The sequence below is a fragment of the Peribacillus butanolivorans genome (assembly GCF_001273755.1).
In the GTDB taxonomy this organism is placed as follows: Bacteria; Bacillota; Bacilli; order Bacillales; family DSM-1321; genus Peribacillus; species Peribacillus butanolivorans.
Window position 1 is genome coordinate 4,531,887 of sequence record NZ_LGYA01000001.1, and the last position, 45,161, is coordinate 4,577,047.

At 40.0% G+C, this 45,161-nt stretch carries 35 protein-coding genes, 2 pseudogenes, 1 riboswitch and 1 other annotated feature (1 of these 39 only partly in view); of the genes and pseudogenes, 17 read left to right on the forward strand and 20 right to left on the reverse strand.

Translation table 11 applies throughout. The annotated features are described in order from the left end of the window. A protein-coding gene (locus AKG34_RS20880; protein WP_053347880.1) for an amino acid ABC transporter ATP-binding protein crosses the window boundary here: on the forward strand, positions 1 to 540 show its 3' portion. 216 nt of this gene lie to the left of the window's left edge; only the last 540 of its 756 coding nucleotides appear in the window; its start codon lies beyond the left edge, outside the window; its stop codon occupies positions 538 to 540. A 17-nt stretch (positions 541 to 557) separates the two neighbouring features. Further along, positions 558 to 1,901, forward strand: a complete 1,344-nt coding sequence (locus AKG34_RS20885; RefSeq protein ID WP_053347881.1) for an MmgE/PrpD family protein — start codon at positions 558 to 560, stop codon at positions 1,899 to 1,901. A 273-nt stretch (positions 1,902 to 2,174) separates the two neighbouring features. Here the strand turns inward: AKG34_RS20885 and gltD are convergent. Both gltD and gltB read right to left on the reverse strand, forming a co-directional pair. Next, a pseudogene (gene gltD / locus AKG34_RS20890) lies at positions 2,175 to 3,608 on the reverse strand (glutamate synthase small subunit); the annotation flags it as partial. 16 nt (positions 3,609 to 3,624) lie between these two features. Beyond that, positions 3,625 to 8,175 carry a glutamate synthase large subunit gene (gltB, locus tag AKG34_RS20895; RefSeq protein WP_053347883.1) on the reverse strand — a complete coding sequence of 1,517 codons (4,551 nt, stop codon included), beginning with the start codon at positions 8,173 to 8,175 and terminating at the stop codon, positions 3,625 to 3,627. A 134-nt stretch (positions 8,176 to 8,309) separates the two neighbouring features. Between gltB and AKG34_RS20900 the strand changes: the two genes are divergently transcribed. From AKG34_RS20900 to AKG34_RS20910, 3 genes and pseudogenes are all read left to right on the forward strand, one after another. Beyond that, positions 8,310 to 9,212, forward strand: coding sequence for a glutamate biosynthesis transcriptional regulator GltC (locus AKG34_RS20900; protein WP_053347884.1), 903 nt, complete (start codon positions 8,310 to 8,312; stop codon positions 9,210 to 9,212). A 464-nt stretch (positions 9,213 to 9,676) separates the two neighbouring features. Continuing rightward, positions 9,677 to 10,177: pseudogene (locus tag AKG34_RS20905) on the forward strand (spore coat protein). Positions 10,178 to 10,489: 312 nt separating this feature from the next. Next, on the forward strand, positions 10,490 to 10,957 hold the full coding sequence (locus AKG34_RS20910) for a YgaN family protein (RefSeq protein WP_152952325.1): 468 nt from the start codon (positions 10,490 to 10,492) through the stop codon (positions 10,955 to 10,957). A gap of 1,071 nt (positions 10,958 to 12,028) precedes the next feature. Here the strand turns inward: AKG34_RS20910 and AKG34_RS20915 are convergent. The 4 genes from AKG34_RS20915 to AKG34_RS20930 all read right to left on the reverse strand — a co-directional run bounded on the left by AKG34_RS20915 (position 12,029) and on the right by AKG34_RS20930 (position 19,294). Further along, positions 12,029 to 15,202: a S8 family peptidase gene (locus AKG34_RS20915; protein ID WP_053347886.1), complete on the reverse strand. Its 3,174-nt coding sequence runs from the start codon at positions 15,200 to 15,202 to the stop codon at positions 12,029 to 12,031. A 369-nt stretch (positions 15,203 to 15,571) separates the two neighbouring features. After that, a complete protein-coding gene (gene leuS / locus AKG34_RS20920) occupies positions 15,572 to 17,986 on the reverse strand; it encodes a leucine--tRNA ligase (protein WP_053347887.1) in 2,415 nt (804 codons plus the stop codon). A 54-nt stretch (positions 17,987 to 18,040) separates the two neighbouring features. Then, positions 18,041 to 18,270 (reverse strand) — a binding site (T-box leader). A 158-nt stretch (positions 18,271 to 18,428) separates the two neighbouring features. Continuing rightward, positions 18,429 to 18,692, reverse strand: coding sequence for a DUF2524 family protein (locus AKG34_RS20925; protein WP_053347888.1), 264 nt, complete (start codon positions 18,690 to 18,692; stop codon positions 18,429 to 18,431). A 98-nt stretch (positions 18,693 to 18,790) separates the two neighbouring features. Further along, entirely contained in the window at positions 18,791 to 19,294 is a 504-nt protein-coding gene (locus AKG34_RS20930; protein ID WP_053347889.1) for an SMI1/KNR4 family protein, read from the reverse strand. A 167-nt stretch (positions 19,295 to 19,461) separates the two neighbouring features. On the opposite strand from AKG34_RS20930, the gene AKG34_RS20935 reads away from it, so the two are divergent. The 3 genes from AKG34_RS20935 to AKG34_RS20945 all read left to right on the forward strand — a co-directional run bounded on the left by AKG34_RS20935 (position 19,462) and on the right by AKG34_RS20945 (position 21,773). After that, positions 19,462 to 20,424 carry a tRNA modification radical SAM protein MnmL/YtqA gene (locus AKG34_RS20935; RefSeq protein WP_053347890.1) on the forward strand — a complete coding sequence of 321 codons (963 nt, stop codon included), beginning with the start codon at positions 19,462 to 19,464 and terminating at the stop codon, positions 20,422 to 20,424. Next, positions 20,421 to 20,993 (forward strand): tRNA 5-(aminomethyl)-2-thiouridylate-methyltransferase MnmM, encoded by a 573-nt coding sequence (locus AKG34_RS20940; RefSeq protein ID WP_053347891.1) that lies wholly within the window; start codon positions 20,421 to 20,423, stop codon positions 20,991 to 20,993. The genes AKG34_RS20935 and AKG34_RS20940 overlap by 4 nt, the downstream gene beginning before the upstream one ends. A gap of 384 nt (positions 20,994 to 21,377) precedes the next feature. After that, complete coding sequence (locus AKG34_RS20945) at positions 21,378 to 21,773, forward strand: hypothetical protein (protein ID WP_053347892.1); 396 nt, start codon at positions 21,378 to 21,380, stop codon at positions 21,771 to 21,773. 62 nt (positions 21,774 to 21,835) lie between these two features. Here AKG34_RS20945 and AKG34_RS20950 read toward each other — a convergent pair whose 3' ends face one another. Beyond that, positions 21,836 to 22,639, reverse strand: a complete 804-nt coding sequence (locus AKG34_RS20950; protein WP_053347893.1) for an alpha/beta hydrolase — start codon at positions 22,637 to 22,639, stop codon at positions 21,836 to 21,838. A gap of 212 nt (positions 22,640 to 22,851) precedes the next feature. On the opposite strand from AKG34_RS20950, the gene AKG34_RS20955 reads away from it, so the two are divergent. Beyond that, on the forward strand, positions 22,852 to 23,370 hold the full coding sequence (locus tag AKG34_RS20955) for a gamma carbonic anhydrase (RefSeq protein WP_053348187.1): 519 nt from the start codon (positions 22,852 to 22,854) through the stop codon (positions 23,368 to 23,370). A 206-nt stretch (positions 23,371 to 23,576) separates the two neighbouring features. Here the strand turns inward: AKG34_RS20955 and metK are convergent, their stop codons facing one another. Then, positions 23,577 to 24,770 carry a methionine adenosyltransferase gene (gene metK, locus AKG34_RS20960; protein ID WP_053347894.1) on the reverse strand — a complete coding sequence of 398 codons (1,194 nt, stop codon included), beginning with the start codon at positions 24,768 to 24,770 and terminating at the stop codon, positions 23,577 to 23,579. Between the two features lie 162 nt (positions 24,771 to 24,932). Beyond that, positions 24,933 to 25,096: riboswitch (SAM riboswitch) on the reverse strand. Positions 25,097 to 25,650: 554 nt separating this feature from the next. Here metK and pckA point away from each other — a divergent pair. Next, positions 25,651 to 27,237, forward strand: a complete 1,587-nt coding sequence (gene pckA, locus AKG34_RS20970) for a phosphoenolpyruvate carboxykinase (ATP) (RefSeq protein WP_053347896.1) — start codon at positions 25,651 to 25,653, stop codon at positions 27,235 to 27,237. 529 nt (positions 27,238 to 27,766) lie between these two features. Here the strand turns inward: pckA and AKG34_RS20980 are convergent. The 3 genes from AKG34_RS20980 to AKG34_RS20990 are packed head-to-tail and all read right to left on the reverse strand — an operon-like array spanning position 27,767 to position 31,667. Beyond that, on the reverse strand, positions 27,767 to 29,068 hold the full coding sequence (locus AKG34_RS20980; RefSeq protein WP_053347898.1) for a nucleotide sugar dehydrogenase: 1,302 nt from the start codon (positions 29,066 to 29,068) through the stop codon (positions 27,767 to 27,769). Positions 29,069 to 29,113: 45 nt separating this feature from the next. Next, positions 29,114 to 30,430 (reverse strand): glycosyltransferase, encoded by a 1,317-nt coding sequence (locus AKG34_RS20985; RefSeq protein ID WP_053347899.1) that lies wholly within the window; start codon positions 30,428 to 30,430, stop codon positions 29,114 to 29,116. Between the two features lie 28 nt (positions 30,431 to 30,458). Further along, positions 30,459 to 31,667, reverse strand: a complete 1,209-nt coding sequence (locus AKG34_RS20990; protein WP_053347900.1) for a glycosyltransferase family 4 protein — start codon at positions 31,665 to 31,667, stop codon at positions 30,459 to 30,461. Positions 31,668 to 31,864: 197 nt separating this feature from the next. Here AKG34_RS20990 and wecB point away from each other — a divergent pair, with 197 nt between their 5' ends. Then, positions 31,865 to 33,022: a non-hydrolyzing UDP-N-acetylglucosamine 2-epimerase gene (gene wecB / locus AKG34_RS20995; RefSeq protein WP_053347901.1), complete on the forward strand. Its 1,158-nt coding sequence runs from the start codon at positions 31,865 to 31,867 to the stop codon at positions 33,020 to 33,022. A gap of 99 nt (positions 33,023 to 33,121) precedes the next feature. On the opposite strand, the gene AKG34_RS21000 is transcribed toward wecB, so the two are convergent. The 3 genes from AKG34_RS21000 to AKG34_RS21010 form a co-directional block, all read right to left on the reverse strand. After that, the gene (locus AKG34_RS21000) at positions 33,122 to 34,819 is read right to left on the reverse strand and encodes a methyl-accepting chemotaxis protein (RefSeq protein ID WP_053347902.1); all 1,698 of its coding nucleotides are present in this window, start codon (positions 34,817 to 34,819) and stop codon (positions 33,122 to 33,124) included. Positions 34,820 to 35,180: 361 nt separating this feature from the next. Then, complete coding sequence (locus tag AKG34_RS21005; protein ID WP_053347903.1) at positions 35,181 to 36,548, reverse strand: MATE family efflux transporter; 1,368 nt, start codon at positions 36,546 to 36,548, stop codon at positions 35,181 to 35,183. A gap of 24 nt (positions 36,549 to 36,572) precedes the next feature. Then, positions 36,573 to 37,151, reverse strand: coding sequence for a TetR/AcrR family transcriptional regulator (locus AKG34_RS21010; protein ID WP_053347904.1), 579 nt, complete (start codon positions 37,149 to 37,151; stop codon positions 36,573 to 36,575). 251 nt (positions 37,152 to 37,402) lie between these two features. On the opposite strand from AKG34_RS21010, the gene AKG34_RS29485 reads away from it, so the two are divergent. Together AKG34_RS29485 and AKG34_RS29490 are read left to right on the forward strand one after the other, a co-directional pair. Further along, entirely contained in the window at positions 37,403 to 37,612 is a 210-nt protein-coding gene (locus AKG34_RS29485; protein WP_330219168.1) for a VOC family protein, read from the forward strand. A 118-nt stretch (positions 37,613 to 37,730) separates the two neighbouring features. Next, entirely contained in the window at positions 37,731 to 37,820 is a 90-nt protein-coding gene (locus AKG34_RS29490; protein WP_330219169.1) for a VOC family protein, read from the forward strand. Between the two features lie 131 nt (positions 37,821 to 37,951). Here AKG34_RS29490 and AKG34_RS21020 read toward each other — a convergent pair whose 3' ends face one another. From AKG34_RS21020 to AKG34_RS21035, 4 genes are all read right to left on the reverse strand, one after another. Beyond that, positions 37,952 to 38,722, reverse strand: coding sequence for a TSUP family transporter (locus AKG34_RS21020; RefSeq protein WP_053347905.1), 771 nt, complete (start codon positions 38,720 to 38,722; stop codon positions 37,952 to 37,954). 92 nt (positions 38,723 to 38,814) lie between these two features. Beyond that, positions 38,815 to 39,282 carry a 2-thiouracil desulfurase family protein gene (locus tag AKG34_RS21025; protein WP_053347906.1) on the reverse strand — a complete coding sequence of 156 codons (468 nt, stop codon included), beginning with the start codon at positions 39,280 to 39,282 and terminating at the stop codon, positions 38,815 to 38,817. 327 nt (positions 39,283 to 39,609) lie between these two features. Next, the gene (locus AKG34_RS21030) at positions 39,610 to 39,852 is read right to left on the reverse strand and encodes a DUF2584 domain-containing protein (RefSeq protein WP_053347907.1); all 243 of its coding nucleotides are present in this window, start codon (positions 39,850 to 39,852) and stop codon (positions 39,610 to 39,612) included. 41 nt (positions 39,853 to 39,893) lie between these two features. Further along, positions 39,894 to 40,682: an alpha/beta hydrolase family protein gene (locus tag AKG34_RS21035; protein WP_053347908.1), complete on the reverse strand. Its 789-nt coding sequence runs from the start codon at positions 40,680 to 40,682 to the stop codon at positions 39,894 to 39,896. 161 nt (positions 40,683 to 40,843) lie between these two features. Here AKG34_RS21035 and AKG34_RS21040 point away from each other — a divergent pair, with 161 nt between their 5' ends. From AKG34_RS21040 to AKG34_RS21050, 3 genes are read left to right on the forward strand one after another with little or no spacing between them, the layout of a single operon-like run. Further along, positions 40,844 to 41,815, forward strand: a complete 972-nt coding sequence (locus tag AKG34_RS21040; RefSeq protein WP_152952387.1) for an ABC transporter substrate-binding protein — start codon at positions 40,844 to 40,846, stop codon at positions 41,813 to 41,815. Between the two features lie 22 nt (positions 41,816 to 41,837). Beyond that, entirely contained in the window at positions 41,838 to 42,608 is a 771-nt protein-coding gene (locus tag AKG34_RS21045) for an ABC transporter ATP-binding protein (RefSeq protein ID WP_053347910.1), read from the forward strand. Continuing rightward, on the forward strand, positions 42,598 to 43,389 hold the full coding sequence (locus tag AKG34_RS21050) for an ABC transporter permease (RefSeq protein WP_236694984.1): 792 nt from the start codon (positions 42,598 to 42,600) through the stop codon (positions 43,387 to 43,389). The genes AKG34_RS21045 and AKG34_RS21050 overlap by 11 nt, the downstream gene beginning before the upstream one ends. A 170-nt stretch (positions 43,390 to 43,559) precedes the next feature. On the opposite strand, the gene ytkD is transcribed toward AKG34_RS21050, so the two are convergent. Both ytkD and AKG34_RS21060 read right to left on the reverse strand, forming a co-directional pair. Next, a complete protein-coding gene (gene ytkD / locus AKG34_RS21055) occupies positions 43,560 to 44,018 on the reverse strand; it encodes an RNA deprotection pyrophosphohydrolase (protein ID WP_053347912.1) in 459 nt (152 codons plus the stop codon). 122 nt (positions 44,019 to 44,140) lie between these two features. Beyond that, a complete protein-coding gene (locus AKG34_RS21060; RefSeq protein WP_053347913.1) occupies positions 44,141 to 44,491 on the reverse strand; it encodes a hypothetical protein in 351 nt (116 codons plus the stop codon). Between the two features lie 227 nt (positions 44,492 to 44,718). Here AKG34_RS21060 and AKG34_RS21065 point away from each other — a divergent pair, with 227 nt between their 5' ends. Next, on the forward strand, positions 44,719 to 44,985 hold the full coding sequence (locus tag AKG34_RS21065; RefSeq protein WP_376103862.1) for a DUF6154 family protein: 267 nt from the start codon (positions 44,719 to 44,721) through the stop codon (positions 44,983 to 44,985). Positions 44,986 to 45,161: the final 176 nt, after the last annotated feature.

A 45,161-nucleotide genomic window follows, 5' to 3' on the forward strand; every position in this document is an offset into this window, starting at 1 on the left:
AGAGACGCGTACCAATTAAGACAACAAACCGCAATGGTCTTTCAACACTATAACCTTTTTAAAAATAAAACGGCCTTAAAAAACGTGATTGAAGCGTTGCTTGTTAGCAAAAAGATGAAAAAAGAGGAAGCCATTCAAATCGGGGAGGATTTATTGAAACGGGTTGGCTTAGAAAAACAGGCAAAACAATACCCCGCTACCTTATCTGGTGGACAACAGCAGCGTGTTAGCATCGCTAGAGCTTTAGCTGTAAAGCCACATGCCATTTTATTTGATGAACCTACCTCCGCTCTTGACCCTGAATTGGTTAATGAGGTTTTGCAAGTAATACGGGAGTTGGCAAAAGAAGATACCACTATGGTGATTGTGACGCACGAAATGCAATTTGCGAAGGAAGTCGCGGACCATGTCATTTTCATGGCTGATGGACATATTATCGAACAAGGCACCCCAGAACAAGTAATTGACCATTCTCTTAATCCGAGAACGCAGCGTTTTTTACGGCAAATGGGAGATGAATCAGACGTAGCAGCCAGGTAAAAAAGGAAGTGGTGTGGATGAACACGGAAATGTTAGCAGAAGCGATCTATTATTCTAATCCTTTGGAAAATGAGTTGGTGAAAAATGCTGCCATCGAAGGAATGCTTGATTATCTAGCTGTTTCCTATCAAACAAAATCCGAGAAAGAGATTACGATTTTAAAACAAATCATTTTGGATGAAGGCGGAAATGGAAAGAGTTACTTGATTGGAAGTGACATTCAAGCAACAAGGGCCCAAGCAGCACTCTTCAATGGCTTTCAAGCTCATTTACTAGATTATGATGATGTACATTCAGATGTAAGAGGCCATCCAAGCGCAGTTATTTTGTCTGCTTTGTTAGCGGTGGGAGAACCAGAAATGCCCGGGAATCGTTTTTTAGCTGCCTATGTGATTGGTGTGGAGATTATGGCTCGGTTTGGTGAAGCTATGAACCCCTATCATTATACAAAAGGTTGGCATAATACAGCTACACTAGGCGTGATAGCTGCTGCTGGGGCGATTGCATACTTACGGGAATATCCTCCACGTTTAATAGCTGAAACGATGAGTTTGGCCGCTACGCAATCGGCGGGTCTACGGCTTCAGTTTGGTACTGTGGTAAAGCCACTCCATGTAGGAATTGCTGCTAAAAACGCTGTGGATTCAGCGGATTGGATTCGTGCGGGATTACATAGCAACCCAGACTTCTTAAATGGAAAGAACGGTTTCTTTGAGGTATATGCGGATAATGGAGTTCCCGATTTGACAGTAAATTGGGGAAAGACATGGCGTATCGTTACACCAGGGTTATGGTTTAAACAGTACCCTTTTTGTTCTGCTGCTGCACATGGCGTGGAAGCAGCTGTTTTTTTACAAAAGAAGTACGATTTGTCGGATGAAGATATTCAATCGGTGAGTGTTTACTTTCCTCCAAATGGTGATTCCGCTTTGATACATCGTAACCCCGCGACTGGTGAAGAAGGAAGATTTTCGATCGAGTATATTGTATGGCTCGCGCTCTCAGGCAAACCGCTGACCTTTTCATCTTTTGAATCGAAACCGATTCCCTCTTCATGGAGAAAATCTTTTCAGAAAGTAACTAGAGAGATAGATGTAACGACCAAGCCTTCAAAAACAGCACTCCCAGTGGGACGATTTACAATTGTGAACGTGACCACAACAAGTGAGGATGTGCTTTCGAAACGAATCGATACACCTAAAGGAAGCCCTGGTAATCCTTTAACTAAATCCCAACTAAAAGAGAAATTGCTTCAAGCCATAGGAGATGACGTAAAGACAGAGAAAATAATTGCATCTGTCCATGCACTTACTCACACAGAACTTGGTGTTTTTCAAGAAGCAACTACAGAAGCTGAATGATAGTATCTTAGGCGGACAGTGTTTATATACTGTTCGTCTATTTTGTATACCTAGCATTATTGGCTGCTCATTAGTCTTAAGTGAATTTACTCGTGAATTTTGTTCCTTTACTCGTAAATTTCACTGATTTACTCGTGAGTTTTGTTCCTTTACTCGTGAGTTTCACTGATTTACTCGTGAATTTTGTTCCTTTACTCGTGAGTTTCACTAATTTACTCGTGAGTTTTGTTCCTTTACTCGTGAGTTTCACTAATTTACTCGTGAATTTTGTTNTACTTCACGGCCTTCATTGATGGCCCAAACAATTAGGCTTTGCCCTCTTCTTGCGTCTCCAGCAGCAAAAACACCTTCTACATTCGTTCTGTATTCGCCATAGACAGCATCAATTTTTTGATTGACGGTTTCTACACCAAATTGAGATAAAAGCGGCTGTTCTGTTCCTTCAAATCCGATTGCGATGAATACAAATTGTGCAGGCCATACTTTTTCCGTTCCCGGGATTTCTTTAAAAATGTATACTCCATCTTCCCCTTTAATTTTTTCCATTGAAATCGTATGCAGTTCTTTTACGTTGCCATTTTCATCGGCGACGATTTTTTTAGTTTGGATTGAATATTGGCGCGGATCTGCACCAAATTTCGCTTCCGCTTCTTCATACGCATATTCAAGTGAAAATACATTCGGGTAGGCTGGCCACATATTATCGGAAGTCCGAGCTGTCGGCAGGATAGGATGCTTCCCGAACTGTACGACACTCTTACATTCTTGGCGAAGAGCAGTAGCAACACAGTCAGCGCCTGTGTCTCCTCCACCAATTACAATGACATCTTTACCCTTTGTATTTAAAAATTGACCATCTTCAAAGTTGGAATCCAACAAGCTTTTAGTCGAAGTCGTTAAGTAATCCATCGCTAGGTGAATGCCTTTTGCTTCGCGCCCTTCAATTACTAAGTCACGTTGCTTTTGAGCACCTGTACATAGGATAACTGCATCATATTGATTTTGCAGTTCTTCGGATGAAATGTCTTTTCCAATTTCCGTATTCGTGACGAAATCGATACCTTCCTGGTTCAATAATTTGATTCGACGCGCAACGACATCTTTTTCAAGCTTCATGTTCGGAATGCCGTATGTTAATAGCCCGCCTGCACGGTCTGAACGCTCATAAACCGTGACCGAATGACCTGCTTGATTTAACTGATCAGCACTTGCTAATCCAGCAGGGCCTGAACCGATGATAGCAATTTTCTTTCCGGTCCTATATTCGGGGATTCGAGGTGTGATCCAGCCATTTTCAAACCCTTTATCGATTATAGTACGTTCGATGTTTTTGATGGCAACCGCAGGATCATTAATCGCAACCGTACAAGACCCTTCACAAGGGGCCGGACAAACACGGCCCGTGAACTCAGGGAAATTATTCGTTTTCGTTAAACGGTCTAATGCTTCTTTCCATCTGCCGCGGTAAACCAAATCATTCCACTCTGGAATCAGATTATGAATCGGGCAGCCCGTTGTGACTCGGTTCAATTCCATGCCCATATGGCAGAAAGGGGTGGCGCAGTCCATACACCGCGCTCCCTGTGTACTTAACTTTTCATCAGAGAAAGGAGCTGTATACTCTCTCCAGTCGCTTAAACGAGTGAGAGGATTCCGGTCTTTTGGCTTTTCTCGCGGATAATCCATAAATCCTGTTGCTTTTCCCATCTTTCTCTCCCCTTTCTTACTGCATCACAGCTTGTTTTGTAGTTTTTTTATCTTGAACGGCATTTGCTTGAAATGCACTCATAACCGCTTCTTCGTCCGTTAGACCTGCATGCTTTTGCTCTTCGATACTTTTCATCATCCGTTTGTAATCTTTTGGAATGACTTTTACAAATTTCTTAACGAAATCGTCCCAATTCTCCAGTACATAAGAAGCTTTGGCGCTCTCTGTATAATGTAGATGGCTATGGAGCATTTCTTTTACTTCGTTCACATCATTTATATCCTCAAGTGTCTCGAATTCTATCATTTCTACATTGCATAATGCCTTAAATTCTTCTGCATTATCTGCAAGTACATAAGCGATACCGCCTGACATACCTGCAGCAAAGTTTTTGCCGACATCCCCTAGAATTACCACTCGCCCGCCTGTCATATACTCACAGCCGTGGTCGCCGATTCCTTCAACAACAACATTGACACCGCTGTTCCTAACCGCAAAGCGTTCTCCAGCACGTCCATTAATGTATGCTTCGCCGCTTGTTGCGCCGTATAAGGCGATATTTCCGGCAATGACATTATCTCCTGCCTCAATCTGATTACCAGTTGGTGCCGTGACAATGATTTTACCGCCGGATAAACCTTTCCCAACATAGTCATTGACATCGCCTGTCAAATACATCGACATGCCTTTGGGAATGAATGCACCAAAACTTTGGCCTGCTGATCCTGTGAAACGGAGTGTAATCGTATCTTCAGGCAACCCTTCTTCTCCATAACATTTGGATACCTCACTACCGACAATCGTTCCGACTACACGGTTCACGTTCGTAATCGGGAAGCTAACATCCACTTTGGTTTGATCATCTAAAGCAGGTTGCACAACCGGTAAGATCTCCCGAATATCTAAGGATTCTTCAATTTTATGATTTTGAGGACGTTGGAAAGTACGAATGCCCTCTGGTTGGAAAAGAAGTGTCGTTAAGTCCAGATGTTTAGCTTTCCAATGCTTTTGAGCCCGTTCACTCACTTGTAAAACATCGGTGCGGCCAACCATTTCCTCCAATGTTCTAAAACCAAGCTCAGCCATTGTTTCACGAACTTCCTCAGCGATGAAGCGCATGAAATTTACAACATGATCCGGATCTCCTGCAAATTTACTGCGGAGCTCAGGATTTTGCGTGGCAACTCCGACCGGACATGTATCCAAATGGCAAGCACGCATCATTACACATCCAAGGACAACAAGTGGTGCAGTTGCAAAACCAAACTCTTCCGCCCCAAGGATCGCTGCCATAACTACATCGCGTCCCGTCATTAACTTTCCATCTGTCTCAAGGACTACACGACTACGAAGGCCGTTCAGCATCAACGTTTGGTGTGCTTCTGCAAGGCCTAGCTCCCAAGGAAGACCTGTATGTTTAATACTCGTTTTAGGCGAAGCACCTGTACCGCCGTCATATCCACTGATAACAATAACATCTGCAGCACCCTTGGCCACACCTGCTGCGATCGTGCCAACACCTGCTTTAGAAACAAGCTTAACGCTGATCCGTGCATCGCGATTTGCATTTTTTAAATCATGAATTAACTGTGCCAAATCTTCAATCGAGTAGATATCATGATGTGGTGGTGGTGAAATCAGACCAACACCCGGTGTAGAGCCACGAACTTCAGCAACCCACGGATAGACTTTGTTCCCCGGCAGTTGACCACCTTCACCTGGCTTCGCACCTTGCGCCATTTTAATTTGAAGCTCATCTGCATTGACAAGGTAATGACTTTTCACACCAAAACGCCCAGATGCAATTTGCTTAATCCCACTGCGGCGGTTATCACCGTTTTCATCCAATTGATAACGGCTTGGATGTTCTCCGCCTTCACCGCTATTGCTTTTTCCGCCTAAACGGTTCATCGCAATCGCTAATGTTTCATGTGCTTCCTGACTCAAAGAGCCAAATGACATCGCCCCTGTTTTAAATCGGCTGACGATGGATTCTACGGATTCCACTTCATCTATAGAGATACATTGGCGCTTCTGATCGAATGAGAATAAATTTCGTAAAAACCCGAGTCTCTCTTCATTCGCCAAGTTTGAATATTGTTTAAATAAACTGTAGTCACCTTTTCGGCAAGCCCATTGAAGTGTATGAATCGTTTTGGGGTTGAAAGCATGATGTTCCCCTGTTTTTCTCCACTGAAAGTCACTTCCGCTTTCAAGCGTCTGATCATAAGAATCTGCTGCAGCATTTTGGTGACGAATTAACGCTTCTTCTGCGATAGTTTCTAGCTCAATCCCGCTAAGCTGTGAAGCCGTACCACTGAAATAACGTTCAATCACATCTGCACTGATTCCTACCGCTTCGAAAATTTGAGCTCCGCGATAACTTTGAATCGTTGAAATACCCATTTTCGACATCACTTTTACGATGCCTTCTGTTAAGGAGCGAACGTATTTGTTTACCGTTTCTTCGTAACTGATGGATAAACTGCCTTCTGATACAGCCTGCTTGTATGTTTCAAAGGCAAGATACGGATAAATGGCATCTACTCCATACCCGATAAGTGCCGCAAAGTGATGCACTTCCCTTGTTTCTCCTGTTTCAACGATAATGCTCACTTTCGTACGATTTCCATGACGTATAAGCTCTTGATGAAGGGCGCTCGCAGCCAATAAGGAAGGTATAGCAGCCTTTTCTTTGCTCATATTTTTGTCAGACAAAATTAAGAGACTTACGCCTTCAGCAATCGCTTGTTCCGCTTCACGGCAGATTCGATCCAGTTCGCTCTCTAAATCTTCTGAAAATAGAGTTTGAATGACCTTGCTTTTGAATTCCGGATATACAATTTCTTTTAGCTGCTTCATCTGACCTGGCGTCAAAACAGGTGAATCCAATTGAATCCGGCGGCTGTTTGTTTCATTTGGATTCAGAAGATCTCCTTCCGCACCTAAGAAAGTCATCGTTGACGTGACAATTTGCTCACGAAGCGAATCGATTGGCGGATTGGTTACCTGTGCAAAGGATTGCTTGAAATAGTTGAATAACGATTGCGGACGGTCAGATAAGACCGCAAGCGGGATGTCATTCCCCATGGAACCTAATGGATCTTTACCTTCCTTAATAACCGGCAGTAGATATTTTTGAACATCTTCATACGTATAGCCAAACGCTTTTTGTCGGAAAAGTAAATCAGGCAACAGTTCCTCCTCAACTACTTGTTCTTCGTTATTTAATTGAACAAGCTGCTCGTCCAGCCATTGCTGGTAGGGATATTCCTGTGCCATTTCGGATTTGATTTCTTCATCTGAAATAATGCGGCCTTCCTCTAAATCTAGTAAAAGCATTCTACCTGGGCTTAAACGATCTTTATATAATACATTCTCCGGCTCCACATCGATCACGCCAACTTCAGAGGAGAAAATGATGTAATCATCTTTGGTCACATAATATCGTGCTGGTCTTAAACCATTACGATCTAAAATGGCTCCAATTTGTTTCCCGTTCGTAAAGGAAATCGCCGTTGGACCATCCCACGGTTCCATCAGCATGCTATGATATTCGTAAAAAGCCTTCTTTTCCTTCGTCATATGTGGGTTTTCCGTCCATGGTTCAGGAATAAGCATCATGGCTGCATGCGCCGGTTTTCGGCCTGCAAGTACAAAAAACTCTAGGGCATTATCTAGAATCGAAGAATCACTTCCGTCTATATCTAATATAGGAAGGACCTTTTGCAAATCATCTCCAAATGCTTCTGAAACAAACTGCTGTTCACGCGCTTTCATCCAGTTTACATTTCCTCTAAGCGTATTGATTTCACCATTATGAATCAGGTAACGGTTTGGATGTGCCCGTTCCCAACTCGGAAACGTGTTTGTACTGAAGCGGGAATGCACTAAAGCAAAAGCCGAAACAAAATCTTCTTGTTGAAGATCAAGATAAAAAGCATCTACCTGCTCTGGTGTCAACAATCCTTTGTATACAATCGTAGTACTTGAAAGACTAGCAAAATAAAAACGATTACCACGTTCACGAGCCCAGTTTTCAGCTTGTTTTCTAATAATGAATAGTTTACGTTCAAAAGCTAAATCGTCGGATATCTCCTCACTAGCCCCAATGAATACTTGGCGGATCGTCGGACATGTCTCCTTGCCGACCTCTCCGATTTTTGCTACATCGACGGGAACCGTTCTCCAGCCTAAAAGCGTTTGTCCCTCTTGTTCTATAAATGCATTTAGACGTGCTTCAATCTCATTCCGTTCCAAATCATTGTTTGAGAAAAAGAGCATCCCCACACCATAGCGCCCTTTAGCTGGCAAATTCATTTCCGGGCATGCCAGTCTGAAGTATCTATCAGGAATTTGCACCATTAATCCTGCGCCATCTCCTGTAAGGGGATCGCTTCCTTGTCCTCCACGATGATCTAATTGACACAGCATCTTTAGTCCTTGTTTGACGATGTCATGTGTAGCAAGCCCTTTTAAATGAGCGTATAAACCGATCCCACATGCATCATGTTCAAATTCAGGATGGTAGAGACCTTGTGCCTTTGGTATTTGATTGTATGTCATATTAATCGCCCCCATCGTATTCTTATACCGTTATTTCACTTACATTTAATTCTAGGTTTTCAAATCAATATAAACAATATATAATTCTATTAAAATCTATCTCATATTGAGATGGATGAATGGAGGATGAATAAATGGAACTACGTCAGTTACGTTATTTTGTTGAAGTCGCTGAAAGAGAACATGTCTCTGAAGCCGCAGCGCACCTGCATATCGCACAATCAGCAATCAGCCGGCAGATCGCCAGACTAGAAGATGAACTTGGGGTCCTTTTATTTGAAAAAGCAGGCCGTAATATTCAGTTAACTCCTATTGGTAAAATATTCTTAGCTCATGCAAAAACGGCAATAAAGGCGATAGAATATGCAAAAGATCAAATAGAAGAATTTTTAGACCCTGAACATGGAACAATTAAGATCGGCTTTCCTACAAGTCTCTCCACCCAATTATTACCTACCGTTATTTCCGCATTTAAAGATGAGCAGCCGAATATCGGGTTCCACTTAAGACAGGGTTCGTATTCCGCATTAAAGGAAGCTGTCAAAAACCGCGATATCGGATTAGCCTTTCTTGGCCCAGTTCCAACACAAGATCCAGATATCGAAGGCCATATTTTATTCACAGAAAACATTTCTGCTTTACTTCCCATCTCCCATCCATTAGCTGATAAGAAGAGTTTGCGACTTAGCGACTTACGAGATGTTCCATTCGTATTATTTCCAAAAGGATACATTCTCCATAGCATTGCGATCGATGCATGCAAGCAAGCAGGATTCACACCGATCATTGCCTCAGAAGGTGAAGATATGGATTCCATAAAAGGACTCGTATCAGCGGGAATTGGAGTCAGCCTTCTACCTGACAGTACCTTTTATGAAGTAATTCCCAGACTAACTGTAAAAATCCCGATTGATACACCTGACGTCAAGCGGACAGTTGGTATCATCACACCTAAAAACAGGGATTTGGCTCCTTCCGAAAAGGTATTTTACCAGTTTGTCAAAAAGTTTTTCTCGATTCTAGAGCAGTACCAATAATTATTTCAGAATAATATAAATGAATGATACTTACTCAATGCATAGCTCTTGCATAGCCTATTTCCACTTCAATATTGAGAGTATATTGAAAGTGGATTAAATATGTGATTGAAATGATGGAACTTTTGAAAAATCACCCTTCTTCCAAAACTAGCAATTTCGTCAATTGGATTAATGTTCAGTAGTTCAGTGTGATTGAAGATAGGAAATTTGAGGTAAAAAGACAGTTGGCCGAGGCACGCAGGACTTTAATCCTAGGTTGCCGAGACCACTGTCTTTTTCTTGTTCTGCCTTTATTTCGGAGTTTGATCAAGCTTGCCATTGAAAAAACGTACAGCGTTTCTTCCATAAGTAATCTAAGCTAAAATGCTGGACGATTTTGATCCTCTTTTTTCAAAAGACAACTTACCAAGAGCCCACTTTACGAATAACGTATCAAGATTATTTGTTCAGGAGGAGTTTATATAAAACCCACTCATTCACACCTTGCTTGGCACGAAACACTTGAACTTCATGAATTGGTCGCTGCCCAGTCCAATGCACTTATGAAATTGAAAAAAGCTTATCCAAAAGTAAAAGATCCCATTTTAAAAACGATTTACTAGCAAATGATTGATACACTAACTCAAAACATTATAGAGTTGCTAAAATTTTATCCGTTGGCACCTAAAACAGAGAGGGATGATGAGGAGGAGGAACAAAGAGACAATATATCAGCCACGGCTGCCTGAGATTTGCTAGGCTTAGCCAAATCATCTATCAACAATTATGCTACTGCCCTGACTGAAACGGCCACTCCTTCCCTACGAAAAGTATTTAAAAAGCATTTAAATGGAGCTATTGATAACCATGCCAAAATTTTCAACTATCTATACGAAAGAAATCTATATCCTGCTTATGACTTTAATCAACTGCTTCAAAATGACGTGAATGTAGCTAATAAGGCTCTTTCCCAACAATTCTAAACACAAAAAAGGTAAGTGCACCGAATGGGTGTCCGCTTGCCTTTTTCTCACTTTCCGTTAAATTGCTGGGTCCAGTAGTTTCAATAGCAAACTATGGGACAGATGAGCTCCATTAATATGTTATAATATTAAATAATTGTTTATTATTGGATTACGAATTAAATTTAGGGGGAGAAAATAATAAAAAAAGTATTTCTATCAATCATGATATCCCTGCTCTCATTTTCTTTAGTTGCCTGTAAGAATGCTGAACCGAAATCTGAGAATTCTCTTTCTGTTTCTAAGTTGACCGAAAGAGAAAAGTCCATCCTTATGAATACAAGTGAACACTCCTTTCTTATCGATTTTGATGTTGATGATACATATAAGAAGATGTCCGTTTGGGTCGAAAAATATGAAGCTGGCAAACTTGTTGAAGATGAAATGGGCCTCATGACAACTGGGATTAAAGATAATGGTACGATCATCTTTACAACATCTAAAACGCCCGAAAAACAAAATCTATCGATGTTTAATATCAGTATTCAAAGCGATGATGGTGTGTCTACAGCTACTTATTTAGAAAAGATTGAAGAAAAAGATTCCATCGTAACCGGCAGTATTGAAACGATAAATATGCTGAATACAAACAAGCTCGTATTAGCGAGTATTTGCTATTCAAGCGGAAATGAAAGCATGCATTCTCTTTCTACGGATTTTTATAATGATATGGATAGTCACATAAACGAATTAAAAGATTACGATGTTGTCTATCTTCTGAGAAGTGAATTTACTAAATAAGCTTTTTAGAACTGAATCTAGGGGTATCTAAGATGTTCATTAGCCATGTTCTTTCATTCGTTCTCCCCCTAAAGGTTAGGTTATTAACTTTAAGAGTTTTCGTTTAGGTTATTTCTATTTCTATTGATTAAATTTACTTCTACCATACAGTTCGAGATTCTATCCTCCCTTATACAGAGAAAAAAGACAGCATCCTCGGCTGTCTTTTTTTAATATCTAATAATTGTTATTCTTCAACTTCTATCGTAAATCTATAGGCTTTTTCAGCCATGAAAAAATTATTTTCATTTTTATTCTTAGTTGGGTCAGGTATTATAAAACTTGTAAATTCATATAGTCCTGGTTTATTTGGTGACTCTTTGCTGAAGTAGAAGCTACAGCACGGGGTTTTAGACCAATTGGGTTTGAACCTGAAAGTTTAGCATTTCCTACTGATTCACTTATTTCAACAACGCTGAGTAAGTTGAGGATTCATCTAAGATAGGTTTGTGACAATTTTTCAACATCTTTAAAAAGTCTATTGAAGTAAAAGATTTCTAAGTGTAATCTTTTAAAATAAAAAAATAGAAAGAAGATTTTTAAATTGAAGAAGCTCATCCTTTTCTTTGCAGCAGTAGTCATTGCAAGTTCTCTCGGACACCAAATAAACGGCGGATATAATGACCCCCGTAAATCCCGCCCTAGATATCATATAAAATAATGAATCTTGCTTTAATCAGTTTGATTCCTAATGCCTTTTGATAAAAGGCACAAAAAAACGCCCTGAACTATATCCCGAATTTTTGACACATGGGTTATTTCAAAGGTCATGTCAATAACCTACTTGGGATGCGCTTGATGCAGAAAACTAAATGTAGTGAAAGAGAATGTCAAAAAACAATATGTCTAAATTTTTGCTTTCTCAATAGTTTTTTGTATTTCAAATCGAATTAACTAGTATGACATTGATATTTTTGTCTTTATATCATTTGTAATAGAAGGGTATAAACAGTAACACCAACCAAACAAAAAACAGCCGTTTAACATAAATGTTAAACGGCTATACTTTTTATTTTTTATGCTTCTTAACCGTTACTTTTTCTTCTTAACCGTTACTTTTGCTGCTTTACTTGTATTGCCAGCTTTATCTTTTGCTGAGACATATAATACAGAACCTGCTTTTTTCTTGCTGATTTTAACAGAGAATTTTCCATTTTTATCAGCTTTAGCTGTGCCGATATTTTTATCTTGGTACTTCACCGTAACAGTTGAACCGATTTCTGCTTTACCAGTTACGTTAGTGGATTTATCGTTTACTTCATTCACTTTCGGTGCACTTGGAGCTGTTTTATCTTTAACCGTTACTTTTGCTGCTTTCCCTGTATTGCCAGCTTTATCTTTAGCTGAGACGTATAATACAGAACTTGCTTTTTTCTTGCTAATTTTAATAGAGAATTTTCCATTTTTATCAGCTTTAGCTGTGCCGATATTTTTGTTTTGGTACTTCACCGTAACAGTCGAACCGATTTCCGCTTTACCAGTTATGTTGGTGGATTTGTCGTTTACTTCGTTCACTTTCGGTGCACTTGGAGCTGTTTTATCAATTACAGTCACGGTCGCTGCTTTACTTTCACGTTTTGCCAAGTCTGTAGCTGTGATTGAAAGCTTAGTCCCCGCTTTTTGTTTGCTGATTTTTACTTTAAAATTCCCCTTGCTATCCGTGTTGCCTGAACCAATTACTTTTTTTGCATTATTTTTGATTGTAATTTTCATCTCGGCTTGCGATTGACCAGTTACATACGTATCTTTGTCACTGACAGCCTTAACAGTTGGCTTATTAGGTGTTTCACCCTTCTTCACAAACACCTTGATTGTAGATACTGCTAGTTTGGAAGAATCAGATATATTCACAGTAAGAAGTTGACTTGCTTTTTGGACTGGAATCTTAATACTGAACGTTCCATTGGCTGCAGCTGTCGTTTTACCAAGCGTTTGCTTTCCATTTTTCACTTCGATTGTCGAACCTTTTTTTGCTGATCCTGCAATTTTTGTTTGCGTATCAATTAATGGATTAACTTTAGCTTGTAAATCCACTGTACTAAGTGCACTATAAGCATTCAGTCTTCCAAATCCCGATACGATATCTTTTCCAATAGGTAATTCTTCTACTGGGTATAGGATTTCTCCTTCCTCAGGTTGGTAGTCCTCATACGGATCTACATTATCTTCTTCTTCAAAAGCAACATATTCGGATGTCTCGTGAAGAATTTCTCTTACATCATTTAATTTCAAACCAGGATTCCCGGATAATAACAAGGCAGTAGTTGCCGCAACATGAGGAGCTGCCATTGATGTACCATCCATGTAGGTAACATTCCCATTCGGTACAAGGCTTGGAATGCCTGTCCCTGGAGCAACCATGTCTAATTTCGCGCCATAATTAGAATAATCCGATACTAAATCAAGGGCATTGGTTGCACCGACGGAAATGACATATTTAGAAGATGCAGGGTAAGAAAGACCTTCAATCCCATCATTACCGCTTGCTACGACAACCATTACATTTTTGGCAGCAGCATCTTTCAAAGCATGTTCAATTGTTCTGCTGTATTCTCCACCTAAGCTAAGGTTTATGACCTTGGCGCCATGGTCCACAGCATATTTAATACCTAATGCAATTTTCTCCATGTCTCCATATCCTGAAGAATCGAGAACTTTTACAGGCATGATTTTAGCTACTGGATTAATTCCTTGCATGGAATACCCATTATCAGCTTTGGCAGCGATAATCCCAGAAACATGGGTACCATGACCATTGTCATCAACGGCATTTCCTTTTTTATCAATGAAGTTCTTACCTAAATCCATGCGAACTGTATCTTTCAAATCCGCCAGGGAATCATCAGCACCTGTGTCGACAACCGCTACTAATGTATCCTTTAAATTACGTTTCTTAATAAGGTTTTGCAGTTTTTCGTTATCGATGTCTGCTCCCTTAAAGCCCTCTTCTCCACCGGGGTTATTTAAAGACCATTGATACGGTGACTGAATATCGGCTGAAAGTGCTTTGTACGTTTTGACCGCTTCGATATATTCCACTTCTGGAAGTTTCTCGATATTCGATAGAGATGCTGTGCTCATTTTAGCTTGATTGTTTAACTCTACAACGTACATATCATCATACAGAACCTCTTGTTTCTTAGGTGTCGATAATGTTCCATATCCTTTTCCTTTTACCTTGGATTGGACTGAACTTAAAGACTTCCCAGGTTTAAGTTTGACAATATATTTGTTCTTTATATTCTTCGATGCTGGAAGTTCAATTCCTGCTTTGCTTGCGATATCGACGATTCTCTCACCTGCAAGCTTATCAAGGTTGATTTTCTTTGCAATGCTGTTCATTTCTTTTTTCAATCCAGCTGGAGCGACGTCTGCTGTCTTATTAAATAATGCTTTAATCGCTTTTTGCTGTTCGTTGCTAATGACTTCTGTACTGCTTACTCCATTTTCATTAAGATCCTCAATTAGAGGCTTAAGGACGACTAGATTTTTATAGACAGCATCTCTGGCAGTTTTATTACTAGCCAGATGAAGAGCTAGGAATGGAGAGGCTTTATAGTATAAAGATGAAAGGCTACGTCCCTCAGATGACTTCGTGAGAACTTCGTCTCTAAACACGCGAAGTGTTTTCAACATAGATTCTCCCGTTTTCTTATCGGTTACGCTTACTTCAACTGGGCATGATTCGAGATCCATCTCTTCGTCCCCAGCAGATGGTGGCAGCGTTACAGAATGAGCATTGATTGAGTATTCAGCTTCATTTTTAGCTTCTGGTATAGGATTTCCCTCTTCATCCATTTCACCAAAATATTCAACTTTAATATAATACGTGCCTTCCCAAGCATATGGGAAATCCACAACAGCCTTTTCATCAGGATAAGCAGAGGCCATGTAATTACTCTCATCTTGTTCTGCTTTTTCTTTATCTTGATAAACGGAAATATTCAAGATTTGCTCCGAATTGACTTCGAACTCAATATGGGAGAATTTTTGTATTTCTTCTTCTGTCGGTTTAATTTGATACCATTGAACATCCGGTTTTTCAAACTTCCCGACTAAAGTATCTCCATTTTTAATTGGTTTTACGTTCTCAATGGATGATACAGGATTTGGTGCAGCTTGAGATTTTTGTGGAACCATCAAGCTGAAAATCAGTGCAAAAATAAGTACAAACGCTGTAAATCGACTTACAATCTTAAATTTCACAGTTTCGCCTCCAATAAATAGTAAAAAATTACATCACTATACCAAACTATCATACTGTAAAATATTATCAACCAATTTTTTCCCTTTTTCATAAAAAATGCTTGATAGTACTAAACATTTTGCTGAAAAATGGTTCACATGTACCAATTAAGAAACAATTTATATCCAAAAACAGTATTTTTATCAAAAATAGTAGGTGAAATTCACTTTGGCATCCAATAACTAGTTGATGATTTCAAAATCTGATATTTAATACCGGAAATCGACATTTATCATAGAAATCACAAAATATGTCGAATTTCAGATTTATTTCTGCTCATGAAAAAAAAGCTGACCCTGCACAAGACATGCGGGCCAGCTCTCAACTATTTAGTTTGCGACAATGTTGACTAGTTTTCCTGGTACAGCAATGACTTTACGGATGGTTTTGCCATCAATTTGTTCTTTGATGGAGTCATCGCCCATCGCAATTTCTTCTAGTTTTTCTTTCGTTGTGTCAGTTGGAACCATTAATTTGGCTTTGACTTTTCCGTTGATTTGGATGACGATTTCAACTTCGTTGTCGACTAGCTTAGCTTCGTCAAACGCTGGCCATGTTCCGTATGTGATGCTTTCAGAATGGCCAAGTTTAGACCAAAGTTCTTCGGCGATATGCGGTGCAACTGGCGCAAGCAATTTCACGAAGCCTTCGATGTATACTTTAGGAAGCGAATCTGCTTTGTAGGCATCATTGATAAATACCATCAGCTGTGAAATCGCCGTATTGAATTTCAATTCTTCATAGTTCTCGGTCACTTTTTTTACCGTTTGATGATACACTTTTTCAAGCTTTCCGCTGTCATCAGTATCAGCTATTTTATCTGTAATCGTGCCGTCTTCGCTAATTAGTAAACGCCAGATACGATCAAGGAATCGGCGCGAACCGTCCAATCCGTTTGTCGACCAAGCAATGGAAGCGTCCAATGGTCCCATGAACATTTCGTACATACGAAGTGTATCGGCACCATGGCTTTCAACGATGTCATCTGGGTTTACGACATTGCCCTTTGATTTACTCATTTTTTCATTATTCTCTCCAAGGATCATTCCTTGGTTGAATAGGTTTTGGAAAGGTTCACTCGTTGGTACGATACCGATATCGTACAAGAATTTATGCCAGAAGCGAGCGTACAATAAGTGAAGAACTGCATGCTCAGCACCACCAATATAAATGTCGACTGGCATCCATTCTTTTAATTTTTCCGGATCTGCAAGTGCTTCTGTATTGTCCGGATCAATATAACGAAGGAAGTACCAGCTGCTGCCTGCCCATTGTGGCATTGTATTCGTCTCACGGCGGCCTTTACGTCCGTTTTCATCCGTTACATTCACCCATTCCGTAATGTTCGCAAGCGGTGATTCACCAGTGCCTGAAGGCTTGATGTCAGTTGCTTTCGGTAAAATCAATGGAAGTTCTTCTTCTTTCACCGCGGACATCGTGCCATCTTCCCAATGGATGATTGGAATTGGTTCACCCCAGTAACGTTGGCGGCTGAATAACCAGTCGCGAAGACGGTACGTGATTTTTTTCGTGCCGATTTCTTTTTCTTCCAGCCATTTGATCATGGTTGAAATGCCTTCTTCTTTATTCAATCCATCTAGGAATTCAGAATTCACATGAAGACCGTCGCCTGTGTATGCTTCTTTTGTCACATCTCCACCAGCTACAACTTCCTTAATTGGCAATTCGAATTTAACAGCAAATTCATAATCACGTTCATCATGCGCAGGAACGGCCATGATAGCACCCGTTCCGTAGCTGATTAACACATAATCAGCAATCCAGATCGGCATTTTCTCGCCATTGACTGGATTTATTGCATAAGCCCCTGTGAACACACCTGATTTACCTTTTGCCAAGTCTGTTCTTTCCAAGTCACTTTTATGTTTCACTTCATCTAAATAAGCGTCAACTGCAGATCTTTGTTCAGTAGTCGTAATTTTATCAACAAATGAATGCTCTGGAGCCAATACCGCATACGTTGCACCGAATAAAGTATCCGGACGAGTCGTAAACACCGTGAATGTTTCATCGTGGCCATCGATATTGAACGTCACTTCCGCTCCCTCAGAACGGCCAATCCAGTTACGTTGCATATCCTTAATGTTCTCCGGCCAATCCACATCATTCAAATCGTCGATCAAACGGTCTGCATAAGCTGTGATTCGAAGCATCCACTGCTTCATCGGACGGCGCTCAACCGGATGGCCTCCACGCTCACTTTTTCCATCGATGACTTCTTCGTTCGCCAAAACTGTGCCAAGTGCCGGACACCAGTTCACAGCCACTTCATCAATATAAGCAAGACCCTTTTCATATAATTTCAAGAAGATCCATTGCGTCCATTTATAATATTCAGGGTCGGTCGTGTTGATTTCTCGGTCCCAGTCATAAGAGAAACCAAGCGCCTTGATTTGACGGCGGAATGTGTTGATGTTGTGTTCCGTAAATTCCGCTGGGTCATTCCCCGTATCAATCGCATACTGCTCTGCCGGAAGTCCAAAAGCATCCCAGCCGATTGGATGTAACACATTATATCCCTGCGCCCGCTTCATTCTTGCTAAAATATCGCTTGCCGTATAACCTTCAGGATGCCCAACATGAAGACCCGCTCCTGATGGATATGGGAACATATCAAGCGCGTAGAATTTACGTTTTCCGCTCTCTTCCCCTGTTTTAAATGTCTTATTGCCTTCCCAATACTGTTGCCATTTCGTTTCTATACTTCTATGGTCAAAACTCATTTGATTTCCTCCTAATTTCCATATAAAAAAACAATAAAAAAACCCCTCATCCCAAATAGGGACGAGAGGATTATGTATATCTTCCCGCGGTACCACCCACATTGGCGATACTTAAAAAACCGCCCAGCTCAAACATCCGTAACATGGATTAAACGCCAGGCATTACTATTACCTTCACACCTGTAACTCCAAGGCGAGTTCACAATCATTCCAGGTTGACTTGCACCATCCGTCAACTCTCTATACTGGTTCTAATCGCTACTGCTCCTCATCATAGTCTTTATGAGAATATTTGATTATATTACATTCTAGTCAATTTTACCGATAATTGCAATAGCCGTTCACCAACATTATCAACAGGTATCTCATAATATATGCGTATTTGAGAAAAATTGTTCAAAAATAAATAGGGAGCTATGCATCCATAGCCCCCATTCTTACTTTAATGACGCAGTAAAATCATCTCATTTTTCATTTCATTCAACTGCTGTTGCATCCGAGAAAGCATATCTCGTTGTTGGGCATTCGAACTGGCATACAATCGTTCCATATCCGTCAAAGCCTCTTCGATATATCTTTGCGAATTTTGAAATTGTTCATCATCATAATGCTCCTGCCGTGAAGCCTCGTTAAATTCAAACTCTGCAAAATGGAGAGCCCCTTCACATTGCTCTAAAAAATGATCGATGGATTGTCTGGTGGCCATTTCAAACCCTCTCCTTCGCGTCTCATTTGGATGATTCGAAATCATCTCGATTAGTTTGAGCAAATAACGAGTGGATTATCAGTTTTTTTGAGGAATCATTATTTATCCCAAAATTTCTCTCCATGATGGGAAATAAACTGATCAATCCATTCGGCAAAGCCCATATGGAGTTTCTCGCCTTCTTCAAAATCGTCGATATGTCCTTTTACCATTAAATAATTCTTATCGCCTTTCGCAACGGCTTCCCCATCAATCACGATATTATCTTGATAGATGCAGGCAACCTTATAACATCCTTCGTAGGAGTCTTCATATGTGTAATTAATAATATCATCCAGGCTGTATAAATCATTTTCTCCCCCGGATTCAAGGTTATCGAACAGACGGCATCCATTCGTTATTTTCAAAAATTCTTTATAATCATCGGGCAGCAGCAATCCAGTTTTCTGTTCAAAGGAATGAATTTGTTCGTCCGAGGCAGGTGAATTGAAGGTACAAGTGGCTTTATAAATAAACCCATCTTCATTTACTTCGATCACCTGATTATTTTCGGCTAATTTCTTTTTCATTTGATTAATTGCTTCTTCAACTTGACCAGTCATGTCCATCAGCTCCCGATTGGATTTATCATTCACTAGATATACTGGCATTAGTAGCCAATGTTTAACCTTCAAGTATTCATTATACGCTTATTTTTAGAAAAAAGACCTAGCTGCCAGAATGTTGTATAATATATGTTGCGCTTTATTATTCTTAGGAGGTTGCTGACTTGAATCAAGCAAACCCGTTTATATATGCATCGGATAACAAACGATATCATACTTGGAATTATCACTTACGCAATCACTTTGGACATAAAGTTTTTAAGGTTGCTCTAGACGGCGGTTTTGACTGTCCGAACCGTGATGGCACCGTCGCACATGGAGGCTGTAGCTTCTGCAGTGTCTCTGGATCGGGAGACTTTGCAGGTAACCGCGTTGAACCGCTCGACGTCCAGTTTAAGAAAGTCAGTGAGCGAATGCATCATAAATGGAAAGACGGAAAGTATATGGCCTATTTCCAAGCGTTCACGAATACGCATGCACCCGTGGCAGAGCTTCGTGAAAAATACGAAAGCGTACTGACTCAAGAGGGTGTCATCGGCCTCTCCATCGCGACACGGCCGGACTGTCTGCCAGATGATGTAGTCGAATATTTAGCGGAACTGAACGAACGTACTTACCTCTGGGTGGAGCTTGGCCTGCAGACCGTTCATGAAAAAACCGCCATGATGATCAACCGTGCTCATGATTTTGATTGCTACAAAGAAGGCGTTGATAAACTGCGCAAACATGGCATTCGAGTTTGCTCCCACATCATTAATGGCCTTCCTCAAGAGGACTACGAAATGATGATGGAAACAGCTCGTGAAGTCGCGAAACTAGATGTGCAGGGCATTAAGATTCACTTACTTCATCTATTAAAAGGGACGCCCATGGTCAAGCAATATGAAAAGGGCCTGCTTGAATTTCTTGACCGTGACGATTATGTCAATCTTGTTTGTGATCAGTTGGAAATAATCCCTCCTGAAATGATCGTTCACCGCATAACTGGAGACGGTCCGATTGATTTGATGATTGGACCGATGTGGAGCGTCAATAAATGGGATGTATTGAATGCCATTGATGCCGAATTGAAACGCCGCAACAGCTGGCAGGGGAAAAATTATCATATGGAGGTACCATCACGATGAAGCTGGATCGCATTTTGCCATTCGCAAAACTTCTGCTTGAAAAAGCAGTTCAACCCGGGGACATTACCGTTGACGGCACTATGGGCAACGGCTTTGACACTGTCTTTCTTGCAGGACTAACTGGTGAAAAAGGACATGTCTATAGTTTTGACATTCAAGAAGATGCCATTCAAATCACAGCAGCCAAACTGAAGGCTGAAAGTATGCATGAACGCTGCACTCTCGTTCATGACGGACACGAGCAGATGAACAAATACATCAGCAAAGAACATTTTGGGAATATTACTGGAGCTATTTTTAACCTGGGCTACCTTCCTGGTGGAGACAAATCAATCGTCACCCAAGCTAATACAACGATATCTGCAATTGAACAGCTGTTCGAAATGATGGCTCCCGAAGGTATCATCATCCTCGTCATCTATCACGGTCATCCAGAAGGTGCTACGGAACGGGACGCATTATTACACTATGTTCAGGATCTCCCTCAGCAAAAAGCCCATGTCCTGAAATATGACTTCATTAATCAAGCCAATAATCCGCCATTCATAGTGGCAATTGAAAAGAGATAACCACAATTAACACCGTTCATTAAAACGGTGTTTTTCATATTCATCGAAAATCATTCCCATGTGCTATGAGTAAAGCAATAGTACACATGTTTCAGGACAGGCCAGTGACTATTACCTAAAAAATATGATTTTTTTCCTCTTTGTTAAAGCAAACTTCCTGATAAGAATGAACAAAAAAAGCAGTCATTACTAAATTCGCTCTAGGCTACATTTACATTTAACACCTTTCCCCTTAGATAGGTTGAGATATATTCATCCCCTTGTTAAAGGGATAACTATTCTTAATGCAAACAAATCATCTAAAAATATTACCAAACAGAACTTTTTGAATTTTTAGTCTATAACTATTATAATGATTAAAAACAGATAAGTGGGTGCAGAAAAATGGAACATTTGTCGACTGCAATACTGACAGATATATTGACTGAAAAAATCAAACGAGACACAAGTGAAGAATATGGAGAATTTGTCAGCTCCCTTAACTCATTAACAGAGAAACAAACAACGGTAGAAGACCTGAAACAGGTTGAAAATCATTTTGATAAATTCCTGCCTCAACTCGATTTAGTGATTTCCACTCAAGGACATGAAGAGATCATGAATATGAAGGCGACCCTCTTAGACCTATTCGCGAATGACTTAAGCTTCAAATCAATTTACCTTTTGTCTGCTGCCTTATCCAATAAAAAAGAACTTACACACTTGAACCAATTTATGTATCCGGTTACTTATTGGGCACCCGTCATTAAGTCGAACGAATTACTTACAAACGCTGGATAAAACAAAAAAGCTGCTGATAATCGCTTCAGCAGCTTTTTATATTTATCCAGCAGTATGTACCTTCAAACAACATACCCTAATATTTTTAAACGATTTTCAACAAAACTCAATGCGTATTGGAATACGTCATCCCGCTCTGGTTCGTTGAAGATTTCGTGATAAAGTTTTGGCCATTCTTTGTATTGTTTTTCACTAGCCAAGTTATAATTAAACCACTCTCGAACCGCCTTTTTATTCACGATTCGGTCATCTCCGCCTTGCATCAACAAAAGAGGCACATCCTGAAATTCAGGAATCTCTTCAAAGGCATCCTTCATAGCCTGTGCAAGCTCACGATACCAGCGAATCGAAACCTTTGTAATGTATAATGTATCATTTTTATCTGATTCACGGACTTCAGAACTTCTCGTAGCCATTTCAGGTGTTAATCCGGAATCGACTCTGAACTTAGGCATCACGAGGTTCAATCCATGCGAAATGGCTGTTAAGAACCTGCGGGGCTTCGTCACGAGGCCCAGACATGGTGAAGATAAAATCACCCCTGCAATGTCCCACTCTTCTTCCTGAAGTAAGCGTATTGAAATCAAACCACCCATGCTGTGTCCAAGCAAAAAGACTGGCAGCGAATATTCGAAGGCATCTTCTATCCAGCTTTTTACTTCGTCTAAATATTCGTCAAAGGAATCGATATGTCCCCGGTAGGCACGAGTTGTCATCCCCTGCCCAGGAAGGTCGCCCATGACAACATGATATCCGGCTGAAAGCCACATTTGCGTTACCCACTTATATCGGCCGTGATGCTCCATTGCCCCATGAATGATGACAATGACGCCTTTTGCGTCTCCTTCTGTCTCCCATTTCCACATTCGAAATCCCCCTTTCACTTTTCTCTTGTTGTATACGATCAATGATAGCTGAAAAATAATATATATAAATTATAACCATATTCATGATTTTCGACAAAAAGGAAGTCTAACAAGTTCTACATTTTTATTATAAATAGCCAAGTCTATTTACATACGGTATATTAAAATAATACATAAAAACATCTACTTCGGAAAGGAAATGATTAAAAATGATTATTTATCCATTTAAAGGTAAAGAACCTGAAATCTCTGAAAGCGCTTATATTGCTGAAAATGCAGTCGTGACAGGTGATGTGAAAATCGGCGACGAAACGTCAATCTGGTTTAATACCGTTATACGTGGCGACGTTGCCCCTACTATAATCGGTAATAAAGTAAGTGTACAAGATAACAGCGTTCTTCACCAAAGTCCAAATAATCCATTAATTATCGAAGACGAAGTAACCATAGGCCATCAGGTTATTTTACATAGCTGTAAAGTTCGTAAAGGAGCTCTAATCGGCATGGGGTCGATTGTACTTGATGCAGCAGAAATCGGGGAAGGAGCTTTTATCGGTGCTGGAAGTCTTGTCCCCCAAGGTAAAATCATACCACCAAACACATTGGCATTCGGCCGTCCAGCTAAAGTCGTACGCGAAATTAACGATGAAGATCGCAAGGATATGGAACGTATCGTCCGAGAATATGCTGAAAAAGGACAATACTATAAACATGCAGAACGCATTAAATAATTCATGTAAACTCACGAGTAAACTTGCATAATTCACGAGTAAAAAACTAAAACTCACGAGTAAATCTACATAATTCACGAGTAAAAAACTAAATGGCTGGTTTAAATAGGATTTCTTGAATTATTCCCTCAGTCGACAAATTTATTCCATTTCACAATTGAAAAAGGTGCCTCGCTAGTTGCGAGGCACCTTTTACTTTTATTTGATTACGCTTGTGCTTTTAAAATTTCAGCTTTATCTGTGCGTTCCCAAGGAAGATCAACATCTGTACGGCCAAAGTGTCCGTAAGCAGCTGTTTGTTTGTAGATTGGGCGACGAAGATCAAGCATTTTGATGATACCAGCTGGACGCAGGTCAAAGTTAGCGCGTACTAGATCAACTAGTACTTCTTCGCTTACTGTTCCTGTTCCGAATGTATCAATCGAGATTGATACAGGCTCTGCCACACCAATTGCGTATGCCAATTGTACTTCCGCTTTGTCAGCAAGGCCAGCAGCTACGATGTTTTTCGCAACGTAACGAGCAGCGTATGCCGCAGAACGGTCAACTTTTGTTGCATCTTTACCGGAGAATGCACCGCCACCGTGACGAGCGTAGCCGCCGTACGTATCAACGATGATTTTACGTCCAGTAAGACCAGCATCCCCTTGAGGTCCGCCAATTACAAAACGGCCAGTTGGGTTAATGAAGTACTTAGTCCCAGCATCGATTAATTCAGCTGGTACAACTGCTTTAATTACATGTTCTTTTAAGTCAGCTTGAATTTGCTCAAGAGTTACTTCTGGATCATGTTGTGTTGAAATAACAATTGTGTCAACTCTTACAGGTTGATTATTTTCATCATACTCCACCGTTACCTGTGTTTTACCATCAGGACGTAAGTAAGCAAGCGTTTCATCTTTACGAACTTGAGACAAGCGGAATGAAAGTTTATGAGCTAATGAAATCGGAAGTGGCATAAGCTCTTCTGTTTCATTGCAGGCAAAACCGAACATAAGCCCTTGGTCCCCTGCACCGATTGCATCGATTTCTTCATCTGACATAGTTCCTTCACGAGCTTCCAACGCTTTGTCTACGCCAGCTGCGATATCAGCAGATTGCTCATCAATAGAACTCAATACGGCACAAGTTTCAGCATCGAAACCGTATTTCGCACGTGTGTAACCAATTCCTGCAATCGTATCACGAACGATACGTGGAATATCCACATAAGCGGACGTTGTAATTTCACCAGCAACAAGTACAAGACCTGTTGTTACACTTGTTTCACACGCAACACGTGCATTTGCATCCTTAGCAAGGATAGCATCTAAAATGGAATCTGAAATCTGATCACAAATCTTGTCCGGATGGCCCTCTGTAACAGATTCAGAAGTAAATAGACGTTTCTTTGACATCATATTTCCTCCTTGGAAGTTAGTATGTTGTAGGCAAAAGCCTGATTTTTTACGGAACTCGTTTTCCCTTATTAGCTTCAACTATAGACACAGAATTACTAAAAAACACAAAAACCTTCCCTGGCAAATGAGGAAAGGTTTAAAATTCTGTCATCTATCCTTTCACTCTTATCGTTCAAGGGTTTTTTACCTTGCTCAGGTTAGCACCATCACCACTATTCCTTGAAGAACTATCGCTTTATTTTCGGCGATTGATCTTGGAGTCAAGTTCAATATGGCAGGTTGCTGGGTTTCAAAGGGCCTGTCCCTCCACCAACTCGGGATAAGAGAATCCGTACAATTTAAGATATTATCGTATTTGGTCGGAATCTGTCAATGCTTTTCGAAAAAGAACATTTTTCCCCATCACAGCTTTCACGAAAAAAAATGTGCTAATGCTCTGTCATTATTGGATTTTCGATGTAGAAAAACAACGAAAATGTAGAAAATTACCATAGATAAAAGAATTTGAAAAAGCGGAATTCGAACCGCGTAATAACTTTTTAGGATTTTGCCTTTTGATGTAATAGTAAGTTGTTCTTTTCTTAATTTCTTCCTATTAAATAAAAGAATCAAACCTTTTTTATATTCCTGAAACGAGACCCATTCGATCAAAATTCTAATCTTGATAATGGGCTTTCTTCCTAATTACACCACCCAGTTCAGATTCCTCATTCAAGTATATGCAGGAACCCGAACTCGGTTCATAACGCATTTTAAAAAATGATTAAGGAAACCATATAAAAAATAATCACAAAAAAAAATAAATAGTATAGACTATTTAAGTGAATGTGTTATACTAATTGTAATATAAAAACTTAAAACAAAGGAAGGTACCTCATATATGAATTCTGTAGATGTTTCTAATGAGTTACACCAATTATTGTCAGGAAATAATGTGCAAACTCAACTTTCAGTTCCCCAATTGGTTGAAAAAGTATTAAGCAGAAACGAAGGCGTTTTGACATCAACTGGCGCAGTAAAAGCTGAAACAGGCAAATATACTGGCCGTTCACCTAAAGATAAATATATCGTAGACGAAGCTTCTGTGAAAGACAAAGTAGATTGGGGTTCCGTAAACCAACCAATCTCTGAAGAAGTATTCAATAAACTATATAATAAAGTAGTTGACTACCTAAAAGCAAAAGAAGAGATCTTTGTTTTCAAAGGTTTCGCTGGCGCAGACGAAACCTCACGCCTTCCCATCCAAGTTGTAAATGAATATGCTTGGCATAATCTTTTCGCTCACACTTTGTTCATCCGTCCAAATGAAGAAGAACTAAGAGGTCACGAATCAGAATTCACGATTCTTTCTGCACCTAATTTCAAAGCAGATCCAGAAGTGGACGGAACTCAATCCGAAACATTCATCATCGTGTCATTTGAACGCCGTACTATCTTAATCGGTGGAACGGAATATGCAGGTGAAATGAAAAAATCGATCTTCTCAATCATGAACTACCTACTTCCAGAAGCTGGAATCCTTCCAATGCATTGCTCTGCTAACGTAGGACGTGAAGGAGATGTCGCTTTATTCTTCGGACTGTCTGGTACTGGTAAAACAACTTTATCTGCAGACACTAATCGCAAACTGATTGGTGATGACGAGCACGGCTGGTCTTCTAACGGTGTATTCAACATCGAAGGCGGCTGCTATGCAAAAACCATTAACCTTTCACGTGAAAAAGAACCGCAAATTTTCGATGCCATCCGTTTCGGTGCCGTATTGGAAAACGTAGTTGTTGACCCGGAAACACGTGAAGCAAACTACGATGATAGTTCATTAACAGAAAACACTCGTGCTGCATACCAAATGCAAGCGATTGATAACATCGTGAACCCAAGTATCGCAGGACACCCAAATACAATCATTTTCTTAACTGCTGATGCTTCAGGCGTACTGCCTCCAATCAGCAAACTTTCTAAAGAACAAGCAATGTTCCATTTCCTAAGTGGGTACACAAGTAAATTGGCTGGTACTGAAAGAGGAGTAACTTCACCAGAAGCTACATTCTCAACATGCTTCGGTTCACCATTCTTGCCTCTTCCTGCTACACGCTATGCTGAAATGCTTGGAGATAAAATTGACGAGCATAGTGCAAAAGTATACCTTGTCAACACTGGATGGACTGGCGGTGCATACGGAACTGGTAGCCGTATGAAACTTGCTTACACTCGTGCGATGGTACAAGCAGCACTTGAAGGCGAATTAGCAAACATCGAGACAATCAAAGACGATATCTTCGGTTTGGATATTCCACTTCATGTTCCTGGTGTTCCTGACGAAGTGCTTCAACCAATCAAGACTTGGGCAGATCCTGCTGCATATAAACAAACAGCAACAGCTCTTGCTGCTCAATTCCGTGCAAACTTTAAAAAATTCGGAAACGTTCCAAGTGAAATTGAAGAACTTGGCGGACCGACTGCTTAATCTTAATAAATAGAAAACAAAAGGACCAAGCGAAACTTGCTTGGTCCTTTCTTTATAAACTGACTAATCTAAACGATAAATCGACCATCACGATCTCACTCCTGTAAAAGCCACCTGAAGCGCCAGTATTTTTGAATTAAAAACAGCCAAGAGGCTGTCTCCTATGTTCCAGCTGGTGTCTTCCCCTTTGTTTCACAAAAGCCCAGACAAAGGTCTCCTGAGCCAAATCCTCTACATCCTGTTTGCCAATATAATAAACTAGAAAGTTCATCATACTTTTTTCATACGTATGATTCCACTCCCTCTTGGTCCGCCACCTATAAATAGCGAGTAGGTGGGGCCAGGCCAACCAATTCTGCTCTTCCCATGTCCCATAGGAATTCATATTTACAGAACATATAATAATTATCCGATCCCTATTATTATTTCAAATGATTTTTTTAACATGTTGCACAACTATAAAGGGTGCTGACTGAGTCAACACCCTTTATATCCCTATCATATCCGGCCTTGCAGAATCAGTTGTTTATTAGATAATCATTTTTTTCCTTACTTCTTTCAAATGTTCTGTTTTATATTCGAATACATTGCCTAAGTTGGCAATTTGGATGTTATGTTTATTAGCATCAATGCAATTCCGAGTATCCAAAATCATTTTATGAGCCATCTTGTTCGATAGTTTATCATAATCCATTTCTTTAAATTCATTATGATCGGTTAAGACAAGAATCAGGTCGGCATCTTTTACAGCGTCTTCGACAGAAACGACTGGCATTTTCCCAGATTGGACATGTGGGTCATGCAAGGATACTTCCACCTGATCCATGCTCATTAGGATATTTACAACATCAATGGCTGGGCTTTCACGGATATCATCTACATTTCCTTTGTAGGCAAGTCCAAAAACCGCTACCTTTGGTTTACGGATCCCCTCAAGTAACATCCTGACACAATTGACGATATAATACGGCATCGAAACGTTCGTGTCGCGGGCTAATTTGATGATTCTAGCTGTCTCAGGAGCTTTAGCGACAATGAAATAAGGATCGACCGCGAGACAATGTCCACCTACCCCTGGTCCTGGTTGATGAATATTTACACGTGGATGCTTATTTGCCATTGATATGACATCCAATACATTGATATCCAATTCGAAGCAAACTTTAGCCAACTCATTCGCAAGAGCAATATTCACATCACGGAAGGTATTTTCCATCAGCTTGGACATTTCAGCCGTTTTCGCATCCGTACGAATGATTTCCCCTTTAACGAAAGTTTCATAGACAAGACTTCCTTTGTGGGAGCAGGCTTCTGTGATGCCGCCAACGATTCGGTTATTATGCACCAATTCTTCTAGTATTCTCCCTGGCAAGACACGTTCCGGACAATGTACGAGAAAGATGTCTTGCCCGATCGTTAGCCCTGTCATCTCAATCAATGGCTTGATATGATCATCCATGCTCCTTGGTGCAATCGTCGATTCGATAATGATGACATTTCCCTTCTGAACAAAAGGAAGAATCCTTGAAGTTGCTTGCATAACATAGGTTAGATCACAGGATTGGTGTTGATCTTCATTGTTTGGAGTTGGGACCGCAATGATGAAAACATCCGCAGACTCCGGATTCAAGGTAGCACGAAATCTTTTAGCATCAAGCGCTTCATTTAACACTTCTTCTAGTCCAGGTTCTTCAATATGGAGCTTTCCATTATTCAATTTAGTAATAACATCAGGATGGATATCCACGCCAACAACATCTACACCGTGTTTTGCGAACATTAAAGATGTTGGAAGTCCTATATAACCTAGTCCCATTGTACATAATTTCATAATAACCACTCCTCATCATATTTTCTTCTAGTATTCTAGTTATTGTTAAGCTGATTGATAGATTTGGATGAAGATTTCTTTCTCTTGTTTCCAATTGTATTTAAGGCGGGCATTCAGACAGTTGCTGCTCATTTCCGCTCTTTTTTCTGGATGCTTTAATAAATAATTGACTCCGTCCGCAATAGAACGGGGATCATGGGAGTCGACACACACACCAATTTTCTCAGTCTCGACTACCTTTTGAATTTCTGGAAAGCTACAGGCGATGACGGGTACTCCGCTCATCATATATTCAAATAACTTATTGGAAGAAGCAGAATAATGATTAAAGCAGACATTATTCAATACCTGAAAACCTAAATATGCGTTTTTGGTATAATGAAGCAAATCGTCAACCGGTACCTTCGGGATAAATTTCACCCGATGTTCGAGACCCATTGACTCTACCTTTTTTATTAATTCAGGCTTGATCTTTCCATCTCCTATAAAAACTAGCGTTCCTGCTTCCATCATTGGCACAGCCTCAACCACTTTCTCTAGCCCTCTGCCTGTTTGAATGCCACCTTGATATAACAATATCGGCTCGTCCTCTGGCAGCATGAGCAACTCGTGTAAATCCACGACTGTACTTTCCTCAGGCAATGTAGGGATTGGGTAGTTATGGACCACATTCGGATACAGACCGTATAAGTCTTCATTATATTTAGCACGAGTATGATTTTCGGCGATCATTTCGTCGACAAATTTTAATAGAAACTTCTCTTGTATCCCGTAAATCCGGCTATTATAACCGGTTCTGCTTGTTTGAACTTCATGAGAATCATATATGAGCTTTTTACGTCTTAGAAATTTACTGCTGATCGCTCCCTGCATTAACGTATTCAAATCATTCGAATGGTAAAAGTCATACCTCTTTTTCCGGCCGTAATGAACCATTTGAAAAAAAATATAGCTTCTTGTCAAAAGAATCGGTAGCTTTGTTTTCGTCACAATTGTGGCGATTATTGCAAGAAGCGCCATAACACCGACTAATACGACAGTACTGATCCAGCCCGTTATCAGGTTCATGTTCAACAAGGTATTCCAAACCAATAAAGTGAGAACGGTCAATTCAAACATCTTATTTTTTGTTTTTTTTACGATATTAAGTACTCTATTAAGTCTTTCCCAGCGATTATTCACTCGAATGACATTAAATCCATTTTTATGTTTCTCTTTTTTTGGTAATTCTTCATTTTTCCAGTTATGAATTGCAATTAAGTCGACTTCATAACCTGCTTCGGTAAGAGCAGTGCATTCCCTTAGAACCCGTGCATCGTTGGTAAAATGATTCCACACAAACATACATACCGTCTTCGCCATTTTTACCTCCACTTTTCCAGATATGCCGTCAGCTAGATGCTTCCATCACGTTAATGAGCCCTTGAATATTTTTTGACCATAGAAAATTTTGTTCCGCATATCGATGGCCATTTTCTCCAAGCTCTTCGCGAAGAGCTTTCTCAGAGGCCATTGTTAGAATATGTTGACTGATTTCATCAACCTTTCTACTATCTGCCACCATCCCGCATTGCGCTTCTGAAATCATTTGTCTGGCACGCCCGGCGACATCACCGACAATCGGTTTCCCTACGCACATATAGTCAATGATTTTTCCAGGCAGCACCTTGTTAAAGACATCCTTCTCAACTAAGCTTACATACGCAATATGGGAAGAGGATACTTCATTAAGAGTCACCCTCCTATTCATCGCTTTGATGACCCTTATATTGGTCAAGCCTTTAGAGGAAATCTCGTCTTGCACTTCGGACATTCGATATCCATATCCAATAATCGTAAACTCAATTTGTTTATGTTCTTTCAGTTTTTCAGCCACTTCTATTAACTTTTTAATATCTTGGGCAAGTCCGATATTACCCGTATAAACGACTTTAATCCTATTTTCCGAAATGGGTGGAAGCCTTTTTTTCAAGTTCAGCTCGTCTGCAGTAAGCGAGTTTGGAATGAATTGGATATCATCATTCTTGACTCCTTTTGAAATGATATAATCCCTAAATCCAGGACTATTGATGATAATTTGATTAGAGTGTTGATATATTTTTCTTTCAAGGAAAAAAGCCATTTTCAAGATCCACTTATTCGTGAATACGCCTACTCCCTGCAGTGATTCGGGCCATAAGTCTCTTACATCGGTTATTAGCTTTGCCTTCATCTTTTTCTTGGCAATCAATGCCGCAAATATCGGGAAAATAGGTGGTGTCGTGACAAACACATAGTCATATTTTTTTTCCAGTCGAATGATTGTATAAATGAAAAGCCACATTGCTTCCAAATAATGAAGCAAGCGTCTCCCCATATTGCTTGTATACCTCTTCACTTTATCTGGTTGAATCCTGATGATATCTTTCTCCTCAATATCGACTTCATCCCAAAAATGGGCATCTTGATATAAACTTTGGTGAGGATAACTCGGCTTCAAAGTGATGACTGTTACCTCATAGCCGCTTCGCTTCAAATTGAGATATACATTTTTCATCCTGTTTCCTGCACTCCCAATTTCAGGATAAAAGTTTTGTACAATCATCAGGACACTTTTCATATGAGCCTATCACCTCTATTCTTAAAATGTTCATCGTCCTGCTTTTTATTGTAAATGGACGATATTAAGTGGGGGTTAAAGAAATATAAAGTCCTTATTAACTTTGTAAATATTCTGTTAATTGTTGCGTCAAATAAATATTTCTTAAGAACAACTCGTTATAATAGGGAGGAAATAAAGAAAGCGAGGAAATCATAATGCCTAAAAATCGTTTAAGGGTCATGACTGTGTTTGGGACAAGACCAGAGGCCATTAAAATGGCACCTGTCGTATTGGAGTTGAAAAAGCATCAAGAATCGATTGAAAGCATTGTAGTGGTCACCGCCCAGCATCGGGATATGCTTGATCAAGTCCTGCAATGTTTCCAAATAAGACCAGACTACGATTTAAATATGATGAAAGAAAGACAAACATTAGAAGAGATCACAACTCGCGGGATTGGGGAACTGAGCGCTCTTATGAAAGAACTACAACCAGATATCGTGCTCGTTCATGGAGATACAACGACGACTTTCATCGCCAGCCTAGCCGCTTTTTATAATAAAATTCAAATTGGTCATGTTGAGGCTGGTCTTCGGACTGGTAATAAGTATTCTCCGTATCCTGAAGAAATGAATAGACAGCTGACAGGCGTCTTAGCTGATTTGCATTTTGCCCCGACAAATCAAGCAGCAGAAAATCTCATTTTGGAAAATAAAAAGAGTGATTCGATCCATATTACCGGCAATACAGCCATCGATGCTTTGAAAACAACGGTTCAAAAAGACTATGAGCATCCAATTCTATCCGGTTTAAATGGAGATCGTATGCTATTGATGACAGCGCACAGACGAGAAAATATCGGAAAACCAATGGAAGAAATATTCCGTTCCGTCAAACGGCTGCTTGAAGATCACATGGATATCCAAGTCGTCTTCCCACTTCATAAAAACCCAGTAGTCCGCGAAATTGCTTATCGGATTTTTGGTGAAACGGAAAGACTTCACTTAATAGAGCCGCTTGAGGTGCTTGATTTTCATAATTTTGCGGCGCACGCCCATCTAATACTGACAGATTCCGGAGGGGTGCAAGAAGAAGCTCCTTCACTTGGCGTTCCTGTCCTTGTGTTACGCGATACGACAGAACGGCCAGAAGGAATTGAGGCTGGTACCCTTTTATTGGCAGGAATTGAGGAAGAACGAATTTATCAATTAGCCACAGACTTACTTACAAATGAAGAAACCTATAAAAAAATGGCGACAGCTTCTAACCCATATGGAGATGGATTTGCCTCGAAGCGAATAGTCGAAATACTTTTAGAGAAATTGAGTGCTGATAACAATAAGATGATAAATCGGCCAACCCTCTCATCCTAATTTTTATCATTTATTAACGTTAGAAAGAACGATAAATCAAAAGAAGAAGCCTAACACTCTTTAAGAGGTTGCTAGGCTTTTTCTAATTCTTCTTATATATTAGATTTTAAAATGATTCACTTCCATTTTAAGACTCTCGGCCAGGGTTGCTAGTGATTGAGCGCCTTCAGAAATCTGTTCAGTCGCTGCATGCTGTTCTTCAGTTGCAGCACTTGTATCATTTGCCCTTTCTGCTGAAGTAACCGCTATTTCTTTTATTGCATTCGCACCAGCGGCTACATCCTTGGTCATCGCTTGAATTTCTTCTATAGCAGAGGATACGGATTCAATTTGCTCACTCACTCCTCCAACTGCGGATTTAATATGATTGAACACCTGGAGTGAGTTTGCTGAAGCAGAAAGTCCATCTTCTGCTTTCTTACTTCCAATATTAATTGATTCGACGCCTTTTTCGGTAGCCTCTTCGATCAATTTGACCATTTTTTCAATTTCTGAGGCTGATATTTTTGATTGTTCAGCAAGTTTTCTGACTTCATCAGCCACTACTGCAAAACCCTTTCCATTTTCTCCGGCACGGGCCGCTTCAATTGCAGCATTTAATGCCAGTAAGTTTGTTTGCTCAGAAATGTCCGTAATTAATGTCGTAACTCTTTGAATTTCACTTGAATGCTTCGACATTACTTCCATTATGCTCGCTGACTCGTGAATCGTAGTGTTTATATTATTCATTTGGGTAGTTACATCATCTATAATGTTAGATCCTTGTTGAACAAGTGAATTCACAGATTCTGCGGAGGCAAGCATTTCGACATTACTTTCGGTGATCTGCTCGATAGCTGCAGCCATTTCATTCATAGAGTTTACTGAGTTCTCTACAATAGTGACCTGCCGAGCTGTCCCTCTCATATTTTCTTCAGCAGTTGTTGCGACCATCTCCGAAGAAGCTAGGCTTTCTTCAGAGCTTGCCGACATTTGTTCTGCTTGAACAGCAAGTTGTGACGAAGAATCCCTCATATTTAAGACAATCGCTTTAAGTTCCGCAACCATTTTATTAAAAGCACCGGCCATTTCACCAATTTCGTCTTTGTTTCGAATCCGAATTTCTTCTATCTGTAAATTACCGCCTGCAACTTGACCAATTGCTTCTGTAAGTTTGCGAACCGGGCGAGAAATACTGCGACTCAGGACGATTGGTAAAATAATACTAAGGATGAATCCAAAGATTATTAGCAATACAATAATTCTTTCCATATCCTTTACTTTATCGTTCAAATCTTCCCGAGTCTCTTGTAAATAAGCATTTTGATTGTCACTTAGTTTTTCAGCTTTTTCCAAGATTGTTTTTTCCAAGACACTTGCTTTATCCGTTTTCTCAGTTATATCTAGATCCTTCGCACTATCGCCTTGCTGCATGCTGATAATTATCTCTTCAGCCAATTCCATATATTCAAGTTTTGCGTTATGTATCTCTTCCAACAATTCGATATCGTCTTGTGATGTAAATGTTTTTCCAAGATTTTCGTAAGCCTCCTCAAACATTTCGTTTTTAACTACTCTATTTTCCAAATATGTAGAATCCTTATAGATAATATAACCACGAACATCATTTGAAACAGCTTGCTGTTTGTTAATCATTTCATCTACCAGATTGATCTTTTTCACTCGATCATCCAATAAAAAAGTATATTGTTTATTCAAATCGGTGATGATCCAGAGATAAAAGAAACCTATAGTCATAAGAAATATAAGTATAGACAAAAAACCTGCCCATAATTTTTTTGATACAGATAATTTCACGTTAAATACCCTCCAATTAATCAATAATTTTTAATTTTCAAACTCTATAAATAATATCGGTTGCATAGTGCCTTTTTTCTAGTCAGTTCACGAAAACACAATAAAATTAACTTATATCAAAAAACTAAGCAGTTTGGGGTAAAGTAAAAAAGAAGATATGATAATAAAGCGGGAAGTGTTGATCAGCATCGTCCATTTGAGGCTTCGTAAAAAACATGCACAGCATGAAACATCCTTTTCGGCTTGCCAATTAGCGACCTAGTACCCAATTGCATCTTTTGATTACTTCACTGTACGATTTAAAACAAAGCAAAAAAGACCACCAAATTGGTGATCTTTAGGAATTTCTAATTTTCATCTCTTATCCCTTAATTAACCGGACATTTTTTCCAAAGTTTGAACCTACGCTTTTTAAATAAAGTAAGACGGTTAAGAATATGACTACCTCAGATAATGGAATGGCCAGCCATGCAGCATTTATTCCAAATATAAGCGGCAATGTTAGCAGGAATAAAAGCATGAAAATAAATTCGCGTCCAAGCGTAATCCAAGCGGCCATCTTTACTTGCCCAATTGATTGGAAATAGGTCATCATAACGAAGTTGACTCCCATTAGGATATATCCGCTAAAGAAGATTCTAATTCCAATTGTAGCAAGCTCTTTTACATCTTGAGAAAAGTCTCCGAATAAATCTACAATATAAGGTGCCGCCACTTGTCCCACCAGGGTAATAGATATTCCTGCACCAATTGCTGTGAAAATGGCAATGCGAACCGTTTCGCGCTTCCGCTTATCATCTTTTGCACCATGATAATAACTTACTAGTGGCTGTATTGCCGACCCGATGCCAAGAAACATCAACAGCATAACACTATGTGCATAATTGACAATAGAAAATGCAGCTAATCCGTCGGTACCAGCAAGGCGCGAGAACGCATTATTATGAGCAATAGTAAAGACTGATACACCTATCTCAGCTAAGAAACTAGGAAAGCCAATCATCATTGTCATAATGAAAAGTGACTTTTCAAAACGAAAATTGACGAGGCGAAGCGTGTTCTTCTTCGTGAAAAAGTGCGTGCTGAGAACCAGTATGCCCAAGGCAGCTGCAATGATTGTTCCGTATGCAATCTCGCGCACCCCTAAATCTAGTACATACAGGATAATGAAGTTTAAAACGAAATTGGAAATGGCTGTGACGATAAGAGATGCCATGGCCAGATTCGGATTACCGTTGTTCCTGACGAATATGCTTAAGGTGTTTTCTAGGGTGAAAACAAAACCAAGCATTAAGAATACGTTCATGTAATCCGTTGCAAAGGGAGCGGTTGCTTCATTGGCCCCTAGTGCATAAACAAGCTGATGGTGAAAAGCGTAGGCAATCAGACCAATGATTACGGTGAATATTGTGATTAGAATGATGGAATGGGTGAAAATAAAGCGTGCCCGATTATAATCCTTTGCCCCCATGCTTTGTGAATAAAGCGTTGCGCCGCCTACCCCGATCCAAATCGACATCGCTACAAAGATTGTATAAATGGGCCCTGCAATATTAACTCCTGCAAGGGCAACCGATCCAAGCTTATTGCCGACCATCACGCCATCGACAACAAAGTTCAATGCCATCAATACCATTCCGATCATAGAAGGAATCAGATAGCGCAGAAAGACCTTTCCTGTCGATTCTATCTCCAATAGATTTTGTTGTTGTTTTTCTCTTAATGACATTTATACCATCTCCTGCTATTGACCTTACTTTGAAATTCCTCTCCAAAAAATAGTCCATGACGCCGCAAGTTTTTCCGCAACTCGGTCTGGATTATCGGCATAAACAAGTTCGACCATAATGGCCACGATGACGCCTGAATACGCCAGTGTCAGGGTTCGCGCATCTCCTGAGTTTAAAACCCCAGCGGATATCCATGTTCCGAATATCTTTTCCATTAAGGCTTCCTGTTGAACCTGAAGATCATCAGTCTCTTTCTGAATTTCATTGTATAGATGTGTTGGTGGAAAGAATCCCATACGAAGCCAGAACTTTAAACTCTCAACCTCCTGGAACATCTTTATCATTTCTTCCAAAAATCCGTATAGCATCTTTTCCGGATCACTTTTTTTCATGATATTGAAATACTCAACATAAGACGACAGTTCCATTTCCTTGGCGTCTTTAAGTACAGATAAAAACAGATCGTCTTTCCCTTTAAAATGAGAATATATTGATTGTTTTTTTATCCCAACATCTTCGGCAATTTGAGAAAGTGAAGTACCCTCATAACCATGAATCGTAAAATATTTGAGTGCTGCTTTTTTTATTTCATCGCTTTTCATAATGTTCACCTTTCATTGCTGAATATTATTTTTTGTATTTCTGATAATCCTATCATAACCTAACGAACGTTCGTCAGGCAAGTTTTTTCATTTTGTAAATTTAAGGTTTACCTCCTATTGAAATAAAGATTGGTCCGATTGAAACCCTTCTATAAAGGAAGGTTAATGGTGCTACATTATTCCCTAGTATTAAAAGGATTATAATGTCTGCCTGTAGAAATGATAGTCAAAAATAAAAAGGAGGGTTCAAAATGAAACATCAGATTACCCCATACTTAACATTTGATGGACAAGCTAGAGATGCATTAGCATTTTATGAGGAAGTATTTCAAGCAGAGGTTATTGATATACAATCATTCGGGGACGCTGATTTCCCAACACCTGAAGAAGCAAATGATAGGATCTTGCATACTAAGATTAAAAAAGGTGAGTTATTGGTCATGGTATCTGATGGTATCTGATACGTTTCCTGGAAATCCCCTTGAAGTCGGGACCAATATTTCTCTCGTGCTGGAGTGAGAAAGCGAATCAGAGATCCAGCATTTATACGAGACATTGCGTGAAAAAGGAACAACCTTAATGGAACTTCAAGATACCTTTTGGGGTGCACGATTTGCTAAGGTCAAGGATTGCTTTGGCGTTCATTGGGACTTGAATTACACAAAATGAATCAAAAAAATGGCCGAAAAATACCAATAGTATTTCCGGCCATGTATTATTATTTAAAGTCTTTATTTTTGGGGAAAAAGTAAAAATGAACATATCAAAATAATATATATTACTCTTTTGAACGCCTCTTATTAAATCACGTGAAGATAATTCAAGACATTTTTGCCGATCAGTAAAATGGTGACACAAATAAATAATATACGTACATAGGCAGCACCTTTTTTTATCGCAAAGTTCGATCCTACTAATGCTCCGACAACCATTGCGAGGCCCATCGGAATTCCATAGACAAAATTGACTGACCCCATTGATAAGAAAATAATAAGTGCGGCAATATTGCTACCAAAATTAAGTACTTTTGCATTTCCAGCAGCCTTAACAAAATCAAATCCAATAATCAAAAATGAAAACAATAAAAAAGAGCCTGTACCAGGACCAAGAAAACCATCGTAAAAACCAATAGCAAATATTGCGATGATCAACATAATCATTTTCTTCCGTTTTAGCCCTTTATATTTTGCGTCTTTACCCCAATCCCTTTTTACAATCGTATAAATTGCGACGATAACTAATAAGATTAATATGAGCGGCTTTAGGATTTCAGCGGAAACAAAATGAACCACATATGCCCCTAGAATCGCACCAATCACAGTAATCGGAAAAAGCTTCATGACAAATTTGAAATTCACTTTTCCAGCTCGAATAAATGAGATTGTACTCGTTAAAGAACCCATCGAGCTTGCCAATTTATTAGTAGCAAGGGCTGCTGAAGGTGATATCCCTGTAAATAATAAAGCAGGAATGGAAATTAACCCTCCTCCGCCTACAACAGAGTCAATGAACGCAGCAATAAAACCAGCAAGTATTAAAAACAACAAAGTATAGAGATTAATTTCCTCCATATATTCTCCTCCCTTCAAAAACAATAACTCTATTATACTCCCACTTTCTGTATCTGTATTTCTGGAATTTTAATGAAAATGAATATTACCGATTACTCTTTTTCATTTAGAAATTCAAACAGTTTTCCCTCTGAAGTTACCGTAAAACCGTGTCGTTTTAGCAACGCAGCCGTAACTCCATTCCCAACCTTTTTCTTCCCCTTAAATTCACCATTATAAATCGTCGAACTGCCACAGGATGGACTGTCTTCTTTTAAAACTACAAGTGTGGCACCTACTTCTTGAGCCTTTTTTAATGTTAAATGTGCCCCCTTTATGTACAAATCCGTTACATCCCTACCAGACTTTTCGATTATTTTTGCATTCCCATTAAGGACATCTTCACCATCACCGCCAATTATCTCAGCAGGTTCTCTGGGAGTTGAAAAGCCCCCAAGCAACTCAGGACATACAGTGATTGCCTTTTTTTCTTCTAACAATCTCATAATTCTATCATCTAAGCTATGTGTACCGTTGTATCTTACCTCTAAACCTGCTAGACAAGAACTTACTAAAATCATTAAAATCACCTCATCATATTAGCTTAACAATATTTTATCATTCTTCTTAAATAATATGATTTGAACGATTAAAATCTGCTGAAAATTGTTATGGTCGAATTATTAGCTACGAGGGTCGATTTATCTTCGCGTAGGACGAATTATTCGCGTGTAGGACGAATTATCTTCGCGTAGGACGAATTATTAGCGTGTAGGTCGATTTATCAGTGCGTAGGTCGAATTATTAGCGTGTAGGACGAAATTTCCGCAAAAAAGGTCAAATTCCACCAACCAAACCAAAAAAAAGCGCTTGCAGAGAAACTATTTCTCGGCAAGCACTTCATTTATTCAGTTGGTTGAGTTTAATGATAACAATTGGTACGTAATGGTGGTTTTTTCGTTGGTCCATTCAACTTTTTGAATAACTGCTGTTCCGCTTGAGTCAGATTGAATAGTTTTACGGACGTCAATTGGAATGTCGATTGGATATAACCGATAGCCTGCTTTTGTTAGGCTGAAAATATTTTCTTGTTCTCGAATTTCGTTTCCTTTTGTAACGATCATGGTGTTGAGTTCCATAGGCATGCCCATGTATATCTCCTCCTCTGGCCAATGTATACTTCATTCTAACATTATTCCGTTTTATTTTTCATCCAAGTTGTTAAATCTTCGACTACTTTTCTGTTGACGGCTGGCGGGAAGTAATGTGTGAATTGAGGAAAATACCAGCTTTCTACCTCTTTATCATGGGTTTTCAACCGTTTTTCCAGCCGGTACGCATGTTCAACCGAGACATTGTCATCCAGTTCACCATGAATAATCAGAACAGGAACATTCAATTCTTCAATCGCAAACAACGGAGTCCGGTATTCATATTGGTCTGGGTATTTTTTAGGCGTGCCGCCGATGACTCGCTTCATCATGCGGCGCATATCGACCCGTTCTACATAGGTTAAAAACATATCTGACACACCGCCCCACGTTACAATTGACGCCGCATTCTTACAATAGATTCCAGTCCAAAGCGCCATGATGCCGCCACGGGAAAATCCGAGAATATGAATATGTTCCTTATTCACTCGGGGATGTTGCTCAAGCAGATTGAACCCGGATATCGCATCAAACCGATCTTCGCCGGCAAAATCCTCATCTCCCTCGCCACCTTGATTCCCCCGGTAAAAAGGGGCAAATACGATGAATCCTTCTGCAGCATACTGGATAATTCTTGCAGGCCTCACCTTGCCTACATTTTTAATTCCACCTCGTAAATATAAGAAGGCATCGTGCATCTCACCATCCACCGGTTCAGCTAGCAATCCCTTAACCTTCAAGCCCTGTGATATGTATGTAATTAAATAAAGATGGATTTCTGGATGCGGTGATGGAAACCGCTGTTTTGAAATAATCGATCCGTTCTCCAATTTCCACGCCCCTTTCTCTTTCCTTTATTGTAAAACATCCAACAGTTTTTATCCCCTGATAGGCATTCACATATTTTTTCACCCGTTCATACGATAAGGTAGGCAAAATACCTATTTATGAGGAGGAAACAATTTTGAAAAAATGGTGTAAAGCAGGTGTCATGTTTTTACTCATGTGTTTGCTTCTGATTCCGCTCGGAGCATGCGGCAGCAAGGAAAAAGAAACAACGAAGGTCAGGGTTGCCGAAGTGACCCGCTCCCTTTTCTATACACCACAATATGTCGCGATTGAAAAGGGATTTTTTAAAGATGAGGGCTTAACTATTGATTTAAAAACGACAGCAGGCGGTGACAAGACGATGACCGCTCTCCTTACGGATGGAGCGGACATTGCTCTCGTGGGCTCTGAAACATCGATTTATGTGGCGCAGGGATCAGACGACCCGGTCATCAACTTCGCTCAATTAACGCAAACCGATGGAACGTTTCTTGTTTCACGTGAAAAAATTGACAATTTCAATTGGGATATGCTGAAAGACTCCACTTTCCTTGGCCAGCGTAAAGGCGGGATGCCGCAGATGGCAGGCGAGTTTGTGTTGAAAAAACATAACATTGACCCGAAAAAGGATTTGAATCTCATCCAGAATATTGATTTCGCGAATATCTCAACTGCATTCGCTTCCGGTACAGGTGATTTTGTTCAGCTATTCGAACCAACTGCCAGTGTGTTTGAAAAAGAAGGAAAAGGCTATATCGTCGCTTCTTTCGGCACCGAGTCTGGTCATCTTCCTTATACGGTTTATATGGCTAAACAAAGCTATTTAAAGGAAGACAAAGAGACGGTTGAGAAATTCACGCGGGCTTTGAAAAAAGCACAGGACTGGGTTCAGGAAAGTGATGCATCAGAAATTGCTAAAGTCATTCAGCCCTATTTTGAAGATACCGATCTAGACACGATGGAAACAGTCATCACCCGCTACAAAGAACAAGGCTCCTTTGCCACCGATCCCATTCTTGATGAAGAAGAGTGGAACAATCTGCAAGACATCATGGATGAAGCCGATGAGCTCCCTTCAAGAATTAGCCATGATGAACTGGTAAACACCGATTTTGCTGAAAAAGTGTCAAAGTAGCTAGAGGTAAGGAGGATGTCCGATGAGCTTTTTAAAAATCCAAGACATTCACCATACTTATTTTTCAAATCAGACGGCAGCGACCGCACTCGCGGACATTTCCCTCGACATTGAAAAAGGTGAATTTGTCTCTTTTCTTGGTCCGAGCGGTTGCGGAAAGACGACCCTGCTTTCCATCATCGCTGGACTATTCCCGCCCACTTCGGGAAAGATCCTGCTCGAAAACAACCCGCTGAAGGCCGACAGTGACTTTTCAATCGGCTATATGCTGCAACAGGATTATCTATTCCCATGGAAAACGATTGAAGAAAATGTTTTATTAGGATTAAAGCTGATTAAGAAGAATGAAGGCCTGGAGAAAATAAAGACGTTGAAACTGTTGAGTGATGTTGGATTGGGAGGCACCGGAAAATTATATCCGCGTGAACTTTCCGGGGGGATGAGGCAACGAGCTGCTCTGGCACGAACACTCGCAGTGGACCCAAAAATCCTCTTGCTTGATGAACCGTTTTCTGCCCTAGATTACCAAACGAAGTTGAAGCTTGAAGACCTTGTTTTTGAAATTCTGAAATCTTTTGGAAAGACGGCAGTGCTTGTCACCCATGATATTGGTGAAGCCATTGCAATGAGCGACCGGATTTATCTATTTTCCGCGAAGCCAGGCAGAATTTACAAAACTTTTGAAGTACCTGATGAACTACGCGAACTGACACCTTTTCATGCCCGTAATCACCCACACTATTCGGCATTATTCCAAACGATCTGGAAGGAGCTTGAGAGCCTTGAATATTGAACAACTTCATAGCCAGTATAAAACCTCTTTGAAAAAGGAAAACAGGCTAATTCGCTTTTATCAGATCCTGATTTTCATTGTCTTTTTCAGCAGTTGGGAACTTTTTTCTCGGATGAGGTGGATTGACCCGCTCATCTTCAGTTCGCCCTCTAAAGTGTGGCATCTATTTATAAAGAAATTAGGTGACGGAACACTTCTTTCCCATTCAGGCGTGACCCTATTCGAAACCGTGCTCGGCTTCATCATCGGGACACTGCTTGGAACGATACTTGCTTCCTTGCTCTGGTGGTCGCCGAGGTTGTCGAAAACGCTCGACCCGTATCTCGTCATTTTAAATGCAATGCCAAAAGTCGCCCTCGGACCTATTATCATCGTAGCATTCGGACCAGGTTTTCCGTCAATCATCTCTATGGGAGCGATCATTTCCATTATCATCACCACTATCGTCGTCTACACAGCATTTCGCGAAGTCGATCCCAACTACCTAAAGGTACTGCAAACTTTCGGTGCCACAAGGGCTCAGTCCTTCCGGGAAGCCATATTACCGGCCTCCTTCCCGACTATTATCTCGACATTGAAGGTAAATGTTGGCCTCTCCTGGGTCGGCGTCATCGTCGGTGAATTTCTCGTCTCAGCAAAAGGACTCGGCTACTTAATTATTTATGGATTTCAAGTCTTCAATTTTACCCTCGTTATGCTCTCCTTGATGATTATTGCCTTCTTTGCGACAATCATGTACCAACTTGTCGAACTACTCGAGCGAAAATTGATCAAGGATTAATCTAACTGCCGATACTCGTCGGCAGTTTTCATATTTACGGGGTTTTACTCGTGAATCTTCGGGCTTTACTCGTGAATTAGATCGATTTACTCGTGAGTTTTCGGGTTTTACTCGTGAATTAGATGGATTTACTCGTGAATTAGATGGATTTACTCGTGAATCTATGCAATTTACTCGTACAAACCATCCAACCTTGCTAAACTCAACGGCACGATTTCATCTTTCATGATAAAACTAAACTCCTCACCTAGCACATCCGGCAACACATCCAATAGAATCGGTCCATCCGTTTCCAGATAATCTTCTTTCCACTCTATCTCACTCAACTTAGCAAAGTAAATCGATTTTACAAATGGCTTCACTGGATTATGTACTTTATATTGTCCCAAAAATTGTAGGTGTTCCACCACTCCTCCGGTTTCTTCATACACTTCCCGCTTGGCCGCTGCTTCAATTGATTCCCCAGTCTCCCTCTTTCCGCCTGGAAATTCCAATCCCCGCTTACGGTGTTTCGTCAATACCCACTTTTCTTGAATTCTACAGAGAACGAAAACATGCCACGCCTCCCCAAAAACAGGATCCACGGAGAATTCCACCTTATATCCGTTCATATCACAAAACTGTTTCATATTTCCCCTCTCTCTATTTAAGAAAAACTATTTCATTTTATTGGTGTCACCATTCATTATATGGAATAAAAATCCCGCTATCCAGCGAGAATTCTCTTCACATTGAAAAAAACGATGGCCTCTCAATATTCGAGGCCATCATCTGTTCGTTTTGCCTGTAAAATTCCCATACTCTCTATATGCCGCTTTCCTTCTTCAGTTCCAAGTTTATGAATCATTTCGTATATCTTTTGAAGCGTGATATCCTGTTTATCATTTTCCCGGTCAAAATGATATTGAAGATACGGGACGTGGGCGCGATAAAAGTTTTCTTCCCCTACTGAATAATTGTAATCAAATAACTCACGCAACTGCAGGATTTCGTTGTCGGTTGCTTCGATTTCAAAATTCCACGGAGAACCTTCCCTATCTTGTGAAATTTGCCCATTCGGAATCCAAATGTAATACGTTTTCCTATTTTCAGACACATTCATCCACCCTTTCCATAAATCCTACGCTTATTTTTTCACGTAACTCTCCACTTCATACAATGGAAAATTTTGTTTACAGAAAACCAAAGATGTTAAATAATAGATTAAAGTATCTTTCATAGGGTAAAACATATAATATAGGCAAGCATCCCTACAAATTTTTATATGCACCCAGAGGTTTTTTTGATAACCTACATATAAAGAGATAACGGATTTCTAAAAAATGTGAGGTGAAAGTTTTGAAGTTAATTGAAGAATTATACAATATGTACCGTAATAAGTTGACCGGTGATGAAGAAGACATTGATATGCTTACTTTTGCGGTTCTGGAACAACTGGACAGGAAGGAAATTTTCGAATTGCTTCAAGAGATGGATGATCAAGAACTAACCAATCTAATGGGCCTTTACATTATTGAAACGTTAAAAGGGAAGTTCGCTCAAAACAGCATGAACGATACGAAACCTACACATTTTCCACCTCGGAATATTCATTAATACATACCATTCAGGTATCCCTCTTTATGGGATGCCTTTTTTCTTGTGTGCCAGGCATGGCAACTATCTAGGTGGTGAAAGTCCACTGTGGGGGTACACATCGACCAACCACTAAGGAAGCGCAAGGTACTTATCGTGAGGTAAGGGCTGGAGGAAGCGTGGAATAAAATCTTGGC

What these genes read in the sequence shown, in the direction of transcription:
- AKG34_RS20945 (WP_053347892.1), top strand. Translation starts at nt 21,378, where the DNA reads ATGGAACATTTGTCGACTGCAATACTGACAGATATATTGACTGAAAAA.
- pckA (WP_053347896.1), top strand. Translation starts at nt 25,651, where the DNA reads ATGAATTCTGTAGATGTTTCTAATGAGTTACACCAATTATTGTCAGGA.
- AKG34_RS21005 (WP_053347903.1), bottom strand. Translation starts at nt 36,548, where the DNA reads ATGTCATTAAGAGAAAAACAACAACAAAATCTATTGGAGATAGAATCG.
- AKG34_RS20980 (WP_053347898.1), bottom strand. Translation starts at nt 29,068, where the DNA reads ATGAAATTATGTACAATGGGACTAGGTTATATAGGACTTCCAACATCT.
- AKG34_RS21040 (WP_152952387.1), top strand. Translation starts at nt 40,844, where the DNA reads ATGTTTTTACTCATGTGTTTGCTTCTGATTCCGCTCGGAGCATGCGGC.
- AKG34_RS20990 (WP_053347900.1), bottom strand. Translation starts at nt 31,667, where the DNA reads ATGAAAAGTGTCCTGATGATTGTACAAAACTTTTATCCTGAAATTGGG.
- AKG34_RS20950 (WP_053347893.1), bottom strand. Translation starts at nt 22,639, where the DNA reads ATGTGGAAATGGGAGACAGAAGGAGACGCAAAAGGCGTCATTGTCATC.
- AKG34_RS21025 (WP_053347906.1), bottom strand. Translation starts at nt 39,282, where the DNA reads ATGATTTTAGTAAGTTCTTGTCTAGCAGGTTTAGAGGTAAGATACAAC.
- AKG34_RS20900 (WP_053347884.1), top strand. Translation starts at nt 8,310, where the DNA reads ATGGAACTACGTCAGTTACGTTATTTTGTTGAAGTCGCTGAAAGAGAA.
- AKG34_RS20910 (WP_152952325.1), top strand. Translation starts at nt 10,490, where the DNA reads ATGAATACAAGTGAACACTCCTTTCTTATCGATTTTGATGTTGATGAT.
- AKG34_RS20930 (WP_053347889.1), bottom strand. Translation starts at nt 19,294, where the DNA reads ATGACTGGTCAAGTTGAAGAAGCAATTAATCAAATGAAAAAGAAATTA.
- gltB (WP_053347883.1), bottom strand. Translation starts at nt 8,175, where the DNA reads ATGACATACAATCAAATACCAAAGGCACAAGGTCTCTACCATCCTGAA.
- ytkD (WP_053347912.1), bottom strand. Translation starts at nt 44,018, where the DNA reads ATGAAACAGTTTTGTGATATGAACGGATATAAGGTGGAATTCTCCGTG.
- metK (WP_053347894.1), bottom strand. Translation starts at nt 24,770, where the DNA reads ATGATGTCAAAGAAACGTCTATTTACTTCTGAATCTGTTACAGAGGGC.
- AKG34_RS20940 (WP_053347891.1), top strand. Translation starts at nt 20,421, where the DNA reads ATGAAGCTGGATCGCATTTTGCCATTCGCAAAACTTCTGCTTGAAAAA.
- AKG34_RS21020 (WP_053347905.1), bottom strand. Translation starts at nt 38,722, where the DNA reads ATGGAGGAAATTAATCTCTATACTTTGTTGTTTTTAATACTTGCTGGT.
- AKG34_RS21060 (WP_053347913.1), bottom strand. Translation starts at nt 44,491, where the DNA reads ATGAATGTGTCTGAAAATAGGAAAACGTATTACATTTGGATTCCGAAT.
- wecB (WP_053347901.1), top strand. Translation starts at nt 31,865, where the DNA reads ATGCCTAAAAATCGTTTAAGGGTCATGACTGTGTTTGGGACAAGACCA.
- AKG34_RS20985 (WP_053347899.1), bottom strand. Translation starts at nt 30,430, where the DNA reads ATGGCGAAGACGGTATGTATGTTTGTGTGGAATCATTTTACCAACGAT.
- AKG34_RS20885 (WP_053347881.1), top strand. Translation starts at nt 558, where the DNA reads ATGAACACGGAAATGTTAGCAGAAGCGATCTATTATTCTAATCCTTTG.
- AKG34_RS20925 (WP_053347888.1), bottom strand. Translation starts at nt 18,692, where the DNA reads ATGGCCACCAGACAATCCATCGATCATTTTTTAGAGCAATGTGAAGGG.
- leuS (WP_053347887.1), bottom strand. Translation starts at nt 17,986, where the DNA reads ATGAGTTTTGACCATAGAAGTATAGAAACGAAATGGCAACAGTATTGG.
- AKG34_RS29485 (WP_330219168.1), top strand. Translation starts at nt 37,403, where the DNA reads ATGAAACATCAGATTACCCCATACTTAACATTTGATGGACAAGCTAGA.
- AKG34_RS21010 (WP_053347904.1), bottom strand. Translation starts at nt 37,151, where the DNA reads ATGAAAAGCGATGAAATAAAAAAAGCAGCACTCAAATATTTTACGATT.
- AKG34_RS29490 (WP_330219169.1), top strand. Translation starts at nt 37,731, where the DNA reads ATGGAACTTCAAGATACCTTTTGGGGTGCACGATTTGCTAAGGTCAAG.
- AKG34_RS21030 (WP_053347907.1), bottom strand. Translation starts at nt 39,852, where the DNA reads ATGGGCATGCCTATGGAACTCAACACCATGATCGTTACAAAAGGAAAC.
- AKG34_RS21045 (WP_053347910.1), top strand. Translation starts at nt 41,838, where the DNA reads ATGAGCTTTTTAAAAATCCAAGACATTCACCATACTTATTTTTCAAAT.